Genomic DNA, 41,854 nt, shown 5'->3' with positions numbered 1-41,854 from the left:
GGCGCGCATTCTACAGCAGCCTCATTTGCTGTCAAGTGGTTATTTTCAGAAGCTTTCAAAACTTCCTGAACAACTTCAACCACTTGCGCTTCAGATCTCTCGTCAGCGGGAGGCGAATTCTACAGCGTTACTCGCTGCTGTCAACACCTCTTTTTCAACTTCCTTTTGGCTTCGATGACCTGAAGCAACTTGCTGCCGAAAACTGCGTAACTCTTTGTTTACAAAGGAGTTTTCCGTTTCGACTGCGCCGGAAGTGGGGCGAATTATAGGCCTCCAGAATCTGCCGTCAAGCACTGATTTGGTTTTTCTATCAATAACTTACAGATGGCATGAAAACCGCGCAAAACCGCCTCTTCTATATAGAAGAAAACCTTTAAAGTACCCCCGCCTCTTTGAAAGCACCCACCGCGCCTGCGTCCAATCCCAACACCCGCTGCAAAACCTCCAGCGTATGCTCGCCCAGCAAAGGAGGTGCATAGCGGTATTCCACTGGAGTCTCGGACAGACGAATCGGGCTCGCTACCTGCGGCACCATCCCGGCCAGCGCATGCGGAAGCTCGATCGCCAATCCACGCGCCTTGACCTGCGGATCATCAAACATCTGCGCCAGATCGTTGATCGGCCCGCACGGCACACCCGCCTGTTCCAACTGAACCACCCACTCAGCAGTGGTCTTGAACACCGTTGCCTGGCGAATCAGCGGAATGAGCTCTGCCCGGTTAGCCACCCGCAGCTTGTTGGTAATGAAGCGTGGGTCATCTGCCCACTGAGGCTGCCCAGCCACTTCCGCAAATTTGCGGAACTGCCCGTCATTACCCACGGTAAGAATGAAGTCACCATCCGCCGTAGGAAAATCCTGATACGGCACGATGTTCGGATGAGCATTACCCAGGCGCTTGGGTGCATTGCCCGTCGTCAGATAATTCATGGCCTGGTTCGCCAGACATGCCACCTGAACATCGAGCAACGCCATATCAATATGCTGACCGCCACCATCATGGTCCCGATGAGCAAGCGCCGCGAGGATCGCAACAGTCGAATAGAGCCCGGTCAAAATGTCCGTCAGGGCCACACCGACCTTTACCGGCCCCGCCCCCTCATCCCCTTCAGGTCGCCCTGTCAGACTCATGAGGCCGCCCAAGCCCTGGATCATGAAGTCATAACCCGCGCGCTTGGCATAAGGACCCGTCTGACCAAACCCGGTAATCGAGCAGTAAATCAGATCTGGATTGATTGCCTTCAGCGACTCGTAATCCAGCCCATAAGCCGCCAGCCCGCCGACCTTGAAGTTCTCGATCAAAATGTCCGACTTGGCCGCCAGGTCGCGCACCAACTTCTGACCCTCAGGCCGGGTGAAGTCGATGGTGACCGATTGCTTGTTGCGATTGGCCGACAAGTAATAGGCCGCCTCGCTGGTGTTCTCCCCATAGGCGTCTTTAAGGAAGGGCGGGCCCCATGCGCGCGTGTCATCGCCATTGCCGGGACGCTCGACCTTGATCACTTCAGCGCCAAGGTCTGCAAGAATCTGTCCGGCCCAAGGCCCGGCCAACACCCGCGATAAATCCAGTACCCGTAGATGCGAAAGCGCGCCCATGGCCCTTCTCCTATTAATAGAACGCCTGGAGGCCGGTCTGCGCGCGACCGAGGATCAGTGCATGGACGTCGTGCGTACCTTCATAAGTGTTCACCACTTCCAGGTTTACCAAGTGACGAGCAACCCCGAATTCATCGGAAATACCGTTACCACCCAACATGTCGCGAGCCATGCGAGCGATGTCCAGAGACTTGCCGCAGGAGTTGCGCTTCATCATCGAAGTGATTTCGACCGCCGCAGTACCCTCATCTTTCATGCGACCCAGACGCAGGCAGCCTTGCAGCGCCATCGTGATTTCGGTCTGCATGTCGGCCAGTTTCTTCTGGATCAACTGAGTGGCTGCCAATGGGCGACCGAACTGCTGACGATCCAGGGTGTACTGGCGAGCGGTGTGCCAACAGAACTCGGCAGCGCCAAGCGCGCCCCAGGAGATTCCGTAACGTGCAGAGTTGAGACAAGTAAAAGGGCCTTTCAAGCCACGGACGTCCGGGAAGATGTTCTCTTCCGGCACAAACACATTGTCCATGACGATTTCACCAGTGATCGATGCCCGCAGGCCGACTTTGCCGTGAATCACCGGAGCGCTCAGGCCCTTCCAGCCCTTCTCCAGCACGAAGCCACGGATGTCGCCAGCATCGTCCTTGCCCCAGACCACAAACACATCAGCGATCGGGCTGTTGGTGATCCACATCTTGCTGCCGGTCAGGCTATAGCCGCCTTCCACCTTACGTGCACGAGTAATCATCGCGCCCGGGTCGGAACCGTGGTTAGGCTCCGTCAGACCGAAGCAGCCAATCCATTCGCCCGAGGCCAGTTTTGGCAGGTACTTCTGCTTCTGGGCTTCAGTCCCGAATTCATTGATCGGCACCATCACCAGCGAAGACTGCACGCTCATCATCGAGCGATAACCAGAATCGACACGCTCGACTTCACGAGCGATCAAGCCATAGCTGACGTAGTTCAGGCCGCTGCCACCGTACTGCTCTGGAATGGTTGCGCCCAACAGGCCCACTTCGCCCATCTCGCGAAAGATCGCCGGGTCGGTCTTTTCATGGCGGAAAGCTTCGAGAACGCGCGGTGCGAGCTTTTGCTGGGCGAACTGCGCAGCGGTGTCGCGGATCATGCGTTCTTCTTCGGTGAGCTGTTGATCCAGCAGCAGGGGATCGATCCAGTTGAAGCTAGCTTTACCGGCCATGAGTGTGTCCTCTCGAAACGGGTCAAATAACGTGGAGTGATCCTAGGCCGGCTTCGGCGTTCCGGCAAACGAGGATTTTGCATACTGTTGTGCTAATTTCTCACTTCGAAACATCGCTAAATGCCATTAATGCGATGTATTAGTGAGGTTGACGTACATGCGCCGAAAGATACCCAGCACTACTGCCCTGATCAGTTTTGAAGCGGCGGCACGTCACGAGAGCTTCACCAAGGCAGCATTGGAGCTTTCGCTGACCCAAGGGGCGATTTGCCGACAGATCGCCAGCCTTGAGGAGTTCCTCAGCGTGGAACTGTTCCGACGCTCACGGCGCGGAGTGAAACTGACCGAAGCCGGGCTTTCCTACAGCCGGCGTGTAGCGACCCAACTGGATGCGGTCGAGCGCGACACCTTGTCCGTGATGGGCCAGCAGGGTGCCAACGTGATTGAGTTAGCGGTGGTCCCAACCTTCGGCACTCAATGGCTATTGCCTCGACTCAAAGATTTCCAGCAAAAACACCCGGAAGTCACCGTCAATCTGACTAACCGAACTCGCCCGTTCCTGTTTGCCGATACCGAATTCGATGCCGCGATCTATTTCGGCGATGCAGACTGGTCCGGTACAGAATCCCACCGCCTGATGGGCGAGCATCCGATGCCCGTGTGCAGTCCCGACCTACTGGGAAACAAGACAATTCTGACGCCCAGCGAGATCGCTGACTTACCACTCCTGCAACAGACCACCCGCCCCTATGCCTGGCGACAGTGGTTCAACTCTCAACACCTGAATCTCCCTCGAGACATGACAGGCCCGCGCTACGAGCTATTCTCCATGCTGGCCCAAGCGGCCATGCACGACATGGGTATCGCCCTGATTCCGCCATTTCTGATTCAGCGCGAATTGGCCGAGAAACGGCTGGTGATCGCCAACCCGCAAGCACTCTCCAGCATCAAGGCTTACTACCTGATGATTCCTGAGAGAAAGGTCGAATCTGCGTCTTTACGCGCTTTTCGAGACTGGCTTGTGAACCAGGCCCATAGCTACAGTGTAGAGGAATAAAGGTCTACGGCGATTAGCTGACCTCGTAGTCAGCAAAACCAAAACCCTACAGATATAACTATTTGTCGCACTTACGCAGACTGTACCCAAAAGCAGTACAAACGTCCCACAAGCGCCTGAAGACGTGGCTTTGCGCCTCTATTTTGGAGCAATGCCGCATCATTCATATGGCCGATGTGTAAATTCTCGAATTTCGGCCAATATCCTTATAAGGCACGGCCTGCAAGGGATTGACCCGGTTAGTTGCGACATTCGGTCACGGGGTGACTTGTAGTTAATTTTCCGTCACCCGTCATAATCCCTTGAAGGGCACAAAGTTCGCCTGCAAAATGCCGCGCCCCGCCCTGATTTGGTGGGATCGTGCTGATCGGCCGCCCCAGCCGCACCATCCGTAGTGCATGGGTTTACTCAATAAGATCACGCAGGAGATTTGACGTGCACATTGGTGTTCCTCTCGAAACCCAGACGGGTGAAACACGGGTTGCTGCAACCCCGGAAACCATCAAAAAGCTGATCAGCCAGGGTCATAAAGTCACGGTGCAAAGCGGCGCCGGCTTTAATGCCAGCGTTGTCGACAGTGCTTATGAAGTGGCAGGCGCAACTATTGGCAGTGCCAGCGATGCTTTTGGTGCTGAGCTGATTCTCAAAGTGGTCGCCCCCAGCGACAACGAGCTGACGCTGATCAAGAGCGGCACCGTTGTGGTCGGGATGCTCAACCCGTTCAGCAATGAAACCATCGCCAAGCTGGCCGAATGCGGCATAACCGGGTTTGCACTGGAAGCCGCACCGCGTACTTCCCGCGCCCAGAGCCTGGATGTGCTGTCCTCGCAAGCGAACATCGCCGGCTATAAAGCTGTTCTGTTGGCCGCTCACCACTATCCGCGCTTCATGCCGATGCTGATGACTGCTGCGGGTACCGTGAAAGCGGCGCGCGTGCTGATTCTCGGTGCCGGTGTTGCCGGCTTGCAGGCGATCGCGACAGCGAAACGCCTAGGCGCAGTGATCGAAGCGTCTGATGTGCGTCCTGCGGTAAAAGAGCAGATTGAATCCCTCGGCGCCAAGTTCGTCGACGTGCCTTATGAGACCGATGAAGAGCGCGAATGCGCCGTCGGTGTCGGCGGTTACGCACGCCCGATGCCGGCCAGCTGGATGCAACGTCAGGCCCTGGCCGTACACGAACGCGCCAAACAGGCTGACATCGTCATCACCACCGCACTGATTCCGGGCCGCAAGGCCCCGACCCTACTGAGCGCGGAAACAGTGGCGCAAATGAAGCCAGGCTCAGTGGTCATCGACCTCGCGGCAGCCCAGGGCGGTAACTGCCCGCTGACCGTGGCCGATCAGGTGGTCGTCGAGAATGGCGTGACCATTTGCGGTCCGACCAACCTGGCCGGTGCGGTCGCGGCAGACGCTTCGGCGCTATACGCCCGCAACCTGCTGGACTTCCTGAAGCTGGTCTTCACCAAAGAAGGCCAGTTCGAGATCAACCTCGAAGACGACATCGTCGCCGCGTGCCTGATGTGCCGCGACGGCCAAGTCATCCGCAAAAACGCTTAAGCAGGGATTCAGACGATGGAAGAGCTTATCTCCCCCGGTATCTACAACCTGATCATCTTCGTGCTGGCGATTTATGTCGGTTATCACGTGGTCTGGAACGTTACACCTGCGCTTCACACGCCTTTGATGGCTGTGACCAACGCCATTTCGGCGATCGTGATCGTCGGCGCCATGCTGGCGGCGGCGCTGACCGTCACGCCACTGGGCAAAACCATGGGCACCCTCGCGGTAGCACTGGCGGCAGTCAACGTGTTCGGTGGCTTCCTGGTCACCCGTCGCATGCTTGAGATGTTCAAGAAAAAAGCCCCGAAAGCCGTAAAAGAAGAGGCGCCTAAGTAATGAGCATGAACCTCGTCACGACGCTCTACTTGATCGCGTCAATCTGCTTCATCCAGGCCCTCAAAGGCTTGTCGCACCCCACCACCTCGCGACGCGGCAACCTGTACGGCATGCTCGGCATGGCGCTGGCAATCCTGACCACCGTTGGCCTCATCTATAAGCTGGGTGCTGAGCTCGCAACTGCCGGGATCGGTTATGTCATCGTCGGCCTGCTGATCGGTGGCACCGCCGGTTCGATCATGGCCAAACGCGTTGAAATGACCAAGATGCCGGAACTGGTCGCATTCATGCACAGCATGATCGGTATGGCTGCGGTATTTATCGCCATTGCCGCCGTGGTAGAGCCGCAGTCGCTGGGCATCGTCAAACATCTGGGGGACTCGATTCCGGCGGGTAACCGTTTGGAGCTGTTCCTCGGCGCAGCCATTGGTGCAATCACCTTTTCCGGCTCGGTCATCGCTTTCGGCAAGCTCTCGGGTAAATACAAGTTCCGCTTGTTCCAGGGCGCACCGGTACAGTTCGGCGGTCAGCACAAGCTGAACCTCCTGCTGGGCGTGGCGACACTGGCATTGGGCGTGACCTTCATGCTCACTGGCAATCTCAGCGCGTTTGCATTGATGCTGGCCCTGGCTTTTGTCTTGGGCGTGCTGATCATCATCCCGATTGGTGGTGCGGACATGCCGGTCGTGGTGTCGATGCTCAACAGCTACTCGGGCTGGGCGGCGGCAGGTATCGGTTTCTCGCTGAACAACTCGATGCTGATCATTGCCGGTTCGCTGGTAGGTTCGTCCGGTGCGATCCTTTCGTACATCATGTGCAAGGCGATGAACCGTTCCTTCTTTAATGTGCTGCTCGGCGGCTTCGGCAACACAGCCGACGCAGGTCCTGCCGGTGCAAAAGAAGCGCGTCCGGTGAAATCCGGCTCCGCTGACGATGCGACCTTCCTGCTGACCAACGCCGACACCGTGATCATCGTTCCGGGTTACGGCCTGGCGGTGGCTCGGGCACAGCACGCGCTGAAGGAACTGACCGAGAAGCTGACCCATCGCGGCGTGACCGTGAAATACGCGATCCACCCGGTCGCCGGCCGCATGCCTGGGCACATGAACGTGTTGCTGGCCGAGGCCGAAGTGCCTTACGACCAAGTGTTCGAGATGGAAGACATCAACTCCGAGTTCGGTCAGGCCGATGTGGTTCTGGTGCTTGGTGCCAACGATGTGGTCAACCCGGCCGCCAAGAACGATCCGAAATCGCCGATTGCCGGCATGCCGATCCTCGAAGCGTTCAAGGCCAAGACCATCATCGTCAACAAGCGCTCGATGGCCAGCGGCTATGCTGGCCTGGACAACGAACTGTTCTACCTGGACAAAACCATGATGGTGTTCGGCGACGCTAAAAAGGTCATTGAAGACATGGTCAAAGCCGTCGATTAATTCTCGCTGGCAACGCAAACGCCCCGACTTGTCGGGGCGTTTTTGTTTGTGCAAATCGTCGAACAAACCACCGTTTTGTTACCGATCCTGTAACGGTGTTTTGCTTGCAAGCCCCGGAATAGACGCCTCTTTTGCGACCTTGGTAGCGGGACGCGGGCCAGTGAAATTAACTAGACTGCGCATCCTGCTACCCGTTGCCCGAGATAACAATCCATGTACCGTGACCGTATTCGCCTGCCTTCGTTGTTGGATAAAGTGATGAGCGCTGCCGACGCCGCCGCTCTGATTCAGGACGGCATGACCGTCGGCATGAGCGGCTTCACCCGTGCCGGCGAAGCCAAGGCCGTACCCCAAGCGCTCGCCGAGCGCGCCAAGGTCACGCCGCTGAAGATCAGCCTGATGACCGGCGCCAGTCTGGGCAACGACCTCGATAAACAACTCACCGAAGCCGGCGTACTGTCGCGACGCATGCCGTTCCAGGTCGACAGCACGCTGCGCAAGGCGATCAATGCCGGCGAGGTGATGTTCATCGACCAGCACCTCTCGGAAACCGTCGAGCAATTGCGCAACCAGCAGCTAAAACTGCCAGACATCGCCGTGATCGAGGCCGTGGCCATTACCGAGCAAGGCCACATCGTGCCAACCACCTCCGTGGGCAACTCGGCCAGCTTCGCGATTTTCGCCAAACACGTGATTGTCGAGATCAACCTGGCGCACAACCCGAACCTCGAAGGCCTGCACGACATCTATATCCCGACTTATCGTCCGACCCGCACACCGATTCCACTGGTCAAGGTCGACGATCGCATTGGCAGCACCGCCATCCCGATTCCGCCAGAAAAGATCGTGGCAATCGTGATCACCAATCAATCCGATTCCCCGTCCACTGTCCTGCCACCGGACGTTGATACCCAGGCGATCGCTGACCACCTGATCGGCTTCTTCAAGCAGGAAGTGTCCGCCGGGCGCATGACCAACAAACTCGGCCCTTTGCAGGCTGGCATCGGCACCATTGCCAATTCGGTGATGTGCGGCCTGATCGATTCACCATTCGAAGACCTGACGATGTACTCGGAAGTGCTGCAGGACTCGACCTTCGATTTGATCGACGCCGGCAAACTGAGCTTTGCATCCGGCAGTTCGATCACCTTGTCGAGCCGTCGCAACGCCGATGTGTTCGGCAATCTGGAGCGCTACAAGGACAAGTTGGTGCTGCGCCCGCAGGAGATCTCCAATCACCCTGAAGTGGTTCGTCGTCTCGGCATCATTGGCATCAACACGGCGCTTGAGTTCGACATCTATGGCAACGTCAACTCTACCCACGTCTGCGGCACGCGGATGATGAACGGCATTGGCGGTTCGGGAGATTTTGCACGCAACGCGCACCTGGCGGTTTTTGTAACCAAGTCGATTGCCAAGGCCGGCGCGATTTCCAGCGTTGTGCCGATGGTCAGCCATGTTGACCATACCGAGCACGACGTTGACATCCTCGTGACTGAGGTCGGCCTGGCCGACCTGCGCGGTCTGGCGCCCCGGGAACGGGCCCGCGTCATCATCGACAACTGTGTGCACCCGGACTATCGCCAGGCACTGAATGACTACTTCATTGCCGCATGCGCCCTTGGCGGCCATACGCCGCACATCCTGCGTGATGCCCTGAGCTGGCACATGAACCTGGAAGAAACCGGACGAATGCTCGCGGTGTAATCGATACAGATAGCAGCTGACGCAAACACAGTTTCGTCAGCTTGCGATTGCCCGGCGCATTTCTTTCAAAAACTGTACTGCTGTACTGGTGATTTTCGACTTGAAACACCTATGCTCGACAGCAAAAACCGCACAATCGCACCACAAAGGTGCAGATAGGTACAGTTGCTTCAATTTAGACCAGTACACCCCCTATAAACAGTTAACTGAGCCCTCACAATACAGCTGAACTGTATCTACAGAGACTAGGCAAAGAAGAGGAACATGGGCACCAGTTAAACCACTACCTAATCCCGCCACAAGCGGAAGGATGACCACCATGGAACGTACACTCAGTTCCGATCTGTTCTTCGAAGACACTGCTGCAAAAACCCAGGCTTCCATGCCTCTTCGCGTTATCGCCAACCTGATGCTGTGGCAGCGCCGCATCTCCAGCCGCCACCAACTGGCTCGTCTGGATTCGCGTCTGCTGGCTGACGCCGGGATTAGCGAATCGCAACGCTACGAAGAGCTGAGCAAGCCGTTCTGGCGCTAAGTTAGCGTCGCTGGCTCTGACCTTAAGGTCCACCGCCAGCAACCCGAATTGAAACAACAAAACCCGTCGTGGGAAACCACGACGGGTTTTGTCGTTTTTGGCCATCAGAATTGGCCACACAGTAGCGATAGCAACGAACAAGTACAGTTTTAAATAACAACGAACTGAACCAGTACAATTTCAATCCAGTGTGTCTGCCACAGGAAGCTAGTCGACGTCATCCTAAGTGATCACTTTGTCAGCACAAGGATTGCGCCATGAATCACTTATTGGATATTTCCACTGCCGCGCTTGAAACAAAGCCACGTTTACACTTGGCCCGCAGGGTGCTTAAAGGGTTTTGCGACAGCCTGGAAAGGGCCAGAACCCGGCGTTTATTGGCCCAACTCGATGATCGGCACCTTTCAGACCTGGGCATAAGCCATTCCGATCGTGTCAACGAATTGGACCAACCGTTCTGGCGCTAATCTCCTACCCTAACAAACGGCACTGTTCGAATCGCTATTGGCAGGCCTAATATCAGATCAGAACGTGGCGAACGCCGAGTGTCTGGCGTCTACCTCTCCAGATACCGCACCACCTTTCAATTGATTTATCCAAAGGAGTTTCACCATGTCCCGTCTTCGTCTGCTCAGCGCTGCAGCCTTGCTCGCCGTGGCTGCCAATTCCCACGCCACCAGCTTCATCGTGACCACCGATGCAGTCGTCAACGCACTCAAGGCCACGTCCGATGCCACCACCGACGTCGTCTCCTCTTCGTTCAAGGATGACAAAATCGTCCTCGCCGCACGTGACGACGCCGCCAGCTTTGTCGCCACCGAAGGCAATATCCGAGGCGTGAAACTGGAAAGCGCACTCGACCACATTCGTCACCAGGCACCACAGTTGAATGCAACAGACGCGCAGCTGGCGCAGGCGATCCTGACGATCTAAGCGAATGTTCTGACATGGGACACGCCCAACGTGTCCCAATGTTTCGACGCTGGCTCTAACCCGGGCCTTGCGCTAGCCTTGGGACTCACTTTCGACTGTCGAGTCTCATGCGTTTTCTTTCAAATCTATTGATCACTCCAGTAATTTTTGCGGCCAGCTACGCCGGTGCGGCCCATGCTTTCGATGCCTTTAATCTGTCTACCCAAGGCACGGTTGTCAGCGGTTATGCCACAAGCATGGTGACCTCCGCGCCCTTCGACCATAAACTGCTGATCGCCGCCCGCGATGACGCTGCGGCATTCATCGCCAGTGACGGCCAACTGAGAGGCGCACAACTGGAATCCGCCCTGAATTATCTACGCCGGACCCAGCAAAAACTTCATGCCAGCGATCTTGAACTGGCACAGGCAATTCTCGTCCAATAGTTATCCCAAGTTTCTCCGGAGTCGTTCCATGCGTAACCCGCTGATTGCTGCCACCCTAGGCCTGCTGCTGTTGGCCGACGTGGCCCAGGCCCATACCCTGGTAGCCACCAGTAATATGCTGATTCGTGCCACCCAGCGCACACTTGATTTCACTTCCGATACCACCACGTCGATCCGCGACTCGAAAATAGTCCGCGACGCCCAGGACGATGCGGCAAGTTTCGTTGCCAGCAACGGCGACATTCGCGGTGCGCAACTGGAATCAGCCCTCGACATGTTGCGCACTCGGGTACCGGAAGCCCGTGACGCCAGTGATCAGGATCTCGCCGAAGCCATCCTCGCACTGTGAAGTCTCCAACCGCCTGGCTGTTGGCCGGGGCGCTGATGCTGCTAGGCAACAGCGCCCACGCCGGACTTGAATTGCACCTCAAGACCGACGGTCTGAGCCCCGCGCAACAGCAAGCCAGCAAGGCCTTGCTCGATGAAGCCATGCAGGCGTTGCCTCCGCTTTTCATCAAACAACTGGATCGGCGGATTGATGTCGGCTGGACTGACGATATGCCTAAAAATGCCTACGGTCAGGCATCACTGGTGTCCGAACTCGATCTGAACCGCAACCTGCTGGCCAGCCTCAGCGACGGCAGTGCCGCCACCAAGAAGACCTATCGCCCGCATGGCACCGTGCGCCGGGAAATGCTGGCCACCGTGCTGCACGAACTGACTCACATCTATGACCGCTCGCGCCTCTGGCCAGACGATGAACGCAAGCTGATCCAACACTGCACCCGGCGCAAGAGCAGCTCAGGGTTGGTCGGAATCCTTGACCAATGCCGGGGTCAGTCCGATCGACGCTTTACCCTTAGCGACGATCCACGCCTGCTCGACCTGGCCGGATGGCAGCAATACGTTGGCCGTCGCGGCGAACGCGAACAGCACAACCGCCAGATCGCCCGCAGTCCGGATATTTACGAGACCAGCAGCCCCAAGGAATTCGTCGCGGTCAACATGGAGTATTTCCTCCTCGACCCGAGCTACGCCTGTCGTCGCCCCGCACTGTATCGCTATTACAAGGAACACTTCGGCTGGGCACCCGCTGCCAAAGACACGTGCAGCAAAACGTTCGCCTTCCTCAACGCCGGCAATGATTTCGCCAAAAATCCCTTGGGCCAGATCGACCCGGAACGGGTTTACGCCATCGACTACTTGCTCGCCGAGGCAAACCAGAACCTGTTCAGTCGCTGGGGACACAGCATGTTGCGCCTGGTGATCTGTGCACCGGGACGGCCACGTGGTCCGGATTGCCGGTTGGACCTGGATCAGCACCTGGTGCTGTCGTACCGCGCCTTTGTCGGCGACGTTCAGTTGTCGAGTTGGGATGGATTGATCGGCAAATACCCGTCGCGGCTTTTTGTTCTGCCGCTGTCCCAGGTCATTGACGAATACACCAAAACCGAATTGCGCAGTTTGGCCTCCGTGCCCCTGAACCTGTCGCACGGTGAGATCGAAGATGTAGTAGAACGTGCCGCCGAGATGCACTGGAGTTACGACGGCAGCTACTTCTTCCTGTCCAACAACTGCGCTGTGGAAGAGCTGAAGTTACTGCGCGGGGGCACCAACAACCCACAACTGGTCGGGCTCGACAACATCATGCCCAACGGCTTGCTTGAAGTACTGAAGGGCCGGGGGCTGGCGGATACCAGCGTGCTGGATGATCCAAAGGAGGCGTTGCGTCTGGGCTATCGCTTCGATTCTTTCCGCGACCGTTATCAAGCGATGTTCGAGGTGGTGAAGAAGCGCCTGCCCATCAAGCAGGATAACGTCGAGGACTGGTTGTCGCTGCCCGCCGCTGAACGCCGCCAATGGTTCGAGCAGTCCGACTTGCGCACAAGCGCGGCACTGCTCCTGCTGGAACAGGCGAGTTTTCGCCAGCAGTTGTTGTTGGCTCAGGACGAGGTGAAGCAGCGTTATCTAGGTGCACGCGAGCTGAAAAACGGCGGCATGGACAAGGCCAACGAGACGCTGAGGCAAATCCTCGACAATAGCGGCTTCCTCAGCCGTCCCGCAGAGCTGCTCGGCACCGGCGGTTATGGCTTGCCGCAGCCGAGCGAGTGGGAACATCTGGAATCGGAAAGCAGCCTGCGGCAGAAACAGCTGCTGGTGCTGAGCGGAGATCTGGATAAGGAAGTGCGAGCGCTGCTGGAACCGAGCCGCGCCGCCGAAATGGCGGCCAACGAAGCCAACGTGAAACAAATCGGCGAGCATTTGCGCAAGTTGCACAAGGCGGCAGGTGGGTTGGAACTGCCTTGATGCCGTAAAAGCCAAAGATCGCAGCCTACGGCAGCTCCTGCAGGGAATAGTGATCCTCTGTAGGAGCTCCGCAGGCTGCGATCTTTTGATCTACTGCTCCGATGTACTACGTCTGATCAATACAACACCCCCTGCAACACCTCATAAACAATCCCTGTTCCCGCAGCGATCAGCACAACGTCGGCGCCCGCGCGGCGCCATTCGTAGCCCGGGTAATACGGCAAGCGGCTCAATGCGCGGTTATCCAGCCGTTCGCCGTAGTAACCGTGAGGCAGCGGTCGGCCACGCACCACATAGATACCCGGTGGTGGTGGCGCGCCACGGACGAAATAGCCGTGATTGTCGTTTATGGTCTGGCGCACCGGGCCGAAGTCCCTTGGCGGTGGACCGCCGCGATGGTTGTCTTGCGGGCCCCGGTGATCATCGCCGTGATAGTCACCGTGGTTATCGTAGCGGCCGTGATCGTCGTGTTGATCAGCGTTGGCATGCAGGGCCGCGCCGAGCATCAGCACACCCAGGCTGGCAATCACACGTTTCGACATTTTCATCAGGTCTTTCCTCACAACACACACAGCAAAAAGGGCTTCAGAACGTAGTCCTGAAGCCCTCGGTCTTGCTGATTAGTCTGTGTTGAAAGGCTCTAATTCCTCTGTATCAGGAACTTTACCTTCAGCTGACGCGGGCTTTACGCACGCCGTCGGCCAATGCCGAGCAAAGGCTCAACACGCCATCCACGGCTTGCTCCGGTGTCGCCGCATTGGCGATCTGATCAATCAATGCCGAACCCACCACCACACCATCCGCCAGACGCGCGATGTTTGCCGCTTGCTCCGGCGTGCGGATGCCGAAACCGATGCTGATCGGCAGATCGGTATGACGACGCAAACGAGCGACGGCCTCTTCGACATGCTCCAGAGTCGCTGCGCCGGCACCAGTCACACCGGCCACCGACACGTAATACACAAACCCGGAGCTGCCGTTCAAGACCGTTGGCAGCCGCACATCGTCAGTGGTCGGCGTGGTCAGACGGATGAAGTCGATACCCGCCGCCTGGGCCGGATCACACAGCTCGCCGTTATGCTCGGGCGGCATGTCGACCACGATCAGGCCGTCGACGCCGGCATCTTTCGCTTCTGCGATAAAGCGCGGTACGCCGTATTTGTGGATCGGGTTGAAGTAACCCATCAGCACCAGCGGCGTTTCGTTGTTGTCCTTGCGGAACTCACGAACCATTTCCAGGGTTTTCGCCAGGTTCTGCTTGGCAGTCAGGGCGCGGATGTTCGCGAGCTGAATCGCCGGGCCATCGGCCATCGGATCGGTGAAGGGCATGCCCAACTCGATCACGTCGGCGCCAGCCGCCGGCAAGCCTTTGAGAATCGCCAGAGACGTGTCATAGCCCGGATCGCCAGCAGTAACGAAGGTCACCAGAGCGGCGCGGTTCTGTTCCTTGAGTTCGGCAAAGCGCGTTTGCAGGCGGCTCATCAGTGTTTCTCCTGCTTGGATTGTTCCATGTGGTGCATCACGGTTTGCATGTCTTTGTCGCCACGGCCGGACAGGTTGACCACCATCAAGTGATCTTTCGGCAGGCTCGGTGCGCGTTTGAATACTTCGGCCAATGCGTGGGCGCTTTCCAGTGCAGGAATAATCCCTTCCAGGCGGCAGCATTTGTGGAACGCGTCGAGCGCTTCGTCGTCGGTCACAGAGGTGTATTGAACGCGGCCGATGTCATGCAACCAGGCGTGTTCCGGGCCGATGCCCGGATAGTCGAGGCCGGCAGAGATCGAATGCGCGTCGATGATCTGGCCATCGTCGTCCTGCAGCAGGAAGGTACGGTTGCCGTGCAGCACGCCCGGTACACCACCGTTGAGGCTGGCCGCGTGTTTACCGGTTTCGATACCGTAACCGGCCGCTTCAACGCCGATGATTTCGACGCTCTTGTCATCGAGGAACGGGTGGAACAGGCCCATGGCGTTGGAGCCACCGCCGATACACGCCACCAGGCTGTCCGGTAGACGGCCTTCCTGGGCTTGCAGCTGGTCACGGGTTTCCTTGCCGATAACGGCCTGGAAGTCGCGGACCATGGCTGGATAAGGGTGCGGGCCGGCCACGGTGCCGATCAGGTAGAAGGTGCTGTCGACGTTGGTCACCCAGTCACGCAGGGCTTCGTTCATCGCATCTTTCAGGGTGCCGGTGCCCGCCACGACCGGGATCACTTCGGCACCCAACAGCTTCATGCGGAACACGTTGGCCTGCTGACGCTCGATGTCAGTAGTGCCCATGTAGATCACGCAATCCAGACCAAAACGCGCCGCAACGGTGGCAGTCGCCACGCCGTGCATGCCCGCGCCGGTCTCGGCGATGATGCGTTTCTTACCCATGCGCCGCGCCAGCAGGATCTGGCCGATGCAGTTGTTGATCTTGTGCGCGCCGGTGTGGTTCAGCTCTTCGCGCTTGAGGTAAATCTTCGCGCCGCCGCAGAACTCGGTCAGGCGCTCAGCGAAATAAAGCGGGCTTGGACGACCGACGTAATCGCGCTGGAAGTAGGCCAATTCTTCTTTGAATGCAGGATCTTCCTTGGCCACTTCGTATTCGCGGGCCAGATCGAGGATCAACGGCATGAGGGTTTCGGCGACGTAACGGCCACCGAACGCGCCAAACAGGCCGTTGGCGTCAGGGCCGTTGCGCAGATTAGTCTGGGTCATGGGGCGCTCCAGTTGAATGCGTGAAGTGATGCATAAAGAGATAGTGGGCTCACTCTACCCCTCACGCCCTGGACTGAAAACCGATAAGATCGCTGCAACCTGTCAGGAAAACTCACAGATACCATGCGCCATGATCTCCCACCGCTAAACGCCCTGCGTGCCTTCGAAGCCACTGCCCGTCTGAACAGCGTCAGTCAGGCTGCAGAACAGTTGCATGTCACCCACGGTGCGGTCAGCCGGCAGCTGAAGGTGCTGGAAGAACACCTTGGCGTAAGCCTTTTCGTTAAAGATGGTCGCGGCCTTAAACTCACAGATGCCGGTATCCGTTTACGTGACGCCAGCGGCGAAGCCTTCGAACGCCTGCGCACGGTTTGCGCTGAAATCACCCAAAGCACCGCTGATGCACCGTTCGTGCTCGGCTGCTCGGGAAGCCTGCTGGCACGCTGGTTTATTCCGCGCCTTGGGCGACTGAATGCTGACCTGCCAGACCTGCGTCTGCACCTGTCGGCCGGAGAAGGAGACCTCGATCCCCGTCGCCCCGGACTTGATGCCTTGCTGGTTTTTGCCGAGCCACCCTGGCCGGCGGACATGCAGGTATTCGAACTCGCCAGCGAACGAATCGGCCCGGTCATGAGCCCCCGTTTCGCCGGCTATGAGCGGTTGAAAGGGGCACCGGCCACGGCTCTGCTCAACGAGTCAGTGCTGCACACCACTTCACGTCCGCAAGCGTGGCCCAGTTGGGCGCAGCAAAGCGGCCTCGACGCCAGGGCGCTGAAGTACGGTCAAGGTTTCGAGCATTTATATTACTTACTGGAAGCAGCGGTGGCCGGGTTGGGAGTGGCGATTGCCCCTGAACCGCTGGTGGCCGAGGACTTGAAGGCTGGTCGCCTGGTCGCACCGTGGGGTTTCAGCGAAACCTCGGCACAGTTGGCACTGTGGCTACCCAAGCGCGCCGCGGACGGGCGCGCCCGGCAACTGGCGCAGTGGCTCAAGAATGAGCTGCGCCTGACGGATTAGTCACCACGTTTGCACAATAGGTAGGCCGCCAGCAAACCCAATGCGCCCACGGCGACACCCGCTGTAGTCCAAGGGTGTTCCTGAGCGTAGTCCCGAGTGGCAATCCCGGTTTCACGGGTTTTGACCTTGACCTCTTCATAGGCATCAGCGAGCAGATGACGTGAATGTCTCAATGCATTCTCGGCGTTGCCTTTAAGCACCTTGAGGGTTTTACGCGACTCGTCCGACGCGTCGTCCTTCAAGTTTTCCAAGGATTTGAGCAGGCTCTCGATTTCCGCTTCCATGCTTTGCAATGAGGCTTTACGTAACGAGCTGTTGGCCATGGTGGCTCTCCTTCATTGTTGATGAGTGGCGTGTGTTGGTTGGGACTTCAGGGGTTCGAGAAAGTGCAGTAAATGTGAACTTCGCTGTGGCAACGACTGGCAGAAGTAAGACAGAAAATCGCTGCTAGGCTGTATTTCACACCCTGAGGAGAACGCCATGACTGACCATCACACCTACAAGAAAGTCGAACTGGTGGGTTCGTCCACCAGCAGCATCGAAGACGCGGTCAACAACGCACTGGCTGAAGCCAGTAAAAGTCTCAAGCATATGGAATGGTTTGAAGTGACCGAAACCCGCGGGCATATCAAGGACGGCAAGGCAGCGCACTTTCAGGTGACGCTCAAGGTCGGTTTCCGGATTGCCAGCAGCTGAATTAGAAACAATGTTCTGAACTTGTGCGCTGGCCCAGTGCCATACGAAATGGCATAGCGCTATATGACTGCGTCCACCAAATGGCTGGACGCCTCTTTGATCCGACCGGGGAATGCGACCAATGAAGAAGTTTATTTTGGCGGTAGGTTTGTTGAGCCTTGCAGGCAGCGCATTGGCGGCTGGCAAACCCTGCGAAGAGCTCAAGGCCGAGATCGCCGCGAAACTCGATGCCAAGGGCGTTTCCGGTTATTCACTGGAAATCGTCGATAAAGGCGCCGCCGACGGCGGGAAAGTCGTCGGCAAATGTGAAGGCGGCGCGAAGGTCATCGTCTACAAGAAGTAGGCTGACGCCCATCGTCAATAAAAAAGCCGACGTCAGTGCGTCGGCTTTTTTGTCCCGCGCTGGCTGAGCGTCAGCCCTTCATGACCTGCGCCAGCAACTCGTAGGAATGCAGGCGATCGGAATGTTCGTACAAGTCGCAGGTAAAAATCAGCTCGTCGGCTTGGGTCTGCTCGATCAGCACCTCAAGTCGGGCGCGGATTTTCTGCGGGCTGCCGATCATCGCCAGGCCAAGGAAATCACTGACGGCTTCTTTCTCATGGGGCAGCCACAGGCCGTCCATGGTTTTCACCGGCGGACGCTGCACCAGGCTCTGGCCGCGCATCAGGGCGAGAATACGCTGGAATACCGACGTCGCGAGATAGTCGGCCTGCTCATCCGTGTCGGCCGCCACCAAGGGCACACCGAGCATCACGTAGGGCTTGTCTAACACTGCCGACGGTTTGAAGTGATTGCGGTAGACGCGAATCGCCTCGTGCATGAAGCGCGGTGCGAAATGTGAGGCAAAGGCGTAGGGCAAACCGCGCTCACCTGCCAGTTGCGCGCTGAACAGGCTGGAGCCCAACAGCCAGACCGGAACGTTCGTGCCCGTGCCCGGCATGGCGATGATTCGTTGGTCCGGGGTGCGCGGGCCGAGGTAACGCATCAGCTCTGCCACATCTTCCGGGAAGTCGTCGGCGCTGCCGGAGCGTTCGCGACGTAGTGCACGGGCGGTCATCTGATCGGAGCCAGGTGCGCGCCCGAGCCCCAGATCAATCCGCCCCGGATAAAGGCTTTCCAGCGTGCCGAACTGTTCGGCAATGACCAATGGCGCGTGGTTGGGGAGCATCACCCCACCTGAGCCGACACGAATGGTCGACGTGCCACCCGCCAGATAGCCGAGTAGCACCGAGGTGGCGGAACTGGCGATGCCGTCCATGTTGTGGTGTTCGGCGACCCAGAAACGGTTGTAGCCGAATTTTTCCACGTGCTGCGCCAGGTCCAGCGAGTTGCGCAGCGACTGGGCCGCGCTGCCGTTTTCCCGCACAGGCACCAGGTCGAGGGTCGAGAACTTGATATCGGACAGTCGTTTCATAAACCTGCTTCTCCAATTGAGGGCGCAGGTTTTTTCTTGCGAACGAAAACCTGCCGAATCCAAAAGCGTGTTTCATGCAATGAGGGCATATACCCGAGTTTCAATAGCACGGTGAAAATTCCTACCGAATAAGCAGACCGATCAGATGAGGTGAACTTTGCGTCACGGTCTATCCTCAGAACCCTAGCGACCGAAACCACGAAGGCGCGACGCTTCGCGCCGGATCTTGAGGAGACAGGCATGGCTATTACAAAGAAAGCATCGGCTCATTGGGAAGGTGACCTGAAAACCGGCATTGGTTCGATTTCCACGGAAACCGGAGTGCTAAGAGAAGCGCCCTACGGTTTCAAGGCACGGTTTGAAGGCGGTAAGGGCACCAACCCGGAAGAACTTATCGGCGCGGCCCACGCAGGCTGTTTCTCCATGGCGTTTTCCATGATCCTCGGCGATGCCGGCCTCAAGGCTGACAGCATCGATACCAATGCCGAAGTCACCCTGGATCAGGTGGAGGGCGGTTTTGCGATCACAGCGGTGAAATTGATCCTCAAGGCAAAAATCCCCGGGGCTAGCCAGGCGCAGTTCGAGGAGCTGAGCAACAAGGCAAAAGAGGGCTGCCCGGTATCCAAAGTGTTGAACGCAAAAATCAGTCTGGATGCGACTTTGGTCAGCTAAATTTTGGGTGACGCCATAAAAAATCGCAGCCTTCGGCAGCGCCTGCATTTGCAATGTGATCCCTGTAGGAGCTGCCGAAGGCTGCGATCTTTTCTGCGTAACGACAGATTTGCCCGGCAAAAATGTGGTCGAATAAATGACAGCAGCCAAAACGCATGAACATGCGCGCTGCCTCAAAGGAGCTTCAACCATGAAACGTTTTGCCTTGGCGGTTATCTGTTGCGCTTTGGCCACTTCGGCACTGGCGGCACCGAAACCTTGTGAAGAGCTCAAGGCCGAAATCGAAGCCAAGATTCAGGCCCGAGGGGTTACTTCCTACACCCTGGAGATTGTCACTAATGACGAAGTGCACGATCAGAACATGGTCGTGGGCTCTTGCGAAAACGGCACCAGGAAAATCATCTATCAGAAGAACGATCGCTGATCGGCCTTACGGCACACAGTTGATCTGGCTTTCTTCGGCGACGATCTCATGCTGGGCGTTGTACAGACGTGCTTCAGGGGTGAACGCCATCGAGCGGGCTTGCAGCATATAACGCTGACCCGCTTCGAAATGATCGTACTTGATGATCATGTAGCACAGCCGTTCCGAGCCTCCGTCGAACAAATCAGAGCCTCCCCCCGGCACTTCAAAATCGAAGCGGACGGTCAGTTCATGGCTACCGGGCGTGACCTGGAAAAAACGCCCGTCGAGCATTCGCTGATTGTCCAGCCGTTCGGCCATCAGCAATTTATCGTTGGGGAATGGCGTGGAGAAGTCGACCCACGCCATGTGCGGATTGACCGCAGGCAGCGGAGTCGAACAACCGGCGACCGCGCCTGCAGCGAGTAACAGCATCAACCTGCGCATGATGAATGTCCCGAATACCAGGTATTCAGAATAGCGCCGATCAGGTGCGTTGACAGCCTGCCGGTGTGCCCTTGCCAATTACTTTTCGCTGTTGATCGTAGAGCTTTGCCCATGGCCGGAAGCCGATATTTCCCGCTTGCAACTGATAGCGTTCACCGGCGTTGAAATCGTTGAATTTCACGTTCATTTGGCAATCACGCCACAGCGGCTCGGCATCGGGACCGATATTGGTGGGCTGAACCGCGAATTGGTAGCGCACCGTCAGCTCATGGCTGCCAGGCTGCACCTCGAAATAGCGTTTATCGCTGGCGGCCTGGTTATCCACCTCCAACGCTTGCAGGGCCGTGTCTTCCTGCTTCGAATCCAGGTCGATCCATGCCTGGTTCGGATCTTGTCGGGGTATTCCGAATCCAGCACAACCGGCCAGCATCAGCAGGCCTCCCGTCAGCATCAACTTGCGCATAGCGGAGCTCCAGTCAAGCGGGATAGTCTTGCGAGCAGACTCTCCAGGGATTTTTTATTTTGATAAGGCCGCGTCCAAGCCTTGGGTTACTTGATCGCGTTTTGCGCGTTTTGTTTCCGGGTATGTTGTTTTTGCTGCTCAACGGTTGTTCCAGCGTCAGCTACTACAGCCAGTTGGCCAGTGGTCAGCTGCAATTGCTGCGGGCGCGGGAGCCGGTTTCCAGCGTGATTGCCGATCCCCATCGGGATGAAAAACTGCGTGCGCACCTGACCCAATCACAAAAGGCCCGCACATTCGCCAGCCAACAGCTGCACTTACCGGATAACAAGAGTTACCGCATGTACGCCGACATTGGCCGTCCTTTTGTGGTCTGGAATGTGTTTGTCACACCGGAATTTTCCCTGAAGCCCCAAAACCATTGCTTCCCCATCGCCGGTTGCGTGGCCTATCGCGGCTACTACAGCCAAAGCGCGGCTCGCGGTGAGGCGGCGCTGCAACGCCTGCAGGGCATGGACGTGTCGATCGGTGGGGTCGAAGCCTATTCGACCCTGGGCTGGTTCAACGATCCGATCATGAATTCGATGATGGGCTGGGGCGACGAGCGTTTGGCCACGCTGATCTTTCACGAATTGGCGCATCAACGTTTCTATGTGAAGGACGACACTGAATTCAATGAATCATTCGCCACCTTCGTCGAGCAGGAAGGCACCCGCCAATGGCGCGCATTCCGTAACTTGCCATCGGATGACGACACACAGGCACAGCATCGGGATGAGTTCACTCAATTGGTCCTGAACACCCGCACGCGACTTGAGACGCTGTACACCCTGCCACTGCCGCCCGAGCAAATGCGCCAGCGCAAAGCCGCGGAATTTGATCAGTTACGCGGCGAATACCGGCAGTTGCGGGACAGCCAATGGGCTGGGGACAAACGCTACGACGCGTGGATCAATGCGCCGATGAACAATGCGCGGCTGCTGCCGTTTGGCCTGTATGACCAATGGGTGCCGGCGTTTGAGGCGTTGTTCAGGCAGGAGGGTGGGGATTGGGCGAGGTTTTATGCAGCAGTGGAGAAGCTTGGAGCGTTGCCGGTTGATCAGCGCAAAGCGGCTTTGAGAGCATTGGCCGGCTCTTAAATTGCGTTGGCAGAGCGGTCCTCTTCGCGGGCAAGCCTCGCTCCTACAGTTGGCGCGACGCTGAATGCGACATCGCGTCTGTAGGAGTGAGGCTTGCCCGCGATGAGGACCTGGAATATCACAACCAAATTGCGTCCCACAGCGCGTAGTCTCCGACTTTATCCACCAATCCTGCCCTCAATGGATTGGCGACGATGTATCGAGCAACGGCTTGGAGGTCTTCCTCTTTACGAATGGCACGATCGTGATACCCGTGCTGCCAAACCGGGCCTTGGCGTTCCATTGAGCGATTTAGAGTCACCGCAATGCGTGATTTGGTCCGAGCCATCAACTTAGGAAGCTGAGTATTCTGTAGCTCGATAAGCCAATGGAAATGATCGGGCATGACAACCCATGCTAACGAGATAGCAAATTGCTCTTGCTGCGCCTTACGAAATGCATCGACAACCAATCGACCCGTCTTGAAGTTGAAGAAAAGAGGCTGACGATTAAGCACAACGGCAGTCAGCAAATAGATTTGACCCTCTTGCGAATAACGTCCGACACGCAGCCGATGCGCATAATTCTGGCCTGACATTGATGATCCTCCTTGATCTTGGAGTCATCAGGCTAGTTCGGCATAGGAAGCTTTGAGTCAGATCATTCTGATCACAATGTGTCTGAGCTGACGCCATCGCGGGCAAGCCTTGCTCCTACAAGTATCGAGTGTGCCAAATGACATACATCTGTATGAGCGAGCCTTGCCCGTGAAGGCGGTTTTGACTAGCGCCGCAAAAACGCCTGATGCATCTCATCCAGCGTTTCAAAATGATAGGCCGGTGCTTCGGCGCTCAACTCTTCCCGACTGCCGAACCCGTAGCCGACCGCCGCCGCATCCAGTCCATTACTGCGCGCACCGATCAGGTCGTGTTTGCGGTCGCCGATCATCAGGGTGTTGGCCGGGTCCAGGCCTTCTTCGGCCATCAGGTGGGCGATTAACTCGACTTTATTAGTTCGCGTGCCATCCAGTTCGCTGCCGTAAATCACTTTGAAGTGTTTGGCGAAGTCGAAATGCCGGGCGATTTCCCTGGCGAATACCCATGGCTTGGAAGTGGCGATATACAGCTGTCGCCCTTGTCCGCCGAGGGTTTCCAACAGCGGTGTGACACCTTCGAACACGCGGTTTTCATAGAGGCCGGTGACTTTGAAGCGTTCACGGTAGAAATTCACCGCCTCCCAGGCCTTGGGTTCGTCGAAGTCATAGAACTGCATGAACGCCTGCAACAACGGCGGGCCGATGAAGTGTTCGAGTTTAGTCAGGTCGGGCTCATCGATGCCCAGCTTGCTCAGGGCAAACTGAATCGAACGCGTGATGCCTTCGCGCGGATCGGTCAGGGTGCCATCGAGGTCGAATAGAACAGTTTGGTAATGCATGAAAATTCCTGAGGCTTTGAGAAAAACAGCTCAGATCTGGTCGTAGCCTTCAGCCATGTGCAGATCCTTGAGCTTCACGTAGTTCGCCGCGCTGTAGGTGAAAAAGGCTTGTTCCTTGTCAGTCAGCGGCCGGATCTGTTTCACCGGACTTCCCACATACAGGAAACCGCTCTCCAGATGTTTGCCCGGTGGCACCAGGCTGCCGGCACCGATGATCACATCGTCGGCGACGACCGCGCCGTCCATGACGATGCTGCCCATACCAATCAGCACCCGACTGCCCACCGAGCAACCGTGAAGCATGACTTTATGGGCGATGGTCACATCATCGCCGATCAGCAACGGGAAACCGTCAGGGTTAAACGGACCGGCGTGGGTGATGTGCAGCACGCAGCCGTCCTGCACGCTGGTGCGCGCACCGATGCGGATGCGGTGCATGTCGCCGCGAATGACCGTCAACGGCCACACCGAGCTGTCCTCGCCAATCTCGACGTCGCCGATCACTACCGCCGAACGGTCGACAAAAGCGCCTTTACCGAGCAACGGCACATGGTTCTGATACTTGCGAAGGTTCACGATAGGGTTTCTCTCTGTTGCTGATAGCTGCGGTGAACGCCGATTGTAATTAAGATGGCTGCATGTTTCTTCCAGCCAAGGTGCCAACCGTGAGCGTGAACAACCCTCTTTTGCAGTCCTACGACCTGCCGCCGTTCTCCGCGATCCGTGCCGAACACGTGCAACCAGCCATTGAACAGATCCTGGCTGACAACCGCGCCGCCATTATCGAGATCCTCAAAACCCAGGGCAAACAACCGACCTGGGCCGGCCTGGTGCTGGCGATGGACGAACTCAACGACCGTCTGGGCGCTGCCTGGAGCCCGGTCAGCCACCTGAATGCCGTGTGCAACAGCGCCGAACTGCGCGAAGCCTACGAGTCCTGCTTGCCCGCATTGAGCGCCTACTCCACGGAAATGGGTCAGAACCGCGAACTGTTCCAGGCCTTCGAAGCCCTGGCCAGCAGTCCAGAAGCGGCCGGTTTCGACGTGGCGCAGAAAACTATCCTGGAACACTCCCTGCGTGACTTCCGTCTGTCGGGTATAGACCTGCCGGAAGCCGAACAAAAGCGTTACGCCGAAGTGCAGAGCAAGTTGTCCGAGCTGGGCAGCCGTTTCTCCAACCAACTGCTCGACGCCACTCAAGCCTGGACCAAGCACGTCACCGACGAAGCCACCCTCGCCGGCCTGACCGATTCGGCCAAGGCGCAAATGGCCGCTGCGGCTCAAGCCAAAGGCCTGGACGGCTGGCTGATCACCCTGGAATTCCCGAGCTACTACGCGGTGATGACCTATGCCCACGACCGTAAGTTGCGCGAAGAAGTCTACGCCGCCTACTGCACCCGTGCGTCGGATCAGGGCCCGAATGCGGGTCAGAACGATAATGGCCCGGTCATGGAAGAAATCCTCGACCTGCGTCAGGAGCTCGCCAAGCTGCTGGGCTTCGCCAGTTTCTCGGAACTGAGCCTGGCCACCAAAATGGCCGATTCCAGCGATCAGGTGCTGAGTTTCCTGCGTGACCTGGCCAAACGCAGCAAACCGTTCGCCGCTCAGGACCTGGAACAGCTCAAGGCCTACGCCGCCGAACAAGGTTGCCCGGACCTGCAGAGCTGGGACAGCGGTTTCTACGGTGAAAAACTCCGCGAGCAGAAATACAGCGTTGCCCAGGAAGCCCTGCGCGCCTACTTCCCGATCGATAAGGTGCTGAGCGGGCTGTTCGCCATCGTGCAACGCCTGTACGGCATCGAAATCGCCGAACAGAAAGGCTTCGACACCTGGCATCCGGATGTTCGCCTGTTCGAGATCAAGGAAAACGGCCAGCACGTCGGTCGCTTCTTCTTTGACCTTTATGCTCGCGCCAACAAGCGCGGCGGTGCCTGGATGGATGGTGCACGCGACCGTCGTCGCACCGCCGAAGGCGTTCTGCAAAGCCCGGTGGCCAACCTGGTGTGCAACTTCACCCCGGCCGACAGCGGCAAGCCCGCGCTGCTGACCCACGATGAAGTGACCACCCTGTTCCACGAATTCGGTCATGGCCTGCATCATTTGCTGACCCGCGTCGAGCACGCTGGCGTGTCCGGCATCAACGGCGTGGCCTGGGACGCGGTCGAGCTGCCAAGCCAGTTCATGGAAAACTGGTGCTGGGAGCCAGAAGGCCTGGCACTGATTTCCGGACACTACGAAACCGGTGAGCCACTGCCTCAGGACTTGCTGGGCAAAATGCTCGCGGCGAAAAATTTCCAGTCCGGCTTGATGATGGTGCGTCAGCTGGAGTTCTCACTGTTCGACTTCGAACTGCACGCCACCCACGGCGACGGTCGCAGCGTGCTGCAAGTACTCGAAGGCGTGCGTGATGAGGTTTCGGTCATGCGTCCACCGGCCTACAACCGGTTCCCTAACAGTTTTGCGCATATCTTCGCCGGCGGTTACGCAGCGGGTTATTACAGCTACAAGTGGGCTGAAGTGCTGTCGGCCGATGCCTTCTCGAAGTTCGAAGAAGAAGGTGTGCTCAACGCCGACACCGGTCGCGCGTTCCGCGAAGCGATTCTGGCGCGCGGTGGTTCTCAGGCACCGATGGTGCTGTTCGTCGACTTCCGTGGCCGTGAGCCGTCGATTGACGCACTCTTGCGCCACAGCGGCCTGAGTGAGGGCGCGGCAGCATGAGTGAGGGTCCTGTGATTACCAAACGACGCTTTATCGCCGGCGCGGTTTGCCCGGCATGCAGCGAGCCGGACAAGTTGATGATGTGGAGCGAAGACGACGTGCCACACCGCGAGTGTGTGGCCTGCGGCTACTCCGACACGTTGAATGAACAAGGTTTGTCGGTGCCCAAGGAATTGGGCACCCGGGTCAACACCAGCGCCTTGAAGGCACCCGATGCCAAAGTTCAGGCCGTGCAGTTTTTCCCGAACCCGAAACTGAAGAAAAAGCCTGACGAGCAGCATTGAGTAACAAAAACCGCCTTCCACTGCGCAATGCAGTGGGAGGCATTGCTATTCGACATTTGCCGACTTGAACCAACTCTTCATCGAACACGCCGCGAACGGGCTCGTGCTGCAATCGCCATTGGCCAGCGCTGTACGAAGCTTTTCGACGTCGGCCTGCATCATGTAACGAATGCCATCCTTGAAGTGGGTGCTATCGCCAAAGCCCCCCTGAGTCATTTCCTTGAGCGCCTCTTCTTTGCTCCAGCCTTGTACGACTACCCGATACATCGCCGCCATCAGGCCGGTTCGATCAGAACCATGCTTGCAGTGCATCAGCACCGGGCCTTTGGCCTCGGCGGTTTGAATGGTACGGAGGGCCTTGAGTACATCCGCGTCATCGACATGATTGGTGCGGTAAGGCAGTTGCACTTGGGCAATGCCAGGCGTGGATAACCAGTTGGCGTCCGACTCGGGAAGGAAGTTGATTACCGTCCCGACCTTGAGTTTTTCCAGAAGTGGCACGGCTCCGCGATCAGGCAGCGCACTGCGGTAAAGCGTCGGGGACATTTGAAAAAGGTTGTATTGCACCTCGACCGGTTGCGCCCACTCCGCCGGACGGGCCGGACCCGTGGCGTCGGCGAAGGCCGGTGTCAGATTCAGAAATGCGACCAGCGATAGGCACATCGCGGGAATAAGGCGCGGTAGAGACATGCTTGGATGACCGTTCAGGGAAAGGCGGAATTTAGGCCTCCAGATTGAGCCCCGAGCGGTCAAAGGCCTGTGAGGCAGGTGTGAATGAAATGTGAAAGGAGGCCGTGCGGATGTTTATTTAACGAATTGGGTAATTCGCTTATCATCCGAGCACTATTTCCCCACAAGTTAGATAATCACCTTGCCGCGTAATGACTAGTCTGGCCGTTATAAATTACATCTCACCCATGTTGAAATATAACTTCGAACAGCACAATCAAACCTGCTGTATATGTCATTCATACACAGCAGGCGATAACACTTTCAAAGTGATGACAAAGAAAGCTTTACTGGGCAATCATCAATCAAGGATTGACGATTTTTGTATAAGCTTTGGCCAGCGCCTGCAGCTTGGCTTTGTCATCATTGTCGATGTCACCGTCCCCGTCCACATCCCTGCCCAGCGTCCTGATATTGAAGGATTCACCTTTGTCCGTGGAAGTTGCAGTAACGAAAATCGAATCGACCAATGCTTCCGAGGCTGTTTCTGTTTCCGGATCCCAACGCTGTTCTTTACGCGCAAGTTGCATTGAAACAAGCGTATTGGGTTCCGAAGGACTCGGCAGCATAAGTTGAAGAAAAATACCGCGTTGATTGAAGAAAGACATGACTAAATCCTTTTTGTTTATGTCTAATAAAATTTTGTTCGCGAGAGAAATACTACGAGTGATAATGCTGAACAACCAGTACTCATATGTTTCATTAATTTGCTCTTAGTTCAAGATCTATTACGAGCAATCAATAACTCGGAAAACGCCCTGCAGATGACGAGCCGAACGGTACTGGACCGTTTCGCACGACCTCGATACTGTATGAATATACAGATTGAGGACTCGCTTGATGATCACTCCACTGCCGCCGCGCGGACGCGGTACAGCGACCAACCCGCACAATCGCTTCGCACCCATCCGTTCGATTGCCGAGGACGACGGTTGGTATCAGGAAGCACCGATAACCCAAGGCACCGAGGTGCGCATCGAGACGGCGAAGACCATCATCACCCGCAACAATTCGCCGGATCTGCCCTTTGATCGGTCGATCAATCCCTATCGCGGTTGCGAGCACGGTTGCATCTATTGTTATGCGCGACCCAGCCACGCCTATTGGGATATGTCACCTGGTCTGGACTTCGAAACAAAACTGATTGCCAAGACCAACGCAGCGGACGTGCTGGAGCAGCAGCTTTCCAAGCGTGGCTATCAATGTGCACCCATCAATCTTGGTTCGAATACTGACCCGTATCAACCGATCGAGCGCGAACACAAGATCACCCGCCAAACCCTCGAAGTGCTGCTGCGCTACCGCCATCCCGTGACCATCATCACCAAAGGCTCGCTGATCCTTCGCGATCTGGATTTGTTGGCCGAGCTCGCCCGGCAACGGCTGGTGGCGGTGATGATCAGCCTGACCACCCTGGACGACGAACTCAAACGCATCCTCGAACCTCGCGCGGCTGCGCCCAAGGCCCGACTGCGGGCGATCCGGGTCATGCGCGAGGCGGGAATTCCGGTGGGGGTGCTGTGTTCGCCGATGATTCCGATGATCAACGACAGTGAACTCGAAAGCCTGCTCACCGAGGCCCATGCGGCCGGGGCGCAGAGCGCTGCTTATATGATGCTGCGCCTGCCGCTGGAAGTGGCGCCGCTGTTCGAAGAATGGCTGGCCGCCCACTATCCGCAACGGGCGGCGCACGTCCTGAGCCTGATTCGCCAGAGCCGTGGCGGTGAACTCTACGACAGTCGCTTTGGCGCACGGATGCGCGGCGAAGGTCCCTTTGCCGACCTGCTGGCGCAGCGCTTCGCCAAAGCCATCAAGCGCCTGGGGCTCAATCAGCGGGAAGGTTTCAATCTGGACTGCGATGCCTTTTGTCCGCCGGGTCGCCAAATGTCATTGATTTGAGGACAATTAGCCTATGGTTGAGTACTGGGGAACACGCGCTGGAATTAGGCTGGTCACGTTTTATGTGACCTGGAACACACGTTCTAGAGCAGTTGATTCAGTTTGAGTTAAGATTCGGCGGCTACCTTGTTCATCGAGTGACTGTCGGGTCGAGATTTTCGATCTGGATGTTTTTTAACCAGCCACTGGCTTCACACCGGACAAAACGGGAAATTCCCTGGCTCCGCAAAAGAGGGTGAATCATGAGTGACAAGGATAAACAGCCGTTGGCTGCGTCGGCTTCTGCGCAACCTGAAGCGGAAACCGCCGATGCAGCGTTGCAGCATATCGTTGACGGCTTTTTGCATTTTCATCATGAGATTTTTCCGCAACAGGAAGAACTCTTCAAAAAACTCGCTACCGCCCAACGGCCGCGAGCCATGTTCATCGCCTGCGCTGATTCGCGCATCGTTCCTGAACTGATCACCCAAAGCGCTCCCGGCGATCTGTTTGTAACCCGCAACGTCGGTAATGTCGTGCCGCCTTACGGGCAAATGAACGGTGGCGTTTCCACGGCCATCGAATACGCCGTGCTGGCTCTCGGCGTGCATCACATCATCATCTGCGGGCACTCGGACTGCGGGGCAATGCGCGCGGTGCTCAACCCGCAGAGCCTGGAAAAAATGCCGACAGTCAAAGCCTGGCTGCGACATGCCGAAGTGGCGAAAACCATGGTCCAGGAAAACTGCAATTGCGCGAACGAAAGTGAAAGCATGCACATCCTCACCGAAGAGAATGTGATCGCCCAGTTGCAGCATTTACGCACGCATCCGTCGGTTGCCTCGCGCATGGCCAATGGTCAGTTGTTTATCCACGGTTGGGTCTACAACATCGAAACCAGCGAAATCAAAGCCTACGATGCCGATCAAGGTTGTTTCCTGCCGCTCAATGGCAGCCTGCCCATTCCCGTAGCGACGCCCAAAGCGCGCTTCTAAATCCTCCTAAAAATTTGTGTGGTTTAGCCGCGGCTGCCGATCAGGCAGCCCGGCTTTGCCATGCCTGAAGAAAACTTCGGGAGAATCACCATGCGTGCTGCGCAACTCAAGACTGTTTTGCCACGGGAGCTGCTGGCTTCGGTGGTTGTATTCCTGGTCGCCCTGCCCCTGTGCATGGGTATTGCCATCGCTTCTGGATTACCCCCTGCCAAAGGCCTGATCACCGGGATCGTCGGTGGCTTGGTGGTCGGTTGGCTGGCCGGTTCGCCATTGCAAGTCAGCGGCCCGGCGGCGGGTTTGGCGGTGCTTGTGTTCGAATTGGTGCGCCAGCATGGCGTGGCCATGCTTGGGCCGATTCTGCTGTTGGCGGGTTTTCTGCAACTGGTGGCGGGGCGGTTGAAACTCGGCTGCTGGTTCCGGGTAACGGCACCCGCCGTTGTCTACGGCATGCTCGCCGGGATCGGGGTATTGATCGTTTTGTCACAGGTGCATGTGATGCTCGACGCCACGCCCAAACCCTCAGGGCTGGATAACCTCACCGCCTTCCCGGCCGCAGTGGCGCTGGCGTTGCCTTCGTTTGGCTGGCAGGCCGGCTTGCTCGGGCTGGGAACAATCGCCGTGATGTGGCTGTGGGAAAAATTGCGTCCGCACTCCCTGCGCTTTATTCCCGGCGCACTGCTCGGCGTGGGTCTTGCCACTGCCGCCAGCCTGCTCATGGCGCTGCCGGTCAAACGGGTGGAGGTGCCGGCCAATCTGGCTGAAGCCATCGACTGGCTGAAACCAGCGGACTTGTTAAGCCTGGCTGATCCGACGTTGCTGATCGCAGCGTTCGCAGTGGCGTTTATCGCCAGCGCCGAGACTCTGCTGTCCGCCGCCGCGGTAGATCGCATGCACAGTGGTCATCGCTCTGACTTCGACCGCGAACTGTCGGCGCAAGGGGTCGGCAATATGCTCTGCGGTCTGCTTGGCGCGCTGCCGATGACCGGAGTGATTGTGCGCAGTTCGGCCAACGTTCAGGCCGGTGCCACCACTCGGTATTCGACGATTTTCCATGGTCTGTGGCTGCTGGCGTTCGTGTTGTTGCTGTCGAGCGTGTTGCAAAGCATTCCCGTAGCGAGCCTGGCCGGTGTATTGGTTTACACGGGTTTCAAACTGGTGGACGTCAAAGCGTTTCGCGGCTTGGGCCGCTATGGTCGCATGCCTATGTTCACTTACGCCGCTACGGCATTGGCGATTATCTTCACTGACTTGTTGACCGGTGTGCTGATCGGCTTCGGTCTGACGCTGGCCAAACTGGCGTGGAAGGCCTCGCGACTGAAGATCAGCCTGATTGACCTGCCGCAGGACGGCGAAATGGAGTTGCGTCTGGTGGGCGCGGCGACTTTTCTCAAGGTGCCGGCGCTGACCCAGGTTTTGGGAAGCATTCCTGCTGGTGTGATGGTGCATGTGCCGCTCAATAACCTGAGCTACATCGATCATGCGTGCCTGGAGTTACTGGAGGAATGGGGTCGGGCGAATGCGGCCAAGGGCTCCAGGCTGCAGATAGAAGCGCGGGGGTTGAAGCGCCGGCTGGAAGGGCGATTGCGGACCAATACCGGTGTAGGTGCTGCCGGTTAAGTAACCTGTAGGAGCGAGCTTGCTCGCGATGGTGTATCAGCGACATCAAAGTTACTGACACTTTTTCGCGAGCAAGCTCGCTCCTACAGGGGGATGTGAGCCTAGGCCACCGGCTGATCCAGCTCCAGACCCACGCCCAGACGCCGGGACATGCACGGCCAACGCTTCCACGCTGCGCCGGTGTCCGGGCTGCTGAGTTTTTCGCGGTAGGCCTCTACCGACTCCAGCGCGAAACTCTCGTCGTTGAGCATTTCGTCAATGGCGTGATGTACCGCCTCATCCAACTGGTTAGCGAACGCCTCACCGATCAATTGGTGGGCAATCAGGTTGGCGACAGTCATGTCCAATGGGATCAGTGGCTGGCCAAAATGCTTGATGTACAGGTCATTGACCTCTTCGACAAACCGATGCGCCAGGTAGGCTTCATCCAGCAGGCTGTCGAGCCCGACGTGCCCGGCCATGATGGCCGGTGGCTGGAGGAAATACTGCTCGGCGATTTTCAGCACCGGTTTGATCTGTGATTCGATGCCCGCTTCCCTGGCGACTTCATTGGCTGCATCCAGCAGATCAGGAACTTCGTCGATGTAGGCGGCGACAAAACGTGTCAGTACGCCATTGGCGTCCGCCTCCGGCAATTGGATCGCCGGGTGTAAATGAGGCAGCTTGGTTTCCAGCTGACGAGTCAGCAGGCCGGTTTCGGCTTCGTGTTTTTGGGCTTTTTGGATCTGCTCGCGCAATGCGGCGGTGTTCATGAAAACTCCAGGAAACAATGCAATGAAATAGGGAAGACATAACTTAGCTGGCTTACGAAAAATGCTAAGACGCATTTGTCATAATTGTTTCATCCTTGAGACGCCTCCGTTATATCGATTTGCCACCACTCGTCTGCATCCTTCTCCATTCGTGACCTGCAACGCAAGTTAATGCTGTTTCAGATGATTTACGCCTTCACATTGCGAGGTGAGAGTCGCTGTCTATACTCGCTCATGAATGGAGTTAGCTGATGACGCCCGACTGCATATGCAGCAAGGCACGGCGATTCAAGTTCGTAGTCTGATGCAGCCGCTCCCTTGCCGCAGGTGAAAGCCGGCGGGATAACAAGAACGATAAGGGGAACCCGCAATGATGCGACATCCACATGTCTGGATGGGCCTCCTGTTGTGGTCGATTTTCAGCCAGGCGCAAGCGGCCTGGACTGTAAATATGGCGCCTGGAGCGACTGAAATCAGTCACGCAGTATTTGACCTGCACATGACCATTTTCTGGATCTGTGTAGTGATCGGCATCATCGTCTTTGGCGCCATGTTCTGGTCGATGATTCTGCACCGCCGCTCGACCGGGCAGGTGGCCGCAAAATTTCATGAAAGCACCACCGTCGAAATCCTCTGGACCATCGTGCCCTTCATCATTCTGGTGGCCATGGCGGTTCCTGCGACGGCAACCCTGATCAAGATGTACGACGCCAGTGAGCCGGATATCGATATCCAGGTCACCGGCTACCAGTGGAAGTGGCATTACAAATACCTGGGCCAGGACGTCGAGTTCTTCAGCAACCTGGCCACTCCCGCTGATCAGATCCACAACAAGGAAGCCAAGGGCGAGCATTACTTGCTTGAGGTCGATAAACCTCTGGTGCTGCCGATCGGTGCCAAGGTGCGCTTCCTTGTGACCTCTGCCGACGTGATTCACTCTTGGTGGGTGCCGGCCTTCGCGGTCAAACGCGATGCGATCCCGGGGTTCGTCAACGAAGCCTGGACCCGCATCGAAAAACCCGGCATCTACCGTGGCCAGTGCGCCGAACTGTGCGGCAAGGATCACGGCTTCATGCCGATCGTGGTTGAGGTCAAGGAAAAGGCCGACTACGAAAAATGGCTCGGCGAGCGCAAAGCTGAAGTCGCGCAACTTAAAGAGCTGACCAGCAAGGAATGGACGCTCGATGAGCTCAAAGAGCGCGGCGACAAGATCTATCACACCACGTGTGTGGCCTGTCACCAGGCTGAAGGCCAGGGCTTGCCGCCGATGTTCCCGGCGCTCAAGGGCTCACCGATTGCTACCGGGCCGAAAGCGGATCACCTGCACCGCGTGTTCTTCGGCAAGCCCGGCACCGCCATGGCGGCGTTTGGCAAGCAGCTCTCGGAAGTCGATATCGCGGCAGTCGTGACCTACGAACGTAACGCCTGGGGCAACAACAAGGGCGACATGGTCACGCCAAAAGAAGTGCTGGAGTTGAAACAGGCGGAAAGCAAATGACCCGGTCTATTGCGCACGTAAGGAACCGGTCGGGGCAGCGCGCCCCGGCCTGCCCAGCCCATCTGTCTGCAGGAGACAAGCCATGAGCGCCGTCATCGATGACCATGGTCATGCCGACCACGCCCACGGCCCCGCCAAAGGCCTGATGCGTTGGGTGCTGACCACCAACCACAAGGACATCGGTACGCTGTACCTGTGGTTCGCGTTTTCCATGTTTCTGCTCGGCGGCTCGTTCGCGATGGTGATTCGCGCCGAGTTGTTCCAGCCGGGGCTGCAAATCGTCGAACCAGCGTTCTTCAACCAGATGACCACCATGCACGGTCTGGTGATGGTGTTCGGTGCGGTGATGCCGGCCTTCGTCGGCCTCGCCAACTGGATGATCCCGTTGATGATCGGCGCACCCGACATGGCCCTGCCACGGATGAACAACTTCAGTTTCTGGCTGCTGCCAGCGGCGTTCATCCTGCTGGTCTCGACCCTGTTCACCCCCGGTGGCGGGCCGAACTTCGGCTGGACCTTCTACGCGCCGCTGTCGACGACCTACGCACCGGAAAGCGTGACCTTCTTCATCTTCGCCATCCACCTGATGGGCATCAGTTCGATCATGGGTGCGATCAACGTGATCGCCACCATCCTCAACCTGCGCGCCCCTGGCATGACGTTGATGAAAATGCCGCTGTTCGTCTGGACCTGGCTGATCACCGCGTTCCTGCTGATCGCAGTAATGCCGGTACTGGCCGGGTGCGTGACGATGATGCTGATGGATATCCATTTCGGCACCAGCTTCTTCAGCGCTGCCGGTGGCGGTGACCCGGTGCTGTTCCAGCATGTGTTCTGGTTCTTCGGTCACCCCGAGGTGTACATCATGATTCTGCCGGCCTTCGGCGCCGTCAGCTCGATCATCCCGACCTTCTCGCGCAAACCGTTGTTCGGTTACACCTCAATGGTCTACGCCACGGCGAGCATCGCGTTCCTGTCGTTCATCGTCTGGGCGCACCACATGTTCGTAGTCGGTATTCCGCTGGTGGGCGAGCTGTTCTTCATGTACGCCACGCTGCTGATCGCGGTCCCCACCGGGGTCAAGGTGTTCAACTGGGTCAGCACCATGTGGCAGGGCTCGCTGACTTTCGAGACGCCGATGCTGTTTGCGGTAGCGTTCGTGATCCTGTTCTCGATTGGCGGCTTCTCCGGGCTGATGCTGGCCATCGCCCCGGCGGACTTCCAGTACCAGGACACCTACTTTGTGGTCGCGCACTTCCACTACGTACTGGTGCCGGGGGCGATCTTCGGGATCTTCGCTTCGGCCTATTACTGGATGCCGAAATGGACCGGCCACATGTACGACGAGACCTTGGGCAAGCTGCACTTCTGGCTGTCCTTCATCGGCATGAACATGGCGTTCTTCCCCATGCACTTTGTGGGGCTGGCGGGCATGCCGCGGCGGATTCCGGACTACAACCTGCAATTCGCCGACTTCAACATGGTGTCGTCGATCGGCGCGTTCATGTTCGGCACCACGCAGCTGTTCTTCCTGTTCATTGTGATCAAGACCATTCGCGGCGGCCCGCCAGCACCGGCCAAACCGTGGGATGGGGCTGAAGGGCTGGAGTGGAGCATTCCGTCACCGGCGCCGTATCACACCTTCACCACGCCGCCGGAAGTGAAATGAACACCATGACCCCTGTAGGAGCGAGCCTGCTCGCGATGGTCGTCAACGATAACGCTGGGAGACTGATACTCCGCGGTGCTGTCAGGCTTTTCGCGATCAGGCTCGCTCCTACAGGGGTTGGCGTAGAGGTCTGCAACCATGGCTGACTCGATTTCGATGAAGAAACTGGTCACCCGCCTGTTATTGGTGGTGGTAGCGATGTTTATCTTCGGGTTTGCCCTGGTGCCGATCTACGACGTGATGTGCAAGGCGTTTGGCATCAATGGCAAAACTGCCGGGCAGTACGAAGGCGAACAGACCGTCGACACCTCGCGGCAAGTCCGCGTGCAGTTCTTGTCGATGAACAACGCCGATATGCCGTGGGAGTTCTATCCCAAGAGTGGAGAACTGGTGACCCATCCCGGGGCGGTGAGCGAGATGATTTTCGTCGCACAAAACCCCACCGATCGGCCAATGAGCGCCCAAGCCGTGCCGAGCATCGCGCCCAGCACCGCAGCGGCGTATTTCCACAAGACCGAATGTTTCTGCTTTACCCAGCAAGTGCTGCAGCCCGGTCAACGGATCGAGATGCCGGTACGTTTCATCGTTGACCGTGACATGCCCAAGGATGTGAAGCACCTGACGCTGTCCTACACGCTGTTCGATATCACCGCCCGACATCCACCGGTAGCTGTAAACACTGGCGGTTGAGCGTGCCCGATAAGGAGAACAATAAATGGCAACTCATGAACATTATTACGTTCCCGCCCAGAGCAAGTGGCCGATCATTGCCACGGTCGGCATGTTCACCACCGTATTCGGCCTGGCCACCTGGTTCAACGATCTGAAAGCCGCGCGGCCGGAATCCCACGGCCCGCTGATCTTTTTCGTCGGCGGCCTGCTGCTGGCCTACATGCTGTTCGGCTGGTTTGGCACAGTGGTCAAGGAGGGCCGAGCGGGGTTATACAGCGCCCAGATGGACCGCTCCTTCCGTTGGGGCATGAGCTGGTTCATTTTCTCCGAGGTGATGTTCTTCATCGCCTTTTTCGGTGCACTGTTTTACGTGCGACACATCTCCGGCCCGGCGCTGGGCGGTGAAGGTCCGAAAGGCATCGCCCACATGCTCTGGCCGAACTTCCAGTTCGCCTGGCCGTTGCTGCATACCCCGGACCCGAAACTCTTCCCGCCCCCCAAGGAAGTCATCAGCCCGTGGGGCTTGCCGCTGCTCAACACGGTGTTGCTGGTGAGTTCAAGCGTCACTGTGACCATCGCCCACCACGCTTTGAAGAAAGGCCATCGTGGCGCGCTGAAACTCTGGCTGGCGATCACCGTGCTGCTGGGTTGCGCATTCCTCGGTTTTCAGGCCGAAGAATACATGCACGCCTACCACGAACTGGGCCTGACACTCGGCTCGGGCATCTACGGCGCAACGTTCTTCATGCTCACCGGGTTTCACGGTGCCCACGTGACCATCGGCACCATCATCCTGTTCGTGATGCTGATGCGGATCATGCGCGGGCACTTCGACAACGACCATCAATTCGGTTTCGAAGCGGCGAGTTGGTATTGGCACTTCGTGGATGTGGTGTGGATCGGGCTGTTCGTTTTCGTATACGTACTGTAGGAGCGAGCTTGCTCGCGATGGTGTGTCAGACACGTTGATTTCGGCTGAGACACCTTCGCGAGCAAGCTCGCTCCTACAGTTACCAAGGCGCGTGTGACACCAACTGGCCGCTGAAAAAACCCCAGGCGATCAAGCCGACGGTGGTCGCGGCCAGGGCAACACGAACACTCAAGGCAATGACGAGGCGGTTCGAGCTGCTGTCGTCCTTGACCAGAAAAAACAGGCCGCTGAACAGGCTGACAACCGTGGCAATCAGCATCAGGACGATGGCTGCTTTGAGCATGGTGAGACTCCGGGGGAACAAGCGATGCACTTGAGTATAGCTATCGCAGTGACCGACTTTCTGGCGACGCCATGAAGCGCTTTCGGCCGGGCATCGTGCCGACGCTGGTGGTGGCTTTGTTGCTGCCGCTGCTGGTGTCACTGGGGTTCTGGCAATTGAGCCGGGGCGCGGAGAAAAGCGCGCTGCTGCAAACCTACGCCGAGCGCCGCGCCGCCGAGCCGATGGCCAGTACCGAACTGCAACACACCGCAGATCCGGCCTTCCGCCGGGTGCGTCTGCACGGCCATTTCGATGCCACCCACAGCCTGCTGCTGGATAACCGTCAGCGCGACGGCAAGGTCGGGGTCGAGTTGCTGCAACCGTTTCAGGATCAGGCGACCGGGCTCTGGCTGTTGATCAATCGCGGCTGGCTGCCATGGCCAGACCGGCGCACAGCACCGCAATTCACCACGCCGGCTGATGCCTTGAGCCTCGATGCCTGGGTCTACATTTCCCCCGGCGCGACCTTCCAGTTACGTGCAGACCCAAGCACCACGACCTGGCCTCAATTAGTCACCGCTGTCGAGCCGGCCAAGCTCTGGACGGCGCTGGATCGCGAAGGATTCGCCTACGAATTACGTGAAGAAACCGGTCCCGCGTCCTACCAGGCCGACTGGCCGATAGTCGCCATGGGGCCGGAAAAACACATCGCCTACGCCGTGCAGTGGTTCGCCATGTCGATCGCCCTGTTCGGTCTTTATCTCTATCTCGGTTGGCACAACGCAAAGGAGAAACACCATGGGAGCGGCCATGAATCCACCCAGCATGTCTGAGGCGAAAACGCCGGCGAGTCGGCGCAAGGGCCGTTTGCAGTTGCTGTTGATTTTGCTCGGGGTGATCGGTCCGATGATTCTCGCCACCGGCATGTACAAACTGAATTTCTGGGTGCCGGATGGCCGCAGCTATCACGGCGAACTGATCGGCAACGGTCAGACCCGCGCCGACCTCGGCGTGCAGGCGCAAGAGGACCGCTGGCAGATGCTGGTGACCGCGCCGAAGGATTGCGCTGTGGATTGCCAGCAGTTGGTGTATCTGGCCCGGCAAATCCAGATCGGCCTCGGTCGCGATGCGTCTCGCGCCAGCCATGCACTCGCGGCTGCGCAACCACTGACCGGCGACTATGAAGCGAAGCTGGCCCGTGAGTATCCGCAGTTGCAGCGCTACCCAATGGACCTGACGACATTCAGCAAGACAACGGGTGACAAGACCGCGCCGCAACTGTGGATCATCGACCCCCACGGCAATCTGGTGTTGCGCTATGACCCGACGGTAAAGGGTAAGGACCTGCTCAACGACCTGCGCCACCTGTTGAAACTGTCGAACATCGGATAAGGGCATCGTCATGGCCAAACCTGGATTTCGCCTCGCGCTGTTTGCCACATTGCTGGCACTGATTGTGGTGTTGCTCGGTGCCTACACCCGCCTGACCCACGCCGGTCTTGGCTGTCCGGACTGGCCCGGCTGCTACGGCTTCATCAGCGTGCCGAAAAGCGAAGCCCAACTGGCCCACGCCGAATTGCATTTTCCGGACGCACCGGTCGAAGCCCACAAGGGCTGGAACGAGATGATTCACCGCTACTTCGCCGGCACGCTGGGGATCTTGATCGTCGTGCTGGCCGCGCGTGCCTGGATGCATCGCCGTCATCCTGGGCAACCGGTGAAGTTGCCGTTGTTCCTGCTGGCGGTGGTGTTTGGTCAGGCGGCGTTCGGCATGTGGACGGTGACGCTCAAGCTCTGGCCCCAAGTGGTGACCAGTCATCTACTCGGCGGCTTCGCCACGTTGAGCCTGCTGTTTCTGCTCACCTTGCGTTTATCCGGCGTGCTGCCAGCGCTGACTGTGCCCCGGCGATTGCAGCACTGGGCGACCGCCGGATTGCTGTTGGTGATCCTGCAAATCGCACTTGGCGGCTGGGTCAGTTCCAACTACGCCGCCGTGGCCTGCATCGATTTCCCGACCTGCCATGGCCAATGGCTGCCGCCTGCGGATTTCGCCAACGGCTTTCACCTGACCCAACACATCGGCCCGAATTACCTCGGCGGGCAACTCGACAGCGATGCGCGCACAGCGATTCACCTGACTCACCGGATTGGCGCGTTGCTGGTGACGCTGGTACTGCTCGGCCTGGCCTGGCAACTGAAAGTGGTCGGCATGACGCGCCTGGCAGGTTTGGTGCTGATCGCCCTCGCCGCACAGATCACTTTGGGCATCAGCAACGTGCTGTTTCACCTGCCGCTGCCGGTGGCCGTTGCGCACAACGCAGGCGGCGCGGCGCTGTTGCTGACCATGGTGCTGGTCAATTATCACGCGCGAACCAGTCTGGTTCGGGTCAAGCAGCCGACTCGCTGGCGCTTCAGTCCGCGTAAACACTCAGCCGGGCCCATAACAATAAAAGGAGAGATGCCATGGCGATTCTGATCGGCGAACGTCACAGCCAGGCGATCTGGCGTGACTACCTGGAGCTGACCAAACCCAAAGTGGTGGTGCTGATGCTCATCACCTCACTGGTGGGAATGTTCCTCGCGACTCGCGCCGGGGTGCCGTGGACGGTGCTGGTGTTCGGCAATCTGGGGATTGCCTTGTGCGCCGGCGGTGCGGCAGCGGTCAATCATGTGGTGGACCGGCGCATCGATGCGGTGATGGCGCGAACCCATAAACGGCCACTAGCAGAAGGCCGGGTGTCACCGGCCGCTGCGCTGACGTTTGCGCTGGTGCTGGCCGTGCTCGGGCAGGCTTTGTTGCTGGCCTTTACCAATCCACTGACTGCGTGGCTGACCCTCGCCTCGCTCTTGGGTTACGCGGTGGTTTACACCGGGTTTCTCAAACGCGCGACGCCGCAGAACATCGTCATCGGCGGCCTGGCTGGCGCGGCCCCGCCACTGCTCGGCTGGACCGCCGCCACCGGTCACGTCAGCGCCGAACCGCTGTTGCTGGTGCTGATCATCTTCGCCTGGACCCCGCCGCACTTCTGGGCGCTGGCGATCCACCGCAAAGAGGAATACGCCAAGGCCGACATTCCAATGCTACCCGTGACCCACGGCGAGCATTACACCAAGGTGCATATCCTGCTTTATACCGGTGCGCTGCTGGCCGTCAGCCTGATGCCCTACGTGATTCACATGAGCGGCCTGCTCTACTTGATTTGCGCCATCGGCCTGGGCGCGAGGTTTCTGCAATGGGCCGTCGTGCTGTACCGTGGCACTCGGCCGCACGCGGCGATCAACACCTTCAAGTACTCTATCTACTACTTGTTCCTGCTGTTTATCGCGTTGCTCGTTGACCACTACTTACTGTTGAACCTATGACTCGAACCCAGAAAACCGTCTTCATCCTCGTCGCCCTGATCGCGCTGGTCCTGGGCCTGACCATCAACAAAGTGCTTTCGGGCAAAGGCCAGGGCGACCCGACGGCACTGATCGACGCCGGCATTATCCTGCTGCCGCAAAGCCGCAACCTGCCGGACGTGACGATGACCAATCAGGACGGTCAGCCGGTAACGATCAACGAGTTGAAAGGCAAATGGAGCCTGCTGTTCTTCGGCTACACCTTCTGCCCCGACATCTGCCCGACCACCCTCGCCCAACTGCGGCAGATCAAGAGCGAACTGCCGCCCGAGGCCGTAGCCAAATTGCAGATCGTGCTGGTCAGCGTCGACCCGAATCGCGATACGCCGAAGCAGCTCAAGCAATACCTTGGTTATTTCGATCCACAGTTCGTCGGCCTGACCGCCAACTCGGTCGAGGAACTGCAAAAAGTCGCCAACGCCGTGAGCATTCCGTTCATTCCGGCGGACACCAGCAAGCCGAACTACACCGTCGATCACAGCGGCAACCTGGCAGTGATCGGGCCGGACGGCACGCAGCGTGGTTTTATTCGGGCACCGTTGAACAACACCAAGTTGGTGGCGCAGTTGCCGGTGATGCTTAACCGTAAATAGTTTGGGCTGACATAGAACCCCTGTAGGAGCGAGCTTGCTCGCGATGGTTTATCAGCTGCATCGGTGTCGACTGACACGCCATCGCGAGCAAGCTCGCTCCTATAGGGATCGTGTTTCAGGATCGAGTAGGAGGCGGATTGAACTGGCCTAATGATTTTGGACACTTCAATCGGGCGCTATGATGGCGCCCAAATCTGAGGTGTTTGGATATGCGTAAATCTTATTCGAGAGAGTTCAAGCTCAAGGCCGCCAGCATGGTGCTGGATGAAGGGCAGTCAGTTCCCGACGTCTGTGCCAGTCTGGATATTGGCCCTACCGCCTTGCGCCGCTGGGTCGATCAGGTTCGTAAAGAGCGCTTGGGTTCGACCCCGCCGGGGGCCAAGGCGATCACGGCCGATCAGCGAGAGAT

At 57.9% G+C, this 41,854-nt stretch carries 48 protein-coding genes; 32 read left to right on the top strand and 16 right to left on the bottom strand.

Annotated elements, in window-relative coordinates:
- Window positions 1-373 precede the first annotated feature (373 nt).
- Both KUF73_RS30220 and KUF73_RS30215 read right to left on the bottom strand, forming a co-directional pair.
- Window positions 374-1,594 (bottom strand): CaiB/BaiF CoA-transferase family protein, encoded by a 1,221-nt coding sequence (locus KUF73_RS30220; RefSeq protein ID WP_218441610.1) that lies wholly within the window; start codon window positions 1,592-1,594, stop codon window positions 374-376.
- 13 nt (window positions 1,595-1,607) lie between these two features.
- The gene (locus tag KUF73_RS30215; RefSeq protein WP_218441609.1) at window positions 1,608-2,789 is read right to left on the bottom strand and encodes an acyl-CoA dehydrogenase; all 1,182 of its coding nucleotides are present in this window, start codon (window positions 2,787-2,789) and stop codon (window positions 1,608-1,610) included.
- 157 nt (window positions 2,790-2,946) lie between these two features.
- Here KUF73_RS30215 and KUF73_RS30210 point away from each other — a divergent pair, with 157 nt between their 5' ends.
- The 11 genes from KUF73_RS30210 to KUF73_RS30160 all read left to right on the top strand — a co-directional run bounded on the left by KUF73_RS30210 (window position 2,947) and on the right by KUF73_RS30160 (window position 13,082).
- Window positions 2,947-3,846 (top strand): LysR family transcriptional regulator, encoded by a 900-nt coding sequence (locus KUF73_RS30210; protein WP_218441608.1) that lies wholly within the window; start codon window positions 2,947-2,949, stop codon window positions 3,844-3,846.
- Between the two features lie 435 nt (window positions 3,847-4,281).
- On the top strand, window positions 4,282-5,403 hold the full coding sequence (locus KUF73_RS30205; RefSeq protein ID WP_218441607.1) for a Re/Si-specific NAD(P)(+) transhydrogenase subunit alpha: 1,122 nt from the start codon (window positions 4,282-4,284) through the stop codon (window positions 5,401-5,403).
- Between the two features lie 15 nt (window positions 5,404-5,418).
- Entirely contained in the window at window positions 5,419-5,742 is a 324-nt protein-coding gene (locus tag KUF73_RS30200) for an NAD(P) transhydrogenase subunit alpha (protein ID WP_003187010.1), read from the top strand.
- A complete protein-coding gene (locus KUF73_RS30195; protein WP_218441606.1) occupies window positions 5,742-7,175 on the top strand; it encodes an NAD(P)(+) transhydrogenase (Re/Si-specific) subunit beta in 1,434 nt (477 codons plus the stop codon). Before KUF73_RS30200 ends, KUF73_RS30195 begins: the two co-directional genes overlap by 1 nt.
- Before the next feature lie 213 nt (window positions 7,176-7,388).
- Window positions 7,389-8,882 (top strand): acetyl-CoA hydrolase/transferase family protein, encoded by a 1,494-nt coding sequence (locus tag KUF73_RS30190; protein ID WP_218441605.1) that lies wholly within the window; start codon window positions 7,389-7,391, stop codon window positions 8,880-8,882.
- 319 nt (window positions 8,883-9,201) lie between these two features.
- Window positions 9,202-9,417 carry a DUF1127 domain-containing protein gene (locus KUF73_RS30185; protein ID WP_218441604.1) on the top strand — a complete coding sequence of 72 codons (216 nt, stop codon included), beginning with the start codon at window positions 9,202-9,204 and terminating at the stop codon, window positions 9,415-9,417.
- Between the two features lie 257 nt (window positions 9,418-9,674).
- On the top strand, window positions 9,675-9,884 hold the full coding sequence (locus KUF73_RS30180) for a DUF1127 domain-containing protein (RefSeq protein WP_218441603.1): 210 nt from the start codon (window positions 9,675-9,677) through the stop codon (window positions 9,882-9,884).
- Window positions 9,885-10,029: 145 nt separating this feature from the next.
- Window positions 10,030-10,350: a DUF2388 domain-containing protein gene (locus tag KUF73_RS30175; protein WP_218441602.1), complete on the top strand. Its 321-nt coding sequence runs from the start codon at window positions 10,030-10,032 to the stop codon at window positions 10,348-10,350.
- Window positions 10,351-10,457: 107 nt separating this feature from the next.
- Entirely contained in the window at window positions 10,458-10,775 is a 318-nt protein-coding gene (locus tag KUF73_RS30170; RefSeq protein WP_218441601.1) for a DUF2388 domain-containing protein, read from the top strand.
- 28 nt (window positions 10,776-10,803) lie between these two features.
- Window positions 10,804-11,124, top strand: a complete 321-nt coding sequence (locus tag KUF73_RS30165) for a DUF2388 domain-containing protein (protein ID WP_218441600.1) — start codon at window positions 10,804-10,806, stop codon at window positions 11,122-11,124.
- Complete coding sequence (locus KUF73_RS30160; protein WP_218441599.1) at window positions 11,121-13,082, top strand: DUF4105 domain-containing protein; 1,962 nt, start codon at window positions 11,121-11,123, stop codon at window positions 13,080-13,082. The genes KUF73_RS30165 and KUF73_RS30160 overlap by 4 nt, the downstream gene beginning before the upstream one ends.
- Before the next feature lie 116 nt (window positions 13,083-13,198).
- Here KUF73_RS30160 and KUF73_RS30155 read toward each other — a convergent pair whose 3' ends face one another.
- From KUF73_RS30155 to trpB, 3 genes are all read right to left on the bottom strand, one after another.
- Window positions 13,199-13,630 (bottom strand): anti-virulence regulator CigR family protein, encoded by a 432-nt coding sequence (locus tag KUF73_RS30155; protein ID WP_218441598.1) that lies wholly within the window; start codon window positions 13,628-13,630, stop codon window positions 13,199-13,201.
- A 121-nt stretch (window positions 13,631-13,751) separates the two neighbouring features.
- Window positions 13,752-14,564 carry a tryptophan synthase subunit alpha gene (gene trpA, locus KUF73_RS30150; RefSeq protein WP_218441597.1) on the bottom strand — a complete coding sequence of 271 codons (813 nt, stop codon included), beginning with the start codon at window positions 14,562-14,564 and terminating at the stop codon, window positions 13,752-13,754.
- Window positions 14,564-15,784, bottom strand: coding sequence for a tryptophan synthase subunit beta (gene trpB, locus KUF73_RS30145; protein ID WP_218441596.1), 1,221 nt, complete (start codon window positions 15,782-15,784; stop codon window positions 14,564-14,566). Before trpB ends, trpA begins: the two co-directional genes overlap by 1 nt.
- 123 nt (window positions 15,785-15,907) lie before the next feature.
- Here trpB and KUF73_RS30140 point away from each other — a divergent pair, with 123 nt between their 5' ends.
- Entirely contained in the window at window positions 15,908-16,801 is an 894-nt protein-coding gene (locus KUF73_RS30140) for a LysR family transcriptional regulator (RefSeq protein WP_218441595.1), read from the top strand.
- Here the strand turns inward: KUF73_RS30140 and KUF73_RS30135 are convergent.
- Window positions 16,798-17,124 carry a YqjD family protein gene (locus KUF73_RS30135; protein ID WP_047535917.1) on the bottom strand — a complete coding sequence of 109 codons (327 nt, stop codon included), beginning with the start codon at window positions 17,122-17,124 and terminating at the stop codon, window positions 16,798-16,800. The genes KUF73_RS30140 and KUF73_RS30135 overlap by 4 nt on opposite strands.
- A 157-nt stretch (window positions 17,125-17,281) precedes the next feature.
- Between KUF73_RS30135 and KUF73_RS30130 the strand changes: the two genes are divergently transcribed.
- On the top strand, window positions 17,282-17,497 hold the full coding sequence (locus KUF73_RS30130; protein ID WP_218441594.1) for a dodecin: 216 nt from the start codon (window positions 17,282-17,284) through the stop codon (window positions 17,495-17,497).
- Window positions 17,498-17,618: 121 nt separating this feature from the next.
- Window positions 17,619-17,840, top strand: coding sequence for a DUF1161 domain-containing protein (locus KUF73_RS30125; RefSeq protein WP_218441593.1), 222 nt, complete (start codon window positions 17,619-17,621; stop codon window positions 17,838-17,840).
- Window positions 17,841-17,910: 70 nt separating this feature from the next.
- Here the strand turns inward: KUF73_RS30125 and KUF73_RS30120 are convergent, their stop codons facing one another.
- A complete protein-coding gene (locus KUF73_RS30120) occupies window positions 17,911-18,912 on the bottom strand; it encodes an LLM class flavin-dependent oxidoreductase (RefSeq protein ID WP_218441592.1) in 1,002 nt (333 codons plus the stop codon).
- A gap of 240 nt (window positions 18,913-19,152) precedes the next feature.
- On the opposite strand from KUF73_RS30120, the gene KUF73_RS30115 reads away from it, so the two are divergent.
- Entirely contained in the window at window positions 19,153-19,584 is a 432-nt protein-coding gene (locus KUF73_RS30115; RefSeq protein ID WP_218441591.1) for an OsmC family protein, read from the top strand.
- Window positions 19,585-19,774: 190 nt separating this feature from the next.
- Window positions 19,775-20,008: a DUF1161 domain-containing protein gene (locus KUF73_RS30110; RefSeq protein WP_218441590.1), complete on the top strand. Its 234-nt coding sequence runs from the start codon at window positions 19,775-19,777 to the stop codon at window positions 20,006-20,008.
- Window positions 20,009-20,014: 6 nt separating this feature from the next.
- Here KUF73_RS30110 and KUF73_RS30105 read toward each other — a convergent pair whose 3' ends face one another.
- On the bottom strand, window positions 20,015-20,434 hold the full coding sequence (locus KUF73_RS30105; protein ID WP_218441589.1) for a hypothetical protein: 420 nt from the start codon (window positions 20,432-20,434) through the stop codon (window positions 20,015-20,017).
- Between the two features lie 40 nt (window positions 20,435-20,474).
- Window positions 20,475-20,897, bottom strand: a complete 423-nt coding sequence (locus KUF73_RS30100) for a hypothetical protein (protein WP_218441588.1) — start codon at window positions 20,895-20,897, stop codon at window positions 20,475-20,477.
- Window positions 20,898-20,956: 59 nt separating this feature from the next.
- Here KUF73_RS30100 and KUF73_RS30095 point away from each other — a divergent pair, with 59 nt between their 5' ends.
- Entirely contained in the window at window positions 20,957-22,033 is a 1,077-nt protein-coding gene (locus KUF73_RS30095; RefSeq protein ID WP_218441587.1) for an aminopeptidase, read from the top strand.
- A 118-nt stretch (window positions 22,034-22,151) separates the two neighbouring features.
- Here the strand turns inward: KUF73_RS30095 and KUF73_RS30090 are convergent, their stop codons facing one another.
- The 3 genes from KUF73_RS30090 to KUF73_RS30080 all read right to left on the bottom strand — a co-directional run bounded on the left by KUF73_RS30090 (window position 22,152) and on the right by KUF73_RS30080 (window position 24,022).
- The gene (locus KUF73_RS30090; RefSeq protein WP_218441586.1) at window positions 22,152-22,610 is read right to left on the bottom strand and encodes a transposase; all 459 of its coding nucleotides are present in this window, start codon (window positions 22,608-22,610) and stop codon (window positions 22,152-22,154) included.
- Between the two features lie 185 nt (window positions 22,611-22,795).
- Entirely contained in the window at window positions 22,796-23,446 is a 651-nt protein-coding gene (locus KUF73_RS30085) for an HAD family hydrolase (protein ID WP_218441585.1), read from the bottom strand.
- 30 nt (window positions 23,447-23,476) lie between these two features.
- On the bottom strand, window positions 23,477-24,022 hold the full coding sequence (locus tag KUF73_RS30080; protein ID WP_218441584.1) for a gamma carbonic anhydrase family protein: 546 nt from the start codon (window positions 24,020-24,022) through the stop codon (window positions 23,477-23,479).
- Between the two features lie 89 nt (window positions 24,023-24,111).
- Between KUF73_RS30080 and prlC the strand changes: the two genes are divergently transcribed.
- Window positions 24,112-26,163: an oligopeptidase A gene (gene prlC, locus KUF73_RS30075; RefSeq protein ID WP_256345715.1), complete on the top strand. Its 2,052-nt coding sequence runs from the start codon at window positions 24,112-24,114 to the stop codon at window positions 26,161-26,163.
- The gene (locus KUF73_RS30070) at window positions 26,160-26,447 is read left to right on the top strand and encodes a YheV family putative zinc ribbon protein (protein ID WP_218441582.1); all 288 of its coding nucleotides are present in this window, start codon (window positions 26,160-26,162) and stop codon (window positions 26,445-26,447) included. The genes prlC and KUF73_RS30070 overlap by 4 nt, the downstream gene beginning before the upstream one ends.
- Before the next feature lie 45 nt (window positions 26,448-26,492).
- Here the strand turns inward: KUF73_RS30070 and KUF73_RS30065 are convergent, their stop codons facing one another.
- Both KUF73_RS30065 and KUF73_RS30060 read right to left on the bottom strand, forming a co-directional pair.
- Window positions 26,493-27,137: a dual specificity protein phosphatase family protein gene (locus KUF73_RS30065; RefSeq protein ID WP_218441581.1), complete on the bottom strand. Its 645-nt coding sequence runs from the start codon at window positions 27,135-27,137 to the stop codon at window positions 26,493-26,495.
- Window positions 27,138-27,481: 344 nt separating this feature from the next.
- Window positions 27,482-27,784, bottom strand: a complete 303-nt coding sequence (locus tag KUF73_RS30060) for a hypothetical protein (protein ID WP_218441580.1) — start codon at window positions 27,782-27,784, stop codon at window positions 27,482-27,484.
- 232 nt (window positions 27,785-28,016) lie between these two features.
- On the opposite strand from KUF73_RS30060, the gene KUF73_RS30055 reads away from it, so the two are divergent.
- The 3 genes from KUF73_RS30055 (at window position 28,017) to KUF73_RS30045 (ending at window position 31,666) form a co-directional block, all read left to right on the top strand.
- Window positions 28,017-29,075 carry a PA0069 family radical SAM protein gene (locus KUF73_RS30055; RefSeq protein ID WP_218441579.1) on the top strand — a complete coding sequence of 353 codons (1,059 nt, stop codon included), beginning with the start codon at window positions 28,017-28,019 and terminating at the stop codon, window positions 29,073-29,075.
- Window positions 29,076-29,317: 242 nt separating this feature from the next.
- Window positions 29,318-30,049 carry a carbonic anhydrase gene (locus KUF73_RS30050; RefSeq protein ID WP_218441578.1) on the top strand — a complete coding sequence of 244 codons (732 nt, stop codon included), beginning with the start codon at window positions 29,318-29,320 and terminating at the stop codon, window positions 30,047-30,049.
- Between the two features lie 90 nt (window positions 30,050-30,139).
- Window positions 30,140-31,666: a SulP family inorganic anion transporter gene (locus tag KUF73_RS30045; protein WP_218441577.1), complete on the top strand. Its 1,527-nt coding sequence runs from the start codon at window positions 30,140-30,142 to the stop codon at window positions 31,664-31,666.
- Window positions 31,667-31,767: 101 nt separating this feature from the next.
- Here the strand turns inward: KUF73_RS30045 and KUF73_RS30040 are convergent, their stop codons facing one another.
- Window positions 31,768-32,418, bottom strand: coding sequence for a hypothetical protein (locus KUF73_RS30040; RefSeq protein WP_218441576.1), 651 nt, complete (start codon window positions 32,416-32,418; stop codon window positions 31,768-31,770).
- A 370-nt stretch (window positions 32,419-32,788) separates the two neighbouring features.
- On the opposite strand from KUF73_RS30040, the gene coxB reads away from it, so the two are divergent.
- From coxB to KUF73_RS30020, 4 genes are all read left to right on the top strand, one after another.
- Complete coding sequence (gene coxB / locus KUF73_RS30035; protein ID WP_218441575.1) at window positions 32,789-33,916, top strand: cytochrome c oxidase subunit II; 1,128 nt, start codon at window positions 32,789-32,791, stop codon at window positions 33,914-33,916.
- An 82-nt stretch (window positions 33,917-33,998) separates the two neighbouring features.
- Window positions 33,999-35,585 (top strand): cytochrome c oxidase subunit I, encoded by a 1,587-nt coding sequence (gene ctaD, locus KUF73_RS30030; protein WP_218441574.1) that lies wholly within the window; start codon window positions 33,999-34,001, stop codon window positions 35,583-35,585.
- Between the two features lie 138 nt (window positions 35,586-35,723).
- Window positions 35,724-36,275 carry a cytochrome c oxidase assembly protein gene (locus tag KUF73_RS30025; protein WP_218441573.1) on the top strand — a complete coding sequence of 184 codons (552 nt, stop codon included), beginning with the start codon at window positions 35,724-35,726 and terminating at the stop codon, window positions 36,273-36,275.
- 25 nt (window positions 36,276-36,300) lie between these two features.
- Window positions 36,301-37,188 carry a cytochrome c oxidase subunit 3 gene (locus KUF73_RS30020; RefSeq protein WP_218441572.1) on the top strand — a complete coding sequence of 296 codons (888 nt, stop codon included), beginning with the start codon at window positions 36,301-36,303 and terminating at the stop codon, window positions 37,186-37,188.
- 79 nt (window positions 37,189-37,267) lie between these two features.
- Here the strand turns inward: KUF73_RS30020 and KUF73_RS30015 are convergent, their stop codons facing one another.
- Window positions 37,268-37,471, bottom strand: coding sequence for a twin transmembrane helix small protein (locus KUF73_RS30015; RefSeq protein ID WP_218441571.1), 204 nt, complete (start codon window positions 37,469-37,471; stop codon window positions 37,268-37,270).
- Window positions 37,472-37,542: 71 nt separating this feature from the next.
- Here KUF73_RS30015 and KUF73_RS30010 point away from each other — a divergent pair, with 71 nt between their 5' ends.
- From KUF73_RS30010 to KUF73_RS29985, 6 genes are all read left to right on the top strand, one after another.
- Entirely contained in the window at window positions 37,543-38,283 is a 741-nt protein-coding gene (locus KUF73_RS30010; protein WP_218441570.1) for an SURF1 family protein, read from the top strand.
- Window positions 38,249-38,842, top strand: a complete 594-nt coding sequence (locus tag KUF73_RS30005) for a hypothetical protein (RefSeq protein ID WP_218441569.1) — start codon at window positions 38,249-38,251, stop codon at window positions 38,840-38,842. Before KUF73_RS30010 ends, KUF73_RS30005 begins: the two co-directional genes overlap by 35 nt.
- A 10-nt stretch (window positions 38,843-38,852) precedes the next feature.
- Window positions 38,853-39,926, top strand: coding sequence for a heme A synthase (locus tag KUF73_RS30000; protein WP_218441568.1), 1,074 nt, complete (start codon window positions 38,853-38,855; stop codon window positions 39,924-39,926).
- Entirely contained in the window at window positions 39,914-40,813 is a 900-nt protein-coding gene (gene cyoE / locus KUF73_RS29995; protein ID WP_218441567.1) for a heme o synthase, read from the top strand. Before KUF73_RS30000 ends, cyoE begins: the two co-directional genes overlap by 13 nt.
- The gene (locus KUF73_RS29990) at window positions 40,810-41,445 is read left to right on the top strand and encodes an SCO family protein (RefSeq protein ID WP_218441566.1); all 636 of its coding nucleotides are present in this window, start codon (window positions 40,810-40,812) and stop codon (window positions 41,443-41,445) included. Before cyoE ends, KUF73_RS29990 begins: the two co-directional genes overlap by 4 nt.
- Before the next feature lie 209 nt (window positions 41,446-41,654).
- Window positions 41,655-41,854: transposase (locus KUF73_RS29985; protein ID WP_218441565.1), on the top strand; the 200-nt coding region annotated here is incomplete at its 3' end.

This window comes from Pseudomonas sp. PD9R, from assembly GCF_019200975.1.
Classification (GTDB): Bacteria; Pseudomonadota; Gammaproteobacteria; order Pseudomonadales; family Pseudomonadaceae; genus Aquipseudomonas.
The sequence above is the reverse complement of the archived record's forward strand: the minus strand, read 5'-3'. Positions and strand labels throughout refer to the sequence as shown.

What these genes read in the sequence shown, in the direction of transcription:
- coxB (WP_218441575.1), top strand. Translation starts at nt 32,789, where the DNA reads ATGATGCGACATCCACATGTCTGGATGGGCCTCCTGTTGTGGTCGATT.
- KUF73_RS30155 (WP_218441598.1), bottom strand. Translation starts at nt 13,630, where the DNA reads ATGAAAATGTCGAAACGTGTGATTGCCAGCCTGGGTGTGCTGATGCTC.
- KUF73_RS29990 (WP_218441566.1), top strand. Translation starts at nt 40,810, where the DNA reads ATGACTCGAACCCAGAAAACCGTCTTCATCCTCGTCGCCCTGATCGCG.
- KUF73_RS30210 (WP_218441608.1), top strand. Translation starts at nt 2,947, where the DNA reads ATGCGCCGAAAGATACCCAGCACTACTGCCCTGATCAGTTTTGAAGCG.
- trpB (WP_218441596.1), bottom strand. Translation starts at nt 15,784, where the DNA reads ATGACCCAGACTAATCTGCGCAACGGCCCTGACGCCAACGGCCTGTTT.
- KUF73_RS30120 (WP_218441592.1), bottom strand. Translation starts at nt 18,912, where the DNA reads ATGAAACGACTGTCCGATATCAAGTTCTCGACCCTCGACCTGGTGCCT.
- KUF73_RS30175 (WP_218441602.1), top strand. Translation starts at nt 10,030, where the DNA reads ATGTCCCGTCTTCGTCTGCTCAGCGCTGCAGCCTTGCTCGCCGTGGCT.
- KUF73_RS30130 (WP_218441594.1), top strand. Translation starts at nt 17,282, where the DNA reads ATGACTGACCATCACACCTACAAGAAAGTCGAACTGGTGGGTTCGTCC.
- KUF73_RS30195 (WP_218441606.1), top strand. Translation starts at nt 5,742, where the DNA reads ATGAGCATGAACCTCGTCACGACGCTCTACTTGATCGCGTCAATCTGC.
- KUF73_RS30020 (WP_218441572.1), top strand. Translation starts at nt 36,301, where the DNA reads ATGGCAACTCATGAACATTATTACGTTCCCGCCCAGAGCAAGTGGCCG.
- KUF73_RS30025 (WP_218441573.1), top strand. Translation starts at nt 35,724, where the DNA reads ATGGCTGACTCGATTTCGATGAAGAAACTGGTCACCCGCCTGTTATTG.
- KUF73_RS30000 (WP_218441568.1), top strand. Translation starts at nt 38,853, where the DNA reads ATGGCCAAACCTGGATTTCGCCTCGCGCTGTTTGCCACATTGCTGGCA.
- KUF73_RS30065 (WP_218441581.1), bottom strand. Translation starts at nt 27,137, where the DNA reads ATGTCTCTACCGCGCCTTATTCCCGCGATGTGCCTATCGCTGGTCGCA.
- KUF73_RS30200 (WP_003187010.1), top strand. Translation starts at nt 5,419, where the DNA reads ATGGAAGAGCTTATCTCCCCCGGTATCTACAACCTGATCATCTTCGTG.
- KUF73_RS30135 (WP_047535917.1), bottom strand. Translation starts at nt 17,124, where the DNA reads ATGGCCAACAGCTCGTTACGTAAAGCCTCATTGCAAAGCATGGAAGCG.
- KUF73_RS30110 (WP_218441590.1), top strand. Translation starts at nt 19,775, where the DNA reads ATGAAACGTTTTGCCTTGGCGGTTATCTGTTGCGCTTTGGCCACTTCG.
- KUF73_RS30180 (WP_218441603.1), top strand. Translation starts at nt 9,675, where the DNA reads ATGAATCACTTATTGGATATTTCCACTGCCGCGCTTGAAACAAAGCCA.
- KUF73_RS30190 (WP_218441605.1), top strand. Translation starts at nt 7,389, where the DNA reads ATGTACCGTGACCGTATTCGCCTGCCTTCGTTGTTGGATAAAGTGATG.
- KUF73_RS30085 (WP_218441585.1), bottom strand. Translation starts at nt 23,446, where the DNA reads ATGCATTACCAAACTGTTCTATTCGACCTCGATGGCACCCTGACCGAT.
- KUF73_RS30170 (WP_218441601.1), top strand. Translation starts at nt 10,458, where the DNA reads ATGCGTTTTCTTTCAAATCTATTGATCACTCCAGTAATTTTTGCGGCC.
- KUF73_RS30010 (WP_218441570.1), top strand. Translation starts at nt 37,543, where the DNA reads ATGAAGCGCTTTCGGCCGGGCATCGTGCCGACGCTGGTGGTGGCTTTG.
- KUF73_RS30070 (WP_218441582.1), top strand. Translation starts at nt 26,160, where the DNA reads ATGAGTGAGGGTCCTGTGATTACCAAACGACGCTTTATCGCCGGCGCG.
- trpA (WP_218441597.1), bottom strand. Translation starts at nt 14,564, where the DNA reads ATGAGCCGCCTGCAAACGCGCTTTGCCGAACTCAAGGAACAGAACCGC.
- KUF73_RS30050 (WP_218441578.1), top strand. Translation starts at nt 29,318, where the DNA reads ATGAGTGACAAGGATAAACAGCCGTTGGCTGCGTCGGCTTCTGCGCAA.
- KUF73_RS30090 (WP_218441586.1), bottom strand. Translation starts at nt 22,610, where the DNA reads ATGTCAGGCCAGAATTATGCGCATCGGCTGCGTGTCGGACGTTATTCG.
- KUF73_RS30140 (WP_218441595.1), top strand. Translation starts at nt 15,908, where the DNA reads ATGCGCCATGATCTCCCACCGCTAAACGCCCTGCGTGCCTTCGAAGCC.
- KUF73_RS30115 (WP_218441591.1), top strand. Translation starts at nt 19,153, where the DNA reads ATGGCTATTACAAAGAAAGCATCGGCTCATTGGGAAGGTGACCTGAAA.
- KUF73_RS30105 (WP_218441589.1), bottom strand. Translation starts at nt 20,434, where the DNA reads ATGCGCAGGTTGATGCTGTTACTCGCTGCAGGCGCGGTCGCCGGTTGT.
- KUF73_RS30165 (WP_218441600.1), top strand. Translation starts at nt 10,804, where the DNA reads ATGCGTAACCCGCTGATTGCTGCCACCCTAGGCCTGCTGCTGTTGGCC.
- cyoE (WP_218441567.1), top strand. Translation starts at nt 39,914, where the DNA reads ATGGCGATTCTGATCGGCGAACGTCACAGCCAGGCGATCTGGCGTGAC.
- KUF73_RS30055 (WP_218441579.1), top strand. Translation starts at nt 28,017, where the DNA reads ATGATCACTCCACTGCCGCCGCGCGGACGCGGTACAGCGACCAACCCG.
- ctaD (WP_218441574.1), top strand. Translation starts at nt 33,999, where the DNA reads ATGAGCGCCGTCATCGATGACCATGGTCATGCCGACCACGCCCACGGC.
- KUF73_RS30125 (WP_218441593.1), top strand. Translation starts at nt 17,619, where the DNA reads ATGAAGAAGTTTATTTTGGCGGTAGGTTTGTTGAGCCTTGCAGGCAGC.
- KUF73_RS30060 (WP_218441580.1), bottom strand. Translation starts at nt 27,784, where the DNA reads ATGTCTTTCTTCAATCAACGCGGTATTTTTCTTCAACTTATGCTGCCG.
- KUF73_RS30215 (WP_218441609.1), bottom strand. Translation starts at nt 2,789, where the DNA reads ATGGCCGGTAAAGCTAGCTTCAACTGGATCGATCCCCTGCTGCTGGAT.
- KUF73_RS30100 (WP_218441588.1), bottom strand. Translation starts at nt 20,897, where the DNA reads ATGCGCAAGTTGATGCTGACGGGAGGCCTGCTGATGCTGGCCGGTTGT.
- KUF73_RS30040 (WP_218441576.1), bottom strand. Translation starts at nt 32,418, where the DNA reads ATGAACACCGCCGCATTGCGCGAGCAGATCCAAAAAGCCCAAAAACAC.
- KUF73_RS30015 (WP_218441571.1), bottom strand. Translation starts at nt 37,471, where the DNA reads ATGCTCAAAGCAGCCATCGTCCTGATGCTGATTGCCACGGTTGTCAGC.
- KUF73_RS30045 (WP_218441577.1), top strand. Translation starts at nt 30,140, where the DNA reads ATGCGTGCTGCGCAACTCAAGACTGTTTTGCCACGGGAGCTGCTGGCT.
- KUF73_RS30005 (WP_218441569.1), top strand. Translation starts at nt 38,249, where the DNA reads ATGGGAGCGGCCATGAATCCACCCAGCATGTCTGAGGCGAAAACGCCG.
- KUF73_RS30185 (WP_218441604.1), top strand. Translation starts at nt 9,202, where the DNA reads ATGGAACGTACACTCAGTTCCGATCTGTTCTTCGAAGACACTGCTGCA.
- KUF73_RS30220 (WP_218441610.1), bottom strand. Translation starts at nt 1,594, where the DNA reads ATGGGCGCGCTTTCGCATCTACGGGTACTGGATTTATCGCGGGTGTTG.